This is a genomic window from Aeromonas sp. R2-1 (genome assembly GCF_040908425.1).
Taxonomy (GTDB): Bacteria; Pseudomonadota; Gammaproteobacteria; order Enterobacterales; family Aeromonadaceae; genus Aeromonas; species Aeromonas caviae.
In genome coordinates this window covers 56,135-97,385 of sequence record NZ_JBFODR010000029.1, presented here as the reverse complement: position 1 = coordinate 97,385, position 41,251 = coordinate 56,135, and the positions used below count along the sequence as shown (strand labels likewise).

The 41,251-nt window shown below is 60.4% G+C and carries 54 protein-coding genes (1 of these 54 only partly in view); 13 read left to right on the top strand and 41 right to left on the bottom strand.

The window, feature by feature from the left end:
* Positions 1 to 330: 330 nt before the first annotated feature.
* From rplQ to rpsJ, 28 genes are all read right to left on the bottom strand, one after another.
* Complete coding sequence (gene rplQ / locus AB5Y80_RS10175) at positions 331 to 714, bottom strand: 50S ribosomal protein L17 (protein ID WP_005307999.1); 384 nt, start codon at positions 712 to 714, stop codon at positions 331 to 333.
* A gap of 43 nt (positions 715 to 757) precedes the next feature.
* On the bottom strand, positions 758 to 1,747 hold the full coding sequence (rpoA, locus tag AB5Y80_RS10170; RefSeq protein ID WP_005307997.1) for a DNA-directed RNA polymerase subunit alpha: 990 nt from the start codon (positions 1,745 to 1,747) through the stop codon (positions 758 to 760).
* Positions 1,748 to 1,772: 25 nt separating this feature from the next.
* Positions 1,773 to 2,393, bottom strand: coding sequence for a 30S ribosomal protein S4 (gene rpsD / locus AB5Y80_RS10165; RefSeq protein WP_010672568.1), 621 nt, complete (start codon positions 2,391 to 2,393; stop codon positions 1,773 to 1,775).
* 39 nt (positions 2,394 to 2,432) lie between these two features.
* Entirely contained in the window at positions 2,433 to 2,822 is a 390-nt protein-coding gene (rpsK, locus tag AB5Y80_RS10160) for a 30S ribosomal protein S11 (RefSeq protein ID WP_005319702.1), read from the bottom strand.
* A gap of 14 nt (positions 2,823 to 2,836) precedes the next feature.
* Positions 2,837 to 3,193: a 30S ribosomal protein S13 gene (gene rpsM / locus AB5Y80_RS10155; protein ID WP_005307991.1), complete on the bottom strand. Its 357-nt coding sequence runs from the start codon at positions 3,191 to 3,193 to the stop codon at positions 2,837 to 2,839.
* Positions 3,194 to 3,332: 139 nt separating this feature from the next.
* On the bottom strand, positions 3,333 to 3,446 hold the full coding sequence (gene rpmJ, locus AB5Y80_RS10150; protein ID WP_005319705.1) for a 50S ribosomal protein L36: 114 nt from the start codon (positions 3,444 to 3,446) through the stop codon (positions 3,333 to 3,335).
* 27 nt (positions 3,447 to 3,473) lie between these two features.
* The gene (gene secY / locus AB5Y80_RS10145) at positions 3,474 to 4,802 is read right to left on the bottom strand and encodes a preprotein translocase subunit SecY (RefSeq protein WP_010672567.1); all 1,329 of its coding nucleotides are present in this window, start codon (positions 4,800 to 4,802) and stop codon (positions 3,474 to 3,476) included.
* A gap of 8 nt (positions 4,803 to 4,810) precedes the next feature.
* On the bottom strand, positions 4,811 to 5,248 hold the full coding sequence (gene rplO / locus AB5Y80_RS10140) for a 50S ribosomal protein L15 (protein WP_005307987.1): 438 nt from the start codon (positions 5,246 to 5,248) through the stop codon (positions 4,811 to 4,813).
* 2 nt (positions 5,249 to 5,250) lie between these two features.
* Complete coding sequence (gene rpmD, locus AB5Y80_RS10135) at positions 5,251 to 5,430, bottom strand: 50S ribosomal protein L30 (RefSeq protein WP_005307985.1); 180 nt, start codon at positions 5,428 to 5,430, stop codon at positions 5,251 to 5,253.
* Between the two features lie 6 nt (positions 5,431 to 5,436).
* Positions 5,437 to 5,937 carry a 30S ribosomal protein S5 gene (gene rpsE, locus AB5Y80_RS10130; protein WP_005340605.1) on the bottom strand — a complete coding sequence of 167 codons (501 nt, stop codon included), beginning with the start codon at positions 5,935 to 5,937 and terminating at the stop codon, positions 5,437 to 5,439.
* Positions 5,938 to 5,951: 14 nt separating this feature from the next.
* Complete coding sequence (rplR, locus tag AB5Y80_RS10125) at positions 5,952 to 6,305, bottom strand: 50S ribosomal protein L18 (RefSeq protein WP_010672566.1); 354 nt, start codon at positions 6,303 to 6,305, stop codon at positions 5,952 to 5,954.
* 9 nt (positions 6,306 to 6,314) lie between these two features.
* A complete protein-coding gene (gene rplF, locus AB5Y80_RS10120) occupies positions 6,315 to 6,848 on the bottom strand; it encodes a 50S ribosomal protein L6 (RefSeq protein WP_010672565.1) in 534 nt (177 codons plus the stop codon).
* Between the two features lie 13 nt (positions 6,849 to 6,861).
* Positions 6,862 to 7,254 (bottom strand): 30S ribosomal protein S8, encoded by a 393-nt coding sequence (gene rpsH / locus AB5Y80_RS10115; RefSeq protein WP_010672564.1) that lies wholly within the window; start codon positions 7,252 to 7,254, stop codon positions 6,862 to 6,864.
* Between the two features lie 19 nt (positions 7,255 to 7,273).
* Positions 7,274 to 7,579 carry a 30S ribosomal protein S14 gene (gene rpsN, locus AB5Y80_RS10110; RefSeq protein ID WP_005331161.1) on the bottom strand — a complete coding sequence of 102 codons (306 nt, stop codon included), beginning with the start codon at positions 7,577 to 7,579 and terminating at the stop codon, positions 7,274 to 7,276.
* Positions 7,580 to 7,589: 10 nt separating this feature from the next.
* A complete protein-coding gene (gene rplE, locus AB5Y80_RS10105) occupies positions 7,590 to 8,129 on the bottom strand; it encodes a 50S ribosomal protein L5 (protein WP_005331162.1) in 540 nt (179 codons plus the stop codon).
* Positions 8,130 to 8,142: 13 nt separating this feature from the next.
* Positions 8,143 to 8,460, bottom strand: a complete 318-nt coding sequence (gene rplX, locus AB5Y80_RS10100) for a 50S ribosomal protein L24 (protein WP_005307977.1) — start codon at positions 8,458 to 8,460, stop codon at positions 8,143 to 8,145.
* Between the two features lie 11 nt (positions 8,461 to 8,471).
* Positions 8,472 to 8,840, bottom strand: a complete 369-nt coding sequence (rplN, locus tag AB5Y80_RS10095) for a 50S ribosomal protein L14 (RefSeq protein ID WP_005307975.1) — start codon at positions 8,838 to 8,840, stop codon at positions 8,472 to 8,474.
* Positions 8,841 to 8,988: 148 nt separating this feature from the next.
* Positions 8,989 to 9,237, bottom strand: coding sequence for a 30S ribosomal protein S17 (gene rpsQ, locus AB5Y80_RS10090; protein ID WP_005307966.1), 249 nt, complete (start codon positions 9,235 to 9,237; stop codon positions 8,989 to 8,991).
* A complete protein-coding gene (rpmC, locus tag AB5Y80_RS10085; protein ID WP_005307965.1) occupies positions 9,237 to 9,428 on the bottom strand; it encodes a 50S ribosomal protein L29 in 192 nt (63 codons plus the stop codon). Before rpmC ends, rpsQ begins: the two co-directional genes overlap by 1 nt.
* Positions 9,428 to 9,841: a 50S ribosomal protein L16 gene (gene rplP, locus AB5Y80_RS10080; RefSeq protein ID WP_010672562.1), complete on the bottom strand. Its 414-nt coding sequence runs from the start codon at positions 9,839 to 9,841 to the stop codon at positions 9,428 to 9,430. Before rplP ends, rpmC begins: the two co-directional genes overlap by 1 nt.
* A 13-nt stretch (positions 9,842 to 9,854) precedes the next feature.
* On the bottom strand, positions 9,855 to 10,568 hold the full coding sequence (rpsC, locus tag AB5Y80_RS10075) for a 30S ribosomal protein S3 (RefSeq protein ID WP_005331168.1): 714 nt from the start codon (positions 10,566 to 10,568) through the stop codon (positions 9,855 to 9,857).
* Between the two features lie 3 nt (positions 10,569 to 10,571).
* Positions 10,572 to 10,916: a 50S ribosomal protein L22 gene (rplV, locus tag AB5Y80_RS10070; protein WP_010672561.1), complete on the bottom strand. Its 345-nt coding sequence runs from the start codon at positions 10,914 to 10,916 to the stop codon at positions 10,572 to 10,574.
* Between the two features lie 10 nt (positions 10,917 to 10,926).
* Positions 10,927 to 11,205 carry a 30S ribosomal protein S19 gene (gene rpsS, locus AB5Y80_RS10065; protein WP_005307960.1) on the bottom strand — a complete coding sequence of 93 codons (279 nt, stop codon included), beginning with the start codon at positions 11,203 to 11,205 and terminating at the stop codon, positions 10,927 to 10,929.
* A 22-nt stretch (positions 11,206 to 11,227) separates the two neighbouring features.
* A complete protein-coding gene (rplB, locus tag AB5Y80_RS10060; RefSeq protein ID WP_010672560.1) occupies positions 11,228 to 12,049 on the bottom strand; it encodes a 50S ribosomal protein L2 in 822 nt (273 codons plus the stop codon).
* 15 nt (positions 12,050 to 12,064) lie between these two features.
* A complete protein-coding gene (rplW, locus tag AB5Y80_RS10055) occupies positions 12,065 to 12,364 on the bottom strand; it encodes a 50S ribosomal protein L23 (protein WP_342690021.1) in 300 nt (99 codons plus the stop codon).
* On the bottom strand, positions 12,364 to 12,969 hold the full coding sequence (gene rplD, locus AB5Y80_RS10050) for a 50S ribosomal protein L4 (RefSeq protein WP_005340616.1): 606 nt from the start codon (positions 12,967 to 12,969) through the stop codon (positions 12,364 to 12,366). The genes rplW and rplD overlap by 1 nt, the downstream gene beginning before the upstream one ends.
* 17 nt (positions 12,970 to 12,986) lie before the next feature.
* Positions 12,987 to 13,619, bottom strand: coding sequence for a 50S ribosomal protein L3 (gene rplC / locus AB5Y80_RS10045; protein ID WP_010672559.1), 633 nt, complete (start codon positions 13,617 to 13,619; stop codon positions 12,987 to 12,989).
* A 22-nt stretch (positions 13,620 to 13,641) separates the two neighbouring features.
* Positions 13,642 to 13,953, bottom strand: a complete 312-nt coding sequence (rpsJ, locus tag AB5Y80_RS10040; RefSeq protein WP_005307944.1) for a 30S ribosomal protein S10 — start codon at positions 13,951 to 13,953, stop codon at positions 13,642 to 13,644.
* Between the two features lie 354 nt (positions 13,954 to 14,307).
* On the opposite strand from rpsJ, the gene AB5Y80_RS10035 reads away from it, so the two are divergent.
* Positions 14,308 to 15,222 carry a DMT family transporter gene (locus AB5Y80_RS10035; RefSeq protein WP_041214072.1) on the top strand — a complete coding sequence of 305 codons (915 nt, stop codon included), beginning with the start codon at positions 14,308 to 14,310 and terminating at the stop codon, positions 15,220 to 15,222.
* 35 nt (positions 15,223 to 15,257) lie between these two features.
* Here the strand turns inward: AB5Y80_RS10035 and envZ are convergent, their stop codons facing one another.
* The gene (envZ, locus tag AB5Y80_RS10030) at positions 15,258 to 16,568 is read right to left on the bottom strand and encodes a two-component system sensor histidine kinase EnvZ (RefSeq protein ID WP_368172876.1); all 1,311 of its coding nucleotides are present in this window, start codon (positions 16,566 to 16,568) and stop codon (positions 15,258 to 15,260) included.
* A complete protein-coding gene (gene ompR / locus AB5Y80_RS10025) occupies positions 16,565 to 17,284 on the bottom strand; it encodes a two-component system response regulator OmpR (RefSeq protein ID WP_010672556.1) in 720 nt (239 codons plus the stop codon). The genes envZ and ompR overlap by 4 nt, the downstream gene beginning before the upstream one ends.
* Positions 17,285 to 17,485: 201 nt before the next feature.
* Here ompR and greB point away from each other — a divergent pair, with 201 nt between their 5' ends.
* On the top strand, positions 17,486 to 17,959 hold the full coding sequence (greB, locus tag AB5Y80_RS10020) for a transcription elongation factor GreB (protein ID WP_039039492.1): 474 nt from the start codon (positions 17,486 to 17,488) through the stop codon (positions 17,957 to 17,959).
* A gap of 267 nt (positions 17,960 to 18,226) precedes the next feature.
* Positions 18,227 to 20,533 carry a Tex family protein gene (locus AB5Y80_RS10015; RefSeq protein WP_319909005.1) on the top strand — a complete coding sequence of 769 codons (2,307 nt, stop codon included), beginning with the start codon at positions 18,227 to 18,229 and terminating at the stop codon, positions 20,531 to 20,533.
* Positions 20,534 to 20,591: 58 nt separating this feature from the next.
* On the opposite strand, the gene AB5Y80_RS10010 is transcribed toward AB5Y80_RS10015, so the two are convergent.
* The 3 genes from AB5Y80_RS10010 to bioH all read right to left on the bottom strand — a co-directional run bounded on the left by AB5Y80_RS10010 (position 20,592) and on the right by bioH (position 22,425).
* Positions 20,592 to 21,353, bottom strand: coding sequence for a putative metalloprotease CJM1_0395 family protein (locus AB5Y80_RS10010; RefSeq protein WP_043153510.1), 762 nt, complete (start codon positions 21,351 to 21,353; stop codon positions 20,592 to 20,594).
* A 1-nt stretch (position 21,354) separates the two neighbouring features.
* Positions 21,355 to 21,588 carry a hypothetical protein gene (locus AB5Y80_RS10005; protein ID WP_010672552.1) on the bottom strand — a complete coding sequence of 78 codons (234 nt, stop codon included), beginning with the start codon at positions 21,586 to 21,588 and terminating at the stop codon, positions 21,355 to 21,357.
* A gap of 72 nt (positions 21,589 to 21,660) precedes the next feature.
* Positions 21,661 to 22,425: a pimeloyl-ACP methyl ester esterase BioH gene (gene bioH, locus AB5Y80_RS10000; protein WP_368172875.1), complete on the bottom strand. Its 765-nt coding sequence runs from the start codon at positions 22,423 to 22,425 to the stop codon at positions 21,661 to 21,663.
* A 38-nt stretch (positions 22,426 to 22,463) separates the two neighbouring features.
* Here bioH and AB5Y80_RS09995 point away from each other — a divergent pair, with 38 nt between their 5' ends.
* A complete protein-coding gene (locus AB5Y80_RS09995; RefSeq protein WP_368172874.1) occupies positions 22,464 to 23,192 on the top strand; it encodes a ComF family protein in 729 nt (242 codons plus the stop codon).
* Positions 23,193 to 23,340: 148 nt separating this feature from the next.
* On the top strand, positions 23,341 to 23,919 hold the full coding sequence (gene nfuA, locus AB5Y80_RS09990) for a Fe-S biogenesis protein NfuA (RefSeq protein ID WP_010672549.1): 579 nt from the start codon (positions 23,341 to 23,343) through the stop codon (positions 23,917 to 23,919).
* 72 nt (positions 23,920 to 23,991) lie between these two features.
* Here nfuA and gpsA read toward each other — a convergent pair whose 3' ends face one another.
* Genes gpsA through AB5Y80_RS09975 form a run of 3 tightly spaced genes read right to left on the bottom strand, consistent with a single transcriptional unit; the run spans position 23,992 to position 25,948 of the window.
* On the bottom strand, positions 23,992 to 24,996 hold the full coding sequence (gene gpsA, locus AB5Y80_RS09985) for an NAD(P)H-dependent glycerol-3-phosphate dehydrogenase (protein ID WP_010672548.1): 1,005 nt from the start codon (positions 24,994 to 24,996) through the stop codon (positions 23,992 to 23,994).
* 2 nt (positions 24,997 to 24,998) lie between these two features.
* A complete protein-coding gene (gene secB, locus AB5Y80_RS09980) occupies positions 24,999 to 25,469 on the bottom strand; it encodes a protein-export chaperone SecB (RefSeq protein WP_010672547.1) in 471 nt (156 codons plus the stop codon).
* 47 nt (positions 25,470 to 25,516) lie between these two features.
* Entirely contained in the window at positions 25,517 to 25,948 is a 432-nt protein-coding gene (locus AB5Y80_RS09975) for a rhodanese-like domain-containing protein (protein ID WP_010672546.1), read from the bottom strand.
* A gap of 348 nt (positions 25,949 to 26,296) precedes the next feature.
* On the opposite strand from AB5Y80_RS09975, the gene gpmM reads away from it, so the two are divergent.
* Positions 26,297 to 27,826: a 2,3-bisphosphoglycerate-independent phosphoglycerate mutase gene (gene gpmM / locus AB5Y80_RS09970; RefSeq protein ID WP_052816405.1), complete on the top strand. Its 1,530-nt coding sequence runs from the start codon at positions 26,297 to 26,299 to the stop codon at positions 27,824 to 27,826.
* A gap of 9 nt (positions 27,827 to 27,835) precedes the next feature.
* Positions 27,836 to 29,239, top strand: coding sequence for a peptidoglycan DD-metalloendopeptidase family protein (locus AB5Y80_RS09965; RefSeq protein ID WP_368172873.1), 1,404 nt, complete (start codon positions 27,836 to 27,838; stop codon positions 29,237 to 29,239).
* 206 nt (positions 29,240 to 29,445) lie between these two features.
* Here AB5Y80_RS09965 and AB5Y80_RS09960 read toward each other — a convergent pair whose 3' ends face one another.
* Complete coding sequence (locus AB5Y80_RS09960; RefSeq protein WP_368172879.1) at positions 29,446 to 30,096, bottom strand: Qnr family pentapeptide repeat protein; 651 nt, start codon at positions 30,094 to 30,096, stop codon at positions 29,446 to 29,448.
* 88 nt (positions 30,097 to 30,184) lie between these two features.
* On the opposite strand from AB5Y80_RS09960, the gene AB5Y80_RS09955 reads away from it, so the two are divergent.
* Together AB5Y80_RS09955 and AB5Y80_RS09950 are read left to right on the top strand one after the other, a co-directional pair.
* Positions 30,185 to 31,192 carry a substrate-binding domain-containing protein gene (locus AB5Y80_RS09955; protein ID WP_045522401.1) on the top strand — a complete coding sequence of 336 codons (1,008 nt, stop codon included), beginning with the start codon at positions 30,185 to 30,187 and terminating at the stop codon, positions 31,190 to 31,192.
* A gap of 110 nt (positions 31,193 to 31,302) precedes the next feature.
* Positions 31,303 to 31,692 carry a nuclear transport factor 2 family protein gene (locus AB5Y80_RS09950; protein WP_368172872.1) on the top strand — a complete coding sequence of 130 codons (390 nt, stop codon included), beginning with the start codon at positions 31,303 to 31,305 and terminating at the stop codon, positions 31,690 to 31,692.
* 55 nt (positions 31,693 to 31,747) lie between these two features.
* Here AB5Y80_RS09950 and AB5Y80_RS09945 read toward each other — a convergent pair whose 3' ends face one another.
* From AB5Y80_RS09945 to AB5Y80_RS09930, 4 genes are all read right to left on the bottom strand, one after another.
* Positions 31,748 to 32,440 carry a helix-turn-helix domain-containing protein gene (locus AB5Y80_RS09945; protein ID WP_368172871.1) on the bottom strand — a complete coding sequence of 231 codons (693 nt, stop codon included), beginning with the start codon at positions 32,438 to 32,440 and terminating at the stop codon, positions 31,748 to 31,750.
* Between the two features lie 138 nt (positions 32,441 to 32,578).
* Positions 32,579 to 33,220 (bottom strand): bifunctional 4-hydroxy-2-oxoglutarate aldolase/2-dehydro-3-deoxy-phosphogluconate aldolase, encoded by a 642-nt coding sequence (locus tag AB5Y80_RS09940; RefSeq protein ID WP_039039502.1) that lies wholly within the window; start codon positions 33,218 to 33,220, stop codon positions 32,579 to 32,581.
* 9 nt (positions 33,221 to 33,229) lie between these two features.
* Positions 33,230 to 35,026: a phosphogluconate dehydratase gene (gene edd / locus AB5Y80_RS09935; RefSeq protein ID WP_039039503.1), complete on the bottom strand. Its 1,797-nt coding sequence runs from the start codon at positions 35,024 to 35,026 to the stop codon at positions 33,230 to 33,232.
* Positions 35,027 to 35,086: 60 nt separating this feature from the next.
* Positions 35,087 to 35,596 (bottom strand): gluconokinase, encoded by a 510-nt coding sequence (locus AB5Y80_RS09930; protein WP_368172870.1) that lies wholly within the window; start codon positions 35,594 to 35,596, stop codon positions 35,087 to 35,089.
* Between the two features lie 165 nt (positions 35,597 to 35,761).
* On the opposite strand from AB5Y80_RS09930, the gene AB5Y80_RS09925 reads away from it, so the two are divergent.
* From AB5Y80_RS09925 to AB5Y80_RS09910, 4 genes are all read left to right on the top strand, one after another.
* The gene (locus AB5Y80_RS09925; RefSeq protein ID WP_223918078.1) at positions 35,762 to 37,123 is read left to right on the top strand and encodes a GntP family permease; all 1,362 of its coding nucleotides are present in this window, start codon (positions 35,762 to 35,764) and stop codon (positions 37,121 to 37,123) included.
* Positions 37,124 to 37,275: 152 nt separating this feature from the next.
* Complete coding sequence (pssA, locus tag AB5Y80_RS09920; protein WP_041212167.1) at positions 37,276 to 38,625, top strand: CDP-diacylglycerol--serine O-phosphatidyltransferase; 1,350 nt, start codon at positions 37,276 to 37,278, stop codon at positions 38,623 to 38,625.
* 176 nt (positions 38,626 to 38,801) lie between these two features.
* The gene (recG, locus tag AB5Y80_RS09915) at positions 38,802 to 40,871 is read left to right on the top strand and encodes an ATP-dependent DNA helicase RecG (RefSeq protein ID WP_048209245.1); all 2,070 of its coding nucleotides are present in this window, start codon (positions 38,802 to 38,804) and stop codon (positions 40,869 to 40,871) included.
* A gap of 254 nt (positions 40,872 to 41,125) precedes the next feature.
* Positions 41,126 to 41,251: the 5' end (the start) of an AsmA-like C-terminal region-containing protein gene (locus AB5Y80_RS09910; RefSeq protein ID WP_368172869.1), read on the top strand. It continues 1,935 nt past the right edge of the window; only the first 126 of its 2,061 coding nucleotides appear in the window; it begins with the start codon at positions 41,126 to 41,128; its stop codon lies beyond the right edge, outside the window.

Sequence of the window (41,251 nt, the reverse complement as noted above, 5' to 3'; positions counted from 1 at the left end):
TAACACGGTAGGGGTACCGTTTTGTTATCCGGTTTGAAGCCGTATGACCACTCCCTTTTGTGGGCAACTGTCAGGTGAATACCATCTCCATACAGGCAGTAGAGGCAGTAGAGGCAGTAGAGGCAGTAGAGGCAGTAGAGGCAGTAGAGGCAGTAGAGGCAGTAGAGGCAGTAGAGGCAGTAGAGGCAGTAGAGGCAGTAGAGGCAGTAGAGGCAGTAGAGGCAGTAGAGGCAGTAGAGGCAGTAGAGGCAGTAGAGGCAGTAGAGGCAGTAGAGGCAGTATCAAAATCCACTAAAAGAAAAGCCGGGACAAGCCCGGCTTTTTCTTTTATCACTCAGCAGCTGCTTCAGCAGCGGCCGGGCGGTCTACCAGCTCAATGTAAGCCATAGGAGCGTTGTCGCCAGCGCGGAAACCGCATTTCAGAATGCGAGTATAACCGCCGGCGCGCTCCAGGTAGCGCGGGCCCAGTTCATTGAACAGCTTAGCCACGATCGCGTTATCGCGAGTACGGGCAAATGCCAGGCGACGATTAGCAACGCTATCAGTCTTGGCAAGGGTGATCAGCGGTTCAACTACACGACGCAGCTCTTTTGCCTTAGGCAGAGTCGTCTTGATGATCTCATGACGAACCAGGGAGCTGGCCATGTTGCGGAACATAGCCTGACGATGGCTGCTGTTCCGGTTCAGTTGACGACCACTCAAACGATGGCGCATGACCTTATCCTTCTAACTAAATCTGTGAAACCCGTAATCTGGATTACTCGTCAGCGATGCTGGCGGGCGGCCAGTTCTCAAGGCGCATGCCAAGAGACAGACCACGGGAGGCCAACACGTCCTTGATCTCAGTCAGGGACTTCTTACCGAGGTTAGGAGTCTTAAGCAACTCAACTTCGGTACGCTGTACCAGATCACCAATATAGTGGATAGCTTCTGCCTTCAGACAGTTCGCTGAACGAACTGTCAGCTCCAAATCATCGACAGGACGCAGCAGAATCGGATCAAACTCGGGTTTCTCTTCTTTCTTCTCGGGCACGCTGACATCGCGCAGATCCACGAAGGCTTCCAGTTGCTCTGCCAGAATAGTGGCGGAACGACGGATGGCTTCTTCCGGATCCAGAGTACCATTGGTCTCCATGTCGATAACAAGCTTGTCCAAGTCGGTGCGCTGTTCCACACGTGCCGCCTCGACATTGTAGGCGATGCGAACGATGGGGCTGAACGCGGAGTCCAGCAGCAGGCGACCGATGGGACGCTCTTCATCATCGTTGTGAACACGAGCAGAAGCAGGCACATAACCACGACCGCGCTGAACTTTCAGGCGCATGCTGATCTCAGCATTTGCACCAGTCAGGTGGCAGATTACGTGCTCCGGGTTTACGATCTCGACTTCATCACCGTGAGTGATATCACCAGCGGTAACGGGGCCTGTTCCAGACTTGGTCAGGGACAGAGTTACCTCGTCCTTGCCTTCCAGCTTCACAGCGATACCTTTCAGGTTGAGCAGGATTTCAAGAATGTCTTCCTGTACACCTTCTTTGCTGCTGTACTCGTGCAGTACTCCGTCGATCTCGACTTCAGTAACCGCACAACCGGGCATAGATGACAGCAAAATACGACGCAGGGCATTGCCCAGCGTGTGGCCAAAGCCACGCTCAAGCGGCTCGAGAGTCACTTTCGCGTGAGTCGGGCTAACTTGCTCGATGTCAACTAGCCGCGGTTTAAGAAAATCTGTTACAGAACCCAGCATTGTGTCCTCTCTTTAGAAGCTAGCTTTACTTGGAGTAAAGCTCGACGATCAGCTGTTCGTTAATGTCGGCAGACAGGTCGGAACGCTCCGGCAGGCGCTTGAAGGCACCTTCCATCTTAGCAGCGTCAACCTCTACCCAAGTCGGCTTCTCGCGCTGACCAGCAACTTCCAGGGAAGCTTTGATACGCGCTTGCTTCTTAGCCTTCTCGCGAACGCAGATCACGTCCTCAGGGGATACCTGGAAAGAAGGAACATTCACAACGCGGCCGTTTACCATGATGGCTTTGTGGCTCACCAGCTGACGAGATTCAGCACGAGTGGCGCCGAAGCCCATGCGGTAGACGACGTTGTCCAGACGACCTTCCAGCAGCTGCAACAGGTTTTCACCGGTGTTACCCTTTTGACGGGCAGCGTCGCGGTAGTAGTTGCGGAACTGTTTTTCCAATACGCCGTAGATACGACGTACTTTTTGTTTCTCGCGCAGTTGCACACCGTAGTCGGACAGACGCGCTTTACGCGCACCGTGTTGACCAGGAACGGTGTCAATCTTGCACTTAGAATCAATCGCACGAACACCAGACTTCAGGAAGAGGTCGGTGCCCTCACGACGGCTAAGCTTAAGCTTAGGACCGATATATCTTGCCATCTTCTTTCTCCAACAATCCTAGACCAAGTAGCTACAGCGTTACACGCGGCGCTTCTTGGGAGGACGACAACCGTTGTGCGGGATCGGAGTCACATCAGTAATGTTAGTGATGCGGAAACCAGCCGCGTTCAGAGCGCGGATGGAAGACTCACGACCGGGACCCGGACCTTTGACCATGACTTCCAGGTTCTTCACGCCGTATTCTTTGGCGATCTCACCAGCACGCTCAGCAGCTACCTGGGCAGCAAACGGAGTGGACTTACGGGAACCACGGAAACCGGAACCACCAGAGGTAGCCCAAGACAGAGCATTGCCCTGACGGTCAGTAATGGTCACGATTGTGTTGTTGAAAGATGCATGAACGTGCGCAATACCGTCGCTCACTTGCTTTTTAACGCGCTTGCGAGCACGAGTCGGAGTTTTAGCCATTTTCTACCTTCCCGTTACTTCTTGATAGCCTTGCGCGGACCCTTACGGGTACGAGCGTTGGTCTTGGTACGTTGACCACGAACAGGCAGGCTACGACGGTGACGCAAACCACGGTAGCAACCCAGATCCATCAATCGCTTGATGTTCATGGAAATCTGACGACGCAGGTCACCTTCGACGGTGAATTTACCTACTTGTTCACGCAGACTCTCGATCTGAGCTTCGTCCAGGTCTTTAATTTTCACATTCTCAGCGATACCGGCTGCGGCACAGATGGCCTTGGAGCGGGTACGACCGACGCCATAAATAGCAGTCAACGCAATGACTGCATGTTTATGGTCAGGAATGTTAATGCCAGCGATACGGGCCACTATTCACTCCTACATATAGTAGATAACGACCACCACAAAGCCCGTGAGCGGATACGTGGCGGTCAACCAATACACAACAAAAGTTGGCTGGCTATATTAGCCAGCACAACTATTTGTTGCAAGTACTAACCGTAAAAAATTAGCCTTGGCGCTGTTTATGCTTTGGCTCGCTGCAAATCACACGCACCACACCGTGACGCTTGATGATTTTGCAGTTACGGCAGATTGCCTTAACGGAAGCACGAACTTTCATTGCTTAACTCCGTAACTACGCCGACCTTTAGCGGCCGTAGCCCTTCAGGTTGGCCTTCCTCAGGACGTCGCCATATTGATGAGACATCATATGGGTCTGAACCTGAGCCATGAAGTCCATGATAACTACCACGATAATCAGCAGCGAGGTGCCACCGAAGTAGAACTGTACGTTCCAGGCAGTCATCAGGAACTGGGGTACCAGACAGATAAAGGTAATATAGAGCGCACCTGCCAATGTCAGGCGAGTCATAACCTTATCGATGTAACGTGCTGTCTGCTCGCCCGGGCGGATCCCCGGGATAAAGGCTCCACTCTTCTTCAGGTTATCTGCTGTCTCGCGGGGGTTGAACACCAGCGCGGTATAGAAGAAGCAGAAGAAGATAATGGCTGCTGCATAGAGCATCTCGTACAAGGGCTGACCCGGCTGCAGGACCATAGAGACCTGTTGCAGAATGTCAGCGATCTTGCCCTCGCCCTGACCAAACCAGGAGGTAATGGTACCCGGGAAGAGGATGATGCTGGATGCGAAAATCGCAGGAATCACACCGGCCATATTCACTTTCAACGGCAGGTGTGTGCTTTGCGCAGCGAATACCTGGCGGCCTTGTTGACGCTTGGCATAGTTAACGACGATACGACGCTGACCACGCTCCACGAACACCACAAAGTAAGTCACAGCGAAAACAATCAAGCCCAGCAACAACAACAGCAGGATGTGCAATTCCCCTTGACGTGCCTGTTCGGCCGTAGCGCCAATGGCATGAGGCAGACCGGCGACGATACCTGTGAAGATAATCAACGAGATACCATTACCAATCCCACGCTCGGTAATCTGTTCACCCAACCACATCAAGAACATGGTACCGGTGACCAGACTCACAACGGCTGTGAAATAGAAGCCCAAACCCGGATGAGTCACGAGTCCTTGCATCATATTCGGCAGACCGGTTGCAATACCAATGGCCTGGAACGTTCCCAAAACCAGCGTGCCCCAACGGGTATATTGGCTAATCTTGCGACGGCCGGATTCACCTTCTTTCTTGAGTTCAGCAAGAGCAGGGTGAACCACAGTCAGCAACTGGATAATGATCGACGCCGAAATGTACGGCATGATCCCCAGTGCAAGAATAGAAGCACGCGAGAGTGCACCACCACTGAACATGTTGAACATCTCAATGATGGTGCCCTTCTGTTGTTGGAACAACTCGGCCAGTACGGCGGCGTCAATACCAGGGATCGGCACATAAGAGCCTGCACGGAACACGATAATTGCCCCGAGAACGAAGAGCAGACGGCTCTTCAGTTCGCTCAGACCACCTTGTGCTTTAACATCCAATCCTGGTTTCTTAGCCATTGTACTGATTATTCCTCGATTTTACCGCCAGCGGCCTCGATGGCTGCACGTGCACCTTTGGTGACGGACAGACCACGAACGGTCACAGCACGGTCAATGTTGCCAGACAGAACAACTTTAGCGAACACGATGTTTTTGGTAATAACACCGGCTTGCTTCAGAGTGCTCACGTCGACCACATCACCTTCTACCAGGGCGATTTCGTTCAGGCGCACTTCGGCAGAAACCAAAGATTTGCGAGAGAAGAAACCGAACTTCGGCAGACGGATTTTCAAAGGCATCTGGCCGCCTTCGAAACCGTTGCGGACCTTGCCGCCACCGGAACGAGAGGTTTGACCTTTAACACCACGACCACCGGTCTTGCCCAGACCAGAACCGATACCACGGCCCGGACGGTGCTTGACGCGCTTGGAGCCAGCGGCCGGAGACAGAGTATTCAGACGCATGCTTAGCCCTCCACCTTAACCATGTAATAAACCTGGTTGATCATGCCGCGTACGCAGGGAGTATCTTCCAGCTCAACGGTGTGACCAATGCGACGCAGACCCAGACCACGCAGAGTCGCCTTGTGCTTTGGCAGACGGCCGATAGAGCTGCGAGTTTGAGTTACTTTTACAGTGTTAGCCATGTCGCATTACCCCAGAATTTCTTCAACGCGCAGACCACGCTTGGCCGCGATCTGTTCCGGTGATTGACCGTGAACCAGAGCGTCGACAGTTGCGCGAACAACGTTGATTGGGTTGGTGGAACCGTAGGTCTTGGCCAGCACGTTGTGGATACCAGCAACTTCCAGTACGGCACGCATGGCGCCGCCTGCAATGATACCAGTACCTTGGGAGGCCGGCTTCATGAACACGGTGGAACCAGAGTGAACGCCACGCACCGGGTGGTGCAGGGTGCCGTTGTTCAGCTCAACCTTGTTCAGGTTACGCTTAGCCTGTTCCATCGCCTTTTGAATGGCGGCCGGAACTTCACGGGCCTTACCGTAACCGTAACCTACACGGCCGTTACCATCACCCACCACGGTCAACGCGGTGAAGGACATGATACGACCACCTTTAACAGTTTTCGAAACACGGTTTACTGCAATGAGCTTTTCTTGCAGTTCGCCGGCTTGAGATTCGACTTTAGCCATCTTCGACTCCTAGCTTAGAACTGAAGACCAGCGTCACGAGCAGCGGCAGCCAGAGCGGCTACACGACCGTGATACTTGAAACCGGAACGATCGAAAGATACGTTCTGAACGCCTTTGGCAATAGCACGCTCAGCGATAGCCTTACCTACAGCGGTAGCAGCATCTGCGTTACCGGTGTATTTCAGAGCTTCACTGATGGCTTTCTCTACTGTGGAAGCAGAGGCCAGAACTTCGGAACCGTTGGCTGCAATAACCTGCGCATAGATATGACGCGGGGTACGGTGAACAACCAGACGGGTAGCTCCCAGTTCCTGCATCTTTTTCCGAGCACGAGTAGCACGACGGAGACGAGCTGCTTTCTTGTCCATAGTGTTACCTTACTTCTTCTTAGCTTCTTTAGTACGCACTTGCTCGTTGGCATAGCGTACACCCTTGCCCTTGTAGGGCTCCGGAGCGCGGTAAGCACGGATATCGGCTGCGACTTGGCCAACCAGCTGCTTGTCCACACCACGCAGAACGATCTCGGTGGCGGACGGACATTCAGCGGTGACACCAGCCGGCAGCGCATGCTCTACCGGGTGAGAGAAGCCCAGTGCCAGCGCAACAGCATTGCCCTTGATGGAGGCTTTGTAACCTACACCAACCAGCTGCAGCTTGCGCTCGAAGCCTTGGGTAACACCGACTACCATGTTGTTGACCAATGCACGGGCAGTACCGGCCTGAGCGTCAGCACCAGCGATGCCATCGCGCGGGGCGAACTTCAGTACATTGTCTTCTTTGGTCACTTCTACACCGGCGTGGATGGAACGAACCAGGGAACCCTTGCCACCTTTGATGGACAGTTCTTGGCCGTTCAGAGTCACCTCTACGCCAGCAGGAATAGTGACGGGTGCCTTAGCAACGCGAGACATTTCCGACCTCCTATTAAGCGACGTAGCAGATGATCTCACCACCCATGCTTGCCTTGCGGGCAGCACGGTCGGTCATCACACCTTTAGACGTGGACACGATAGCAACACCGAGACCGCCCATGACTTTCGGCAGATCAGTAGTGCGCTTGTAAATACGCAGGCCGGGACGGCTCACGCGTTGGATCAGTTCTACAACCGGCTTGCCCTGGAAATACTTCAGTTCGATTTCCAGTTCCGGTTTCACGTCACCAGCTACGTTGTAGCCAGCGATGTAACCTTCTTCTTTCAGCACTTTGGCGATAGCCACTTTCAGCTTGGAAGAAGGCATGGAAACCGCAACTTTGCTCGCCGCCTGACCGTTACGGATGCGGGTCAGCATATCCGCGATCGGATCTTGCATGCTCATAGTCTAACTCCCGAGATTCTTACCAAGAGGCCTTTTTGAGGCCCGGAATTTCGCCCTTCATGGCATGCTCACGCACCTTGATGCGAGAGAGGCCAAACTTCCGCAGGAAACCGTGCGGACGACCAGTGATGTTGCAACGGTTACGCTGGCGGGACGGACTGGAATCACGGGGCAGCTGTTGCAGTTGCAAGACAGCATCCCAACGCGCTTCTTCAGAAGCGTTCATATCAACGATGATAGCTTTCAGCTCGGTACGCTTGGTCGCGAACTTGGCTGCCAGCTTCGCACGCTTTGCTTCACGTGCTTTCATGGATGTTTTAGCCATAACCCTAACCTTACTTGCGGAATGGGAAGTTAAAGGCAGCCAGCAGAGCACGGCCTTCTTCGTCGGTATTCGCGGAAGTGGTGATGGTGATATCCAGACCACGGACGCGATCGACCTTGTCATAGTCGATTTCCGGGAAGATGATTTGCTCACGCACGCCCATGGAGTAGTTACCACGGCCATCGAACGCCTTGGCGTTCAGACCACGGAAGTCACGGATACGCGGTACGGAGATGCAAATCAGCCGTTCCAGGAACTCCCACATACGCTCGCCACGCAGGGTTACTTTACAACCTATCGGGTAGCCTTCACGAATCTTGAAGCCCGCAACAGATTTGCGTGCTTTGGTGATCAGCGGCTTCTGACCGGAAATGGCAGCCATATCGGCAGCAGCATTTTCCAGCAACTTCTTGTCAGAGATCGCTTCACCAACACCCATGTTCAGGGTGATTTTCTCGATCCGAGGGACTTGCATGATAGTCTTGTAACCGAACTGCTTGGACAGTTCATTTACTACATCGGATTTGTAGTAATCATGCAGTTTCGCCATCGTTAAACTCCAATTACTTCACAAGTTCGCCGGTGGATTTGAAGAAACGGACTTTCTTGCCGTCTTCAATCCGGAAACCAACGCGGTCAGCCTTGCCAGTGGCAGAGTTGAACAGCGCGACGTTAGATACATCGATGGGGGCTTCTTTGGTGACGATGCCGCCAGCCTGACCCAGTGCGGGTACCGGCTTTTGGTGTTTCTTCACCTGGTTGATGCCTTCCACGATTACCTTACCTTTTGCAATCAGGACTTGAGTGACTTTGCCACGCTTGCCCTTGTCTTTGCCGGTAAGAACAATTACTTCGTCTTCGCGACGGATTTTAGCTGCCATCGTTCGACTCCTTACAGTACTTCGGGTGCCAGGGACACAATCTTCATGAACTTCTCGTTACGGAGTTCACGGGTCACCGGGCCAAAAATACGAGTACCGATTGGCTGTTGGTTGTTGTTAAGCAACACAGCCGCATTGTTGTCGAAACGGATGACAGAGCCGTCCGGACGACGAACGCCTTTACGGGTGCGTACGACCACCGCGTTATACACATCACCTTTCTTCACTTTACCGCGAGGAATGGCTTCCTTGATGGAAACCTTGATGATGTCGCCGATGCCGGCATAACGGCGGTGCGAACCACCCAGAACCTTAATACACATTACACTGCGAGCGCCGGAGTTGTCGGCAACACCCAGCATACTTTGCATCTGGATCATCTTAGTGCTCCGCTTTGTTTACTTCTTATCCCTGATGGGATCTGGCTGCCTTCAAAAGGCGCGAAACTATAACACAGCTATTTTTGAAAAGGTAGCCTAAAAAACAAACGGCCCCGATGGGGGGCCGTTTGGGCTAAAAAGTACCGAATTAGGCCTTTTCTACGACAGCAACCAGGGTCCAGGACTTGGTCTTGGACAGCGGGCGGCACTCGCGGATTTCCACGAGATCGCCAGCCTTGCACTCGTTGTTCTCGTCATGCACGTGCAGCTTGGTAGTGCGCTTGATGATCTTACCGTAGATCGGGTGCTTTACCTTGCGCTCGATAGCGACGGTGATGGACTTGTCCATCTTGTCGCTAATTACACGACCTTGCAGAGTACGGATCTTGTCAGTCATTACGCACCTGCCTTCTCAGTCAGTACAGTCTTGATACGTGCGACGTCACGACGCACTTGTTTCAGAGTGTGAGTCTGAGCCAGCTGGCCGGTGGAAGCTTGCATGCGCATGTTGAATTGCTCACGCAGCAGACCCAGCAGCTCCTGGTTCAGTTCTTCGACGCTCTTTTGACGCAGATCTTGGGCTTTCATCACATCACCGTCTTAATTACGAAAGTGGTCTGAACAGACAGCTTAGCTGCGGCCAGGGCAAACGCTTCACGCGCCAGAGCCTCAGGTACACCATCCATCTCGTACAGAACCTTGCCAGGCTGGATCGGGCAAACCCAGTATTCCACGTTACCCTTACCTTTACCCATACGAACTTCGAGGGGCTTTTCGGTGATGGGCTTGTCCGGGAACACACGGATCCAGATCTTGCCTTGACGCTTAACGTGACGGGTCATGGCACGACGGGCTGCTTCGATTTGACGAGCAGTCAGTTGACCACGAGATGTCGCCTTCAGGCCAAAGGTACCGAAGGATACTTCGTTACCGGCATTGGCCAGACCGCGGTTACGACCCTTGTGGGTCTTGCGGAATTTAGTACGCTTAGGTTGCAACATTTACCGAATCTCCTTACTTGGCAGCGCGGCGCTTGTTGTCACGCTTGGGCTTCGCAGGAGCTTGCTCTTGAGCAGCGGCAGCATTGACTGCAGCCAGACCGCCCAGAACTTCGCCCTTGAAGATCCAAACTTTAACGCCGATCACACCGTAAGTGGTGTGGGCTTCAGAAGTTGCGTAGTCGATGTCGGCGCGCAGGGTGTGCAGGGGCACACGACCTTCACGGTACCATTCGGTACGCGCGATTTCAGCACCGCCCAGACGACCGGAAACTTCCACTTTGATGCCCTTGGCACCCAGGCGCATGGCGTTCTGTACGGCGCGCTTCATAGCACGACGGAACATTACGCGACGCTCCAGCTGGGAAGTGATGCTGTCGGCAACCAGTTTGCCATCCAGCTCCGGCTTGCGGACTTCGGAAATGTTGATCTGAGCAGGCACGCCAGCGATTGCGGCTACAGCTTTGCGCAGTTTTTCAACGTCTTCGCCTTTCTTGCCGATCACGACACCCGGACGAGCGGTGTGAATGGTCACACGGATGCTCTTGGCCGGACGCTCGATGGTGATCTTGGACAAGGAAGCGTTTTTCAGCTCCTTGGTCAGGAACTGGCGTACTTGGAAATCGCTGTACAGGTTGTCAGCGAAGTCTTTGGTGTTCGCGAACCAGGTAGAATTCCAAGGCTTGGTAATACCCAGGCGAATGCCATTAGGATGTACTTTCTGACCCATTGCTTATCTCCCAGCCTTAGCGTCGGATACCACTACAGTGATGTGAGCGGTACGCTTGAGGATACGATCCGCGCGACCTTTGGCACGCGGGCGGATGCGCTTCATGGAGGGACCTTCGTCTACCATGATGGTGGCAACACGCAGGGTGTCGATATCGGCACCTTCGTTGTGCTCAGCGTTGGCAATGGCAGATTCCAGCACTTTCTTCACCAGAACAGCAGCCTTTTTCGGGCTGAAGGTCAGGATGTTCAGAGCCTTGTCTACGGACAGACCACGTACTTGATCGGCTACCAGACGAGCTTTCTGGGCAGAAGTACGGGCATAACGGTGTTTAGCGATAGCTTCCATCATTTATCCCTTAGCGCTTCTTAGCCTTCTTATCAGCAGCATGGCCGCGATAAGTACGAGTCGGTGCGAATTCACCCAGTTTGTGACCGATCATTTCTTCGGTAACGAAAACCGGAACGTGCTGACGACCATTATGGACAGCGATGGTCAAACCGATCATGTTCGGGATGATCATTGAACGACGGGACCAGGTCTTAACCGGCTTTTTATCCCCGCTTTCCACCGCTTTCTCTACCTTCTTCAGCAAGTGCAGGTCGATAAATGGACCCTTCTTGAGAGAACGTGGCATGGTGATTCCTCTATGTTAACAATTACTTGTTACGACGACGTACGATGTACTTGTCGGTACGCTTGTTCTTACGGGTCTTGAAGCCCTTAGCCTTCTGGCCCCATGGGGACACAGGCTGCATGCCCTTGTTACGACCCTCACCACCACCGTGCGGGTGATCAACCGGGTTCATCGCCATACCGCGAACGGTCGGACGAATACCACGCCAGCGGTTAGCACCGGCTTTACCCAGTTGACGCAGCATGTGCTCGGAGTTACCCACTTCACCGATGGTAGCGCGGCACTCGGCCAGAACTTTACGTACTTCGCCGGAACGCAGACGCAGAGTTACATAGTTACCTTCACGAGCCAGGATCTGGATGAAAGTACCAGCGGAACGAGCCAGCTGGGCACCTTTACCAGGCTTCATCTCAACGGCGTGAACGGTAGAACCGACCGGGATGTTGCGCATCGGCAGGGTGTTACCTACCTTGATGGCAGCATCAGCACCAGAGGCGATTGCATCACCAGCTTTCAGGCCTTTCGGGGCCAAGATGTAACGACGCTCACCGTCTGCATACAGCACCAGGGCGATGTTTGCGGTACGGTTAGGATCGTATTCCAGACGCTCAACTTTGGCCGGAATGCCGTCTTTGTCGCGCTTGAAGTCGATCAGACGGTAGTGTTGCTTGTGACCACCACCGATATGACGAGTGGTGATACGACCGTTGTTGTTACGGCCACCGGACTTGCTTTTGCTGTCCAGCAGAGCGGCGAAGGGCTTGCCCTTGTACAGCTCTTGGTTGACGATCTTGACGACGTGGCGGCGGCCCGGAGAAGTAGGCTTGCACTTAACGATTGCCATTTTTCAGAACTCCTCTTACTCGGCTGCGCCCATGAAGTCGATGTCCTGACCAGCTTTCAGGGTCACATAAGCCTTTTTCCAATCGGAACGACGGCCTACGCGTGCACCTGCGCGCTTGGTCTTACCCTTCATGTTCAGGGTACGGACGGTCTCAACTTCGACCTCGAACAGTTTCGCAACTGCAGCTTTGACTTCCGCCTTGGTGGCATCAACAGCAACTTTGAACACGATAGTGTTCTGCTTTTCTGCGACCATGGTGCTCTTTTCAGAGATGTGCGGAGCCTTCAGAACTTTCAGCAGACGCTCTTCACGGATCATGCCAGCATCTCCTCGATTTGCTTAACTGCGTCAGCAGTCATCAGAACCTTGTCGAAAGCGATCAGGCTGACCGGGTCGATACCGGCAACGTCACGCACGTCAACTTTGTACAGGTTACGAGCAGCCAGGAACAGGTTCTCATCGACTTCAGCAGTCACGATCAGAACGTCAGTCAGTTCCATTTCTTTCAGCTTGGCGATCAGTTCTTTGGTCTTCGGCGCTTCGATGCCGAACTTCTCAACAACGATCAGGCGCTCTTGACGTACCAGCTCGGACAGGATGCTACGGATAGCGCCGCGGTACATCTTCTTGTTTACTTTCTGGCTGTGATCTTGCGGCTTAGCAGCAAAGGTCACACCACCGGAACGCCAGATGGGCGAACGGATGGAGCCAGCACGGGCACGACCAGTACCCTTCTGACGCCACGGCTTTTTGCCGCCACCAGACACTTCAGAGCGAGTCAGCTGCGCACGAGTACCCTGACGGGCACCAGCGGCATATGCAACGACAACCTGGTGAACCAGAGCTTCGTTGAATTCGCGCCCGAAGGTAGTCTCGGAAACTTCAAGAGCGCTCTTGGCGTCTTTCATTACCAATTCCATTACTATCTCCTCAGACGTTACGCTTTGACGGCAGGTTTAACGATCACGTTGCCGTTGGTTGCACCCGGTACTGCGCCTTTGATGAGCAGCAGGTTGCGTTCAGCGTCAACACGAACCAGTTCCAGGTTCTGAGTCGTTACACGCTCAGCACCCATGTGACCAGCCATCTTCTTGCCCTTGAATACACGGCCCGGGGTCTGGTTTTGACCGATGGAGCCAGGTACACGGTGGGACAGGGAGTTACCGTGGGTCATATCCTGGGTACGGAAGTTCCAGCGCTTAACAGTACCGGCAAAACCTTTACCCTTGGATGTGCCGGTAACGTCTACCAGCTTAACGTCAGCGAGAAGATCTACTTTCAGCTCGCTACCAACAGTGAAAGTTTCACCGTTGTTCAGGCGGAATTCCCACAGACCGCGACCGGCTTCTACACCAGCTTTGGCGAAGTGGCCAGCTTCCGGCTTGGTTACGCGGCTGGCTTTCTTGGCGCCAGTGGTAACCTGAATAGCGTTGTAGCCGTCGGTTTCTACAGATTTGACCTGAGTTACACGGTTAGCTTCAACTTCGATAACAGTCACCGGGATAGAAACGCCATCTTCAGTGAAGATGCGAGTCATACCCACTTTGCGACCTACAAGACCGATTGTCATTGTTATCAACCTCTTTCCGTAATTAACCCAGGCTGATCTGGACGTCTACACCAGCTGCCAGATCCAGACGCATCAGAGCGTCAACGGTCTTGTCAGTCGGCTCAACGATGTCTACCAGACGCTTGTGAGTGCGGATCTCGTACTGATCACGCGCGTCTTTGTTGACGTGCGGGGAGATCAGAACGGTGAAACGCTCTTTGCGAGTCGGCAGCGGGATAGGACCGCGAACCTGCGCGCCAGTGCGCTTAGCAGTTTCAACGATTTCCGCAGTGGATTGATCGATCAGGCGATGATCAAAAGCCTTCAGGCGGATACGGATTCTTTGGTTCTGCATTGACAGAGCTCCAATAGATAAAAGAACATAAATCAACACCGCCCGACCGGGATTACTCCCGCCAGAGGTGTGATTTTTCACGTTTCCTCCCATATCGGGAGGACTGTATGGCTGGCAACTCGTAAACGGGAAGCTCAGCAAACAGACATATCGTCTGGCTGCCTCATGGGCAAGCGGAGAGGATTATACGGATTTTTTCCACTCACGCAAGTGAAGGCGGACAGATTGTGCGCAATTTTATGTGACAGATGGATCTCGCCAACGGCTGGGCAAGCCCTTGCCTGGCAGGGTAACGACAATGTAGCAAACAGGCTGATAGACTGCGCGCTCGCCCCTGTCTGCGGAACCCATCCCATGCTCAAGAATCAGAAGAAAGCCTACCAGTACGGGCTCTGTGCCGTCGCCCTCTGGTCCACGGTGGCCAGCGCCTTCAAGATCTCCCTCGCCTACTTTGAACCGGTACAGCTGCTGCTGGTCGCGGCCTGCACCTCGACCCTGACGCTGGGGTGCATCGTGGCCTGTCAGGGCAAACTGCCGCTACTGCTCGACTACATCAAGAGTCGCCCCCTCTACTACCTCGCTCTCGGGGTCCTGAACCCCTTCCTCTATTACCTGCTGCTGTTCAAGGCATATGATCTGCTGCCCGCCCAGCAGGCGCAGACTCTCAACTACACCTGGGCCATCACCCTCAGCCTGCTGGCCGTTCCCTTCCTCGGTCAAAAGCTGCGCCGCCGCGATGGCGTCGCCATCGTGCTCGGCTATTTCGGCGCCCTGGTGATCGCCACCAGGGGGGACGTGTTCGGTCTGCAGTTCGACAGTCCGCTCGGCGTCACGCTGGCGCTGGTGTCGACCCTGATCTGGGCCGGTTACTGGATCCTCAACACCCGCAATCAGGGGGATCCCGTCGTCAGCCTGCTGCTCGGCTTCCTCATCAGCCTGCCCTTCATCATCGTGGCGACCTGGTTGCTCTCGGACTTTGCCATGACCGCCTGGCAGGGATGGGCCGGCGCCATCTATGTGGGGCTGTTCGAGATGGGTTTCGGTTTCGTGCTCTGGCTGATGGCCCTGCGCCACGCCACCAACACGGCCCCCATCAGCAACCTCATCTTCATCTCGCCGTTTGCCTCTTTGGTGCTGCTCAACCTGTTGATCGGCGAAACCATTCACCCGGCAACCCCCATCGGGCTGGTTCTCATCGTCGCCGCCCTGCTTATCCAGCAACTCAAATATGGCAAGCGCTACCGCAAGGTGAGCGACCCCCACCCCTGACAGACAAAGGGCGTATCCCTCGATACGCCCTGCTTTCAATCCATCCACTCCAGAGGCTGGTTCTTGGGTAGCCGGATCTCCACCTGCAAGCCCCCCAGTTCGGAGCGCCCCAACCTGATGGTGCCGTGATGCTGGGAGACTATCTTGGCAACGATGGCCAGCCCCAGCCCACTCCCGCCACCGGTGCGCGCCACATTGCCCTGGGTGAAGGGCTTGAGCACCCGGGAGTAGTCCTCTTCTGCGATCCCCGGGCCATTGTCGGAGAGTCGCAGCCGCACCCAGTGGCCATCATCCCTGAGCTCGGCCTGCAACCGGGTCGCGCCATAGCGCAGGGAGTTGCCCGACAGATTGTTGAGGATACGGCGAATACTGATGGGATGGCAGGCCACACGCACCGCCTCCTCCGGCAGGAGCAGCTCCACTTCCAGTCCCTGATCGGTCTGCATCAGCAACGCATCGTGAATGAGCTGGGTCAGGTCGACGGGCCGGGCATCGAGCCCCTCGTTCGGGCGAATGTAGTCGATGAACTGATCGATGATGCCGTTCGACTCATCGATGTCCGCATTGATGCTCTCCTTGAGGTACTCATCCCCGGAGGACATCATCTCGGTCGCGAGACGAATACGGGTAAGAGGGGTGCGCAAATCGTGGGATACCCCGGCCATCATCAGGTTGCGCTCCTCGATCAGCCCCTTGATGGAGCTCGACATGTGGTTGAAGGTGCGGGTCAGGCGGCGCACCTCCCGCGAGCCCTGCTCCCCCAGGGCATCGGGAAAGTTGCCGCGCGCTACCGCCACCGCCCCCGCTTCCAGATCCTCCAGCGGCCGCACCAGCTGACGGGCAAAACGCCAGGCTGCAAACAGGGTCACCACCAGCAAGACGCTCATATAGAGGATGAGCGGTTCGATGTCGTCATCTTCAATTTCCGTCAGGGGAATGCGCACCCACATCTGGCTGGCCTGGGGAGGCTGGATCCAGATGATGTAGTGATCCTGGATTTCAACCCTGACCCTGGTATCCCCTTTCAATTCGCGGCTGATGCTCTGCTCCAGATAGGGGTAGGGCTTGGAATCATTCAGCCCGTGCTGCTCCGCCTCGCTCTGGGTATAGATGTCGCTGCCAGTGGTCACATAGACCAGCGCCTCGGCATCTTCACTGAGCGCCAGCTGGTTTTTGTCCACCGGGAAGATGAGTTTGACCTGGTTTGCCAGCAGGTGGCTGATCTGCTTGACGGTCGGCGCCAGCAGGTAGTTGTAGAAGGTAACGTAGGAGACGACTTGATAGACCACCAGCACGGCAGCCAGAAACCAGAGCATGCGGGAGAACATGCTGCCCACTTTCTTCATGCGTTCTCACCGTCCGGTACGAACACATACCCCAGACCCCAGACGGTCTGCAGATAGCGGGGCTGGGCCGGGTCCTGTTCCAGCAGGCGGCGCAGGCGGGAGACCTGCACATCGATGCTGCGCTCGGTGGCCGTGTACTCGCGACCACGGGCCAGGTTCATCAGCTTGTCACGGGAGAGCGGTTCGCGAGGATGACTCACCAGCACCTTGAGCACGGCGAACTCCCCGCTGGTCAGGGCAACCGGTTCGCCATCACGACTCAGTTCACGGGTCGCCAGATTGAGCTGGTAGGCCCCGAAACTCACCATCTTCTCCGCCGCGGAAGGGGCGCCGGGCAGCTCCACGGTATGGCGGCGCAGCACGGCGCGGATCCGGGCCAGCAGCTCACGGGGGTTGAACGGCTTGGGCAGATAATCGTCGGCCCCCATCTCCAGACCGACGATGCGATCCACCTCGTCTCCCTTGGCGGTGAGCATCAAGACGGGGATCTGGTTGCCGGCCTCGCGCAGGCGGCGGCAGATGGAGAGGCCGTCTTCCCCCGGCAGCATCAGATCAAGCACCATCAGGCTGAAGTTTTCACGCGTCAGCAGGCGATCGGCCTGCTCCCCGTTGGCGACACCCCGCACTACAAACCCCTGCTCGGTGAGGTAGCGCTCCAGCAAGGAACGCAGTTTCAGATCGTCGTCCACCACCAGGACCTTGTATTGCTGACTCATTGCCACCTCTCTTTTCTGTCTCCCCTCATACTAGAGCCGCCCCCTGCAACCACAAAGCATAAATATGTTACCGGTTATTGCCCTCATTCGGCCCCGGAGCCGGGAAGGATGGATGGCCAGCTCTGCTTTTGCTCGACAGGGCGGCGACAATGACTAAGATCCCGGGCAACCGGATGCAATTGGCGAGGGAGTGATAACCCCATGAAAACCAAACTCATTACCCGTGAAGGCTACACCAGGCTCCGGCAGGAGCACGACATGCTCTGGCGGGAGGAGAGGCCCGATGTCACCAAAAAAGTAGCTTGGGCGGCGAGCCTGGGTGATCGCAGCGAGAATGCCGATTACCAGTACAACAAGAAACGCCTGCGGGAGATCGACCGCCGGGTTCGCTACCTGCGCAAGTGCCTGGAAGAGCTGACCATAGTCGACTACTCCCCCTCCCAGGAGGGCAAGGTCTTCTTCGGCGCCTGGGTCGAGGTGGAAAACGACGAGGGTGAGACCAAGCGCTTTCGCATCGTCGGCTATGACGAGATCTTCGGCCGCAAGGATTACATCTCCATCGACTCCCCCATGGCCCGTGCCCTGCTCAAGAAAGAGGTGGGCGATGAAGCCATGGTTCAAACGCCAGTGGGTGACGCCTGCTGGTACATCAATGAGATCAGCTATCCCAAATAAGCCAGGCCGAGCCTCACTGCCAAATCGGCTGACAAGGCCAGGAGAGACCGAGCATGTCCGCCCACCGGGTATGAGAAACGTCATTTCTGCCGGGGTGGCATCCCGCTGCCCGACCCCATATAGTGCTCACACCCGGCGCCTTGCGGCGCCAACCGGCCCGCGCGGCAGTGGTCCGGCTGGTACCTTGAGTACCGCCAGGACAGACCCCTGCCCGGCGACATCGCCTCGCGCCTGCCCGTTGACCAGGACCCGACCAAGAGACCCTCCATGCAAAGCCACGTAATAGAACATCAGATTGCCGGTGAGCTGAATGCCCGCCCGGAGCAGGTGCAGGCCGCCGTTCGCCTGCTGGACGAAGGTGCCACCGTCCCCTTCATCGCCCGTTATCGCAAAGAGGTGACCGGCGGTCTGGACGACAGCCAGCTGCGTACCCTGGAGAGTCGCCTCGGCTACCTGCGTGAACTGGCGGATCGCCGCCAGGTGATCCTGCGCTCCATCGAAGAGCAGGGCAAACTGACCCCCGAGCTGGCCCGCGAGCTGAACGACGCCGACAGCAAGACCCGGCTGGAAGACCTCTACCTCCCCTACAAGCCCAAGCGCCGCACCAAGGGGCAGATGGCCATCGAAGCGGGGTTGGAGCCACTGGCCGACCTGCTGCTGAGCGACCCGCTGAAAGATCCCGAGCAGGAGGCGGTTCGCTTCCTCAATGCCGAGCAGGGGATCACCGACGGCAAGGCCGCCCTCGACGGTGCCCGCTATATCCTGATGGAGCGCTTCGCCGAGCAGGCCGACCTGCTGGAGAAGCTGCGGGACTACCTGTGGCACAACGCCACCCTGCGCGCTCGCGTGGTGGCCGGCAAGGAGCAGGAAGGGGCCAAGTTCAAGGATTACTTCGAACATGACGAACCTCTGCACAAGGCCCCCTCCCACCGGGTGCTGGCCATGCTGCGCGGTCGCAACGAGGGAGTGCTCAATCTGGCGCTGGTCGCTGGTGACGATGAGGGCGCCAGCCCCTGCGAAGGGATCATTGCCCATCACCTCAGGCTCAACTTGCAACACCGCCCGGCCGACAAGTGGTTGCAAGGGGTGGTGAGCTGGACCTGGAAGATCAAGCTCTCCTTGCAGATGGAGACCGAGCTGATCGGTCGCATCCGCGAATCGGCAGAAGACGAGGCGATCAAGGTATTCGCCATGAACCTCAAGGATCTGCTGATGGCGGCGCCGGCCGGCATGCGTTGCACCATGGGGCTGGATCCCGGCATCCGCACCGGGGTCAAGGTGGCGGTGGTGGATGCCACCGGCAAGCTGGTCGATCACGCGACCATTTATCCGTTCGAACCCAAACGCCAGGTTGACCAGAGTCTCAAGACCCTGAGCGAGCTGTGCCAGAAGCACAAGGTCGAGCTCATCAGCATCGGCAACGGCACCGCATCCCGGGAAACCGACCGCCTGGTGAGCGATCTGTTCGAGCGCTACCCGGCCGCCAAGGCACAGAAGATAGTAGTGAGTGAAGCGGGGGCATCGGTCTACTCCGCCTCCGAGCTCGCCTCCCAGGAATTCCCGGATCTCGACGTCTCCATTCGCGGCGCTGTCTCCATCGCCCGCCGGCTGCAGGATCCCCTGGCCGAGCTGGTCAAAATCGATCCCAAGAGCATAGGTGTGGGCCAGTACCAGCACGACGTCGGCCAGAGCCAGCTGGCCCGCCGCCTCGACGCGGTGGTCGAGGATTGCGTGAACGCGGTGGGGGTGGATGTGAATACCGCCTCGGTCGCCCTGCTCAACCGGGTTTCCGGCCTCTCCCAGACCCTGGCCCAGAACATCGTCGCCTACCGCGACGAGAACGGCGCCTTCAAGAGTCGTCAGCAGTTGCTGAAAGTAAGCCGGCTCGGGCCCAAGGCATTCGAGCAGTGCGCCGGCTTCCTGCGCATTCGGGGCGGCAGCAATCCGCTGGACGGCTCGGCGGTGCACCCGGAATCCTACCCGGTGGTGGAGCGGATCCTCGCCAAGCTGGAGCAGACCGTGGACAGCCTGCTCGGCAACAGCAGCCTGCTGCGCACCCTCAAGCCCACCGACTACACCGACGAGCAGTTCGGGGTGCCTACAGTCACGGACATCATCGGCGAGCTGGACAAGCCCGGCCGCGACCCGCGTCCCGAGTTCAAGACCGCCACCTTCAAGGAAGGGGTGGAGAAAATCAGCGATCTGGTGCCCGAGATGGTGCTGGAGGGTGTGGTCACCAACGTCACCAACTTCGGCGCCTTCGTCGACATCGGTGTCCATCAGGACGGGCTGGTGCACATTTCTTCCCTCACCGATCGCTTCGTCAAGGATCCCCGCGAGGTGGTCAAGGCCGGTGACATCGTCCGGGTCAAGGTGCTGGAAGTCGACGTACCGCGCAAACGCATCAGTCTGACCATGCGTCTGGATGAAAAAGCCGGCCAGCCTGCACGCAAACCGGCCGAGCCGCGTCACACCGGCAACGCCCGACCGAAACAGGCGCCCCGTCAGAGCGCTCCGACCGAGGGTGCCATGGGCAACGCCTTCGCGGCTGCCCTGTCGAAACTGAAGAAATAAGTCCCCAGAATGCAAAAAAGCCCCGAAAGGGGCTTTTTCATGCCTGCACGGAGCGGGATCAAACGTCCTGACTCAGGCTATGGGGGGAGGCTGGCCTCACCGCTTGCTGATAGTGCCTGGCAATCACCTGGTTTCGATTGTCCATATAAGCACCGAGCGGGCCTGTGGTTTCCTGCCTGAGAGTCATCAGATCCTTGCGGGCCTGTGCCTCCTTGCCAGAGGCGGCACGGGCCACACTCATGTCTTGTGACGATGGTTCATCGGGAGCCAGTGCAGCGGCACGCACCTGCTGCATCTTGGCGATGGTCGCGGCGGGATCCCCGGGAATGGTCCCCATGTCGATGACCACCTCCCCCCCGGTGGCATAACGCTTGCCATCCGGCCCACGGGAAAACTGGTAGGTAGGGCTCCCCGCATGCTCGCCGCCGGCGGCCTGGTGAGCCTGCTCATGCTTGCGAACTTCGAGATCCCGTTCGACCAGCGCAGCCACCTGACGCTGCTGCTTTTGCTGCTCCTGCTGTTCACCCTCCTGACGTTGTCGACGCTCCCCCTCCTCCCCCGTTGCCTCGACAAAACGGTGCGCCACCATCACGGGGCCGGTCTGGCCGTTCTCTTTCGTGGACGAGGATGGGGCGGCGGGATTGGCCTGGGCGGCCCGGGATCTCTCTTTCTGGGAACCGACGCCGGACTCGGCGTTGGACGCTTCGCTCTGGCGGCTGGGGGGCACCAGTTCGGCGCGGCGGTTGTCAGTCTGTGCCGATTCCGTCTGCGGCTGCAGTTGATTCGGAATGATGGTCGGCAGACTGACGTTGATGTTCATGTCACACCCGGATATCGATCAGGGTGCCCAGCATGTCGCTGGCCGTCTGGATCACCTTGGCGGATGCCCCGGCATGCAGCTCGGCCACCTTGAGATTCACCAGTTCATCCGGCAACTGCACCTGATCACCCGCTGGCGTATTGAGACGGGCGATCTGGCTGGACGCCTGTCCGGCCAACTGCTCGGCCCGTTGGAACCCCTGCACGCCCGCCGTCATGGCTGATTCGATACGCATTGGCACACTCCTTTATAGGGTTGGCTAATTATCCACCAACCTGACGAGTTATTGAAGCCTGCCGCTCAAATCTCAGTCAATGAACCGCCGCAGGAGGGTGATGAACTGCTCTGGATGGGAGATGAAGGGAGCATGGGATGCCTTCTCCAGCACCAGACTGTGGCTGGCAGGGTAGCGCGCATCCAGCAAGGGAATGGCGGCCTTCGGCACCAGGGTATCCAGCCTGCCGTAAAGACGCAGCCAGGGCAGATCCAGGCCGATCAGTTCATCCCGCAGATCGACCTCGGCCAGCAGGCCCAGACCCGCCTCCAGGGCCGCAAGCCGGGGAGCGGGTCGCTCCGCCAGCCAGTGACGCAACTGGCGAATGTCGTTTCTGGCGTGCTCGCTGCCCATGGCCTGGATCGCGAGGAAGCGCTCTATGGTCTGCATGAAGTCGCCGGCCAGCATCTGGTTGAACCCCGCCAGCACCTTGGGGGCAATCCCGGGCCACTCGTCGCGGGCCATGAAGCAGGGAGAGCTGGCTACGGTAATGAGAGAGTGAAGGCGCTCAGGCATGGTCAGCGCCAACTGGCTCGCCACCAGACCACCGAGGGACCAGCCGAGCAGATGGCATTTTTCGGGCAATATGGCCGCCACCTGCTCTGCCAGCCAGGGCAGGGTGTAGTCTGTCCCTGCTTGCAGGGGGCTGTTGCCAAAGCCGGGCAGGTCCACCAGATGCAGCCGATAGTGGGCAGCCAGTTCTTGGGCAATACCGTGCCAGACGGCCCCGTTCATGCCCCAGCCATGCAACAACACCAGGTCCGGGCCCTGGCCAAACCGCTCAACCGATATGCTCATCTAGACTCAAGATCCCTGTTTATCTGCTTGGAGCCTGCATGTTAAAGCGGCTGTTCGCCAAAGCAAGTCCGATCCTTGGCACCCAGTCCGACTGGCTTGGTCTGTGCCTGCTCTGTCGCCAACCCTGTGACGAGACGCCCTTGTTGTGCTCCTGGTGCCGCCACGCCCAGCGCCAGCACGACAGACGATGCCTGATGTGTGCAGCACCGCTGCCGGAGCAACATCGCGAGAGCAAACTGCTGTGCGGACGCTGCCAGCGCAGACCCGCCCCCTGGGAGCGTTTGCAGGTGATCGGCGATTATCAGGCACCTTATCCCCAACTCATCCCCCGGCTGAAGTATTCCGGTCAGATCCTGCTCGCGCCGCTGCTTGCCCGCCTGCTGGCAGACCATCTGGATCTCGCCAACCCGCCGCAGGTCATCATTCCGGTTCCCCTGCACTGGTGGCGCCAGTGGTGGCGCGGCTTCAATCAGGCAGAAGAAATCGGCCATGCCCTGAGCGCACTCACCGGCATTCCTTGCGACACCCGCGTACTGCGCCGGACAAGGTCGACCCCGCAACAGACCCGGCTCAGTGCCGGCCAGCGGCGACGCAATCTGCGTGGCGCCTTCGAAATGGCGCCTCACCACTACCGGCATGTGGCACTGCTTGATGATGTGGTCACCACGGGCGCCACCGCAGGTCAGCTCACCCGGTTGCTTCATGAGCACGGCGTCACCACGGTAGAGGTGTGGGCCATCTGCCGTACCCTCCGACACCTGAAATAACCGGGCAGGGATCCGGCCCGGGAGTCCGCTGGCGGCATGATTCCGATACGCCCGGGCTCACAGGCTCGCCATCGGCACGCTACCCAAGCCCCGCCAAGCGAGTTATCATGAATACCCTAGTCGTACACTCAGGTTTATGAGGATAGTGATGATCAGCATTTCCGACACCGCCCAGGCCCACTTCCGCAAGTTGCTGGAGAAGCAGCCTGATGGCACCAACATCCGGGTGTTTGTGGTCAATCCGGGAACCCAGAATGCCGAGTGCGGCGTATCCTATTGCCCACCCGACGCGGTCGATCCGGAAGATCAGCACCTGCCGTTCAGCGGCTTCGACTGCCTGGTCGATCCCCTGAGCGCCCCCTTCCTGGTGGATGCCACCATCGACTTCGTCACCGATCAGATGGGCTCTCAGCTCACCCTGAAGGCACCCAACGCCAAGATGCGCAAGGTGGCCGACGACGCCCCGCTGATCGACCGTATCGAGTACGTGTTGATGTCCGAGGTGAACCCCATGCTGGCCGGTCACGGCGGCAAGGTCACCCTGGTCGAGCTGACCGACGACAAACTGGCCATCCTGCAGTTTGGCGGCGGTTGCAACGGTTGCTCCATGGTCGACTACACCCTGAAAGAGGGGATCGAGAAGCAGCTGCTGGAGAAATTCCCGGGCGAGCTCAACGGCGTCAAGGATGCCACCGAGCACCAGCGCGGCGACCACTCCTACTACTGATTTGCCCCCTTGCGGCAAAGAAAAGGCCCCGCCAGCTGGCGGGGCCTTTTGCATGCTGCGGCTGGCAGAAGATCACTCGTCCTTCTTGTCTCGCGACAGCAAGGCGATGGCTGCCTCTTTCGGATTCTTGCCCTCGTAGAGCACCTTGAAGATCTGTTCGCAGATGGGCATCTCGACGCCACAGCGGGCCGCCAGCAGATGCACTTCCTTGGTGTTGCGATAGCCTTCCACCACCTGGCCTATCTCGGCCATGGCGGTGTCAACCGACTTGCCCGCTCCCAGCGCCAGACCGAAACGGCGGTTGCGTGACTGGTTGTCGGTACAGGTCAGCACCAGATCCCCGAGCCCCGCCATCCCCATAAAGGTCTTGGCGTCGGCCCCGAGGGCGGCGCCCAGACGCTGCATCTCCACCAGACCCCGAGTGATGAGCGCGGTTCTGGCGTTGGCGCCAAAGCCGAGTCCGTCAGAGAGACCGGCACCGATGGCGATGACGTTCTTGACCGCCCCGCCCAGCTGCAGACCGATGAAGTCCGGATTGGTATAGACCCGGAACGAGCGGCCGCAGTGCAGCAGGTGGGAGAGATCGTCGGCAAAGTCGTCGTGGGTCGAGGCCACCGAGATGGCGGTCGGCAGACCGGCGGCCAGCTCGCGGGCGAAGGTCGGGCCCGAGATGACCGCCAGTGGAATGGCATCCCCCAGCACCTCCCGCGCCACCTCTTGCAGCAGACGGCCGCTGTCCGGCTCCAGCCCCTTGGTCGCCCAGGCGATCCGGGTATCCGGGCGCAGGAAGGGTTTGACCCGGGCCAGTACCTGGCCGAACACATGGCTCGGCACCACCAGCAGCAGCACGGGAGCGGCTTGCACCGCCGCCTGCAGATCCGACGTCAGTTGCAGATCGGCCGGGAAGGGGACATCCGGCAAGAATGCCTTGTTGCAGCGATCCTGTTCCAGCTCGGCGACATGGGCAGGGTCGTGACCCCACAGCAGGGTCGGATGACCATTGCGCGCCAGAGAAATGGCAAGGGCGGAGCCATAAGACCCCGCCCCCAGGACCGAGATTGCGATCTGGTCGGCCATTATCAGGCTTCCGCAGTCGCCTGCTGGGCCTGTACCTGCGCCATGTGCTGGGCGAACAGGGCGTCGAAGTTGACCGGTGCCAGGTTCAGCTGCGGGAAGGAACCCTTGCTCACCAGGTTGGACACCGCTTCGCGGGCATACGGGAACAGGATGTTCGGGCAGAAGGCCGCCAGGCAGTGGGCCAGTTGCGGCTCAGGCAGGTTGCCGATGGTGAAGATGCCGGCTTGCTGCACTTCGCACAGGAAGGCGGTCTCGGTTTCCAGCTTGCAGGTGACAGTCAGGGTCAGCACCACTTCATAGACGCTGTCGGCCAGGACATTGGTCTTGGTGTCCATGTCCAGCTTGACGTCCGGCTGCCACTCTTTCTGGAAGATGTGCGGGGTATTCGGGGCTTCGAAGGAGACATCCTTGGTGTAGACACGCTGGATGTGGAATTCCGGTTGCACTTCCTGGTTGTTGATTTCGTCAGCCATTTCGTTTGATTCCTTTTTAAGATAATGAGTGGGCGCAGGCCCTTAAATCAGCGTTTTTTGGTCACCGGCAGATTGTCTGCACGCCATTGGGCCATGCCACCGCTGAGCACATACACCTGCTTGAAACCGGCCTTGCTCAGTTGGCGACCCGCGCCACCAGCGGTCATCCCCGACTCGCACACCACTATGATGGGGGCATCCTTGTGCTTTTCAACCGGACCCAGATTATTCGCCTGGATCTGGGCGAGCGGCAGGTGATGGGCCCCGGCCAGATGGCCCTTGGCAAATTCATCCTGACTGCGAATGTCCACGACGGTGGCATTTTCACGGTTGATAAGCAGGGTAGCGGCGTGGTTGTTGACCGCCTTCACCGGAGAAAAACGAGCACGCACAGTGGTATACACCAGGGTGCCTGCCAGGCCCAACCAGGCTGCGGTCAGCAGCGGATTGCGGGCCGCGAAATCCAAATACTCTTGCATCTTCTACTATCCAGGGACCAAGACAAGGGCCCGAGTATACATGGGGCCCTGCATAAGATCAGCCATCTTGGCGGCAAAGCGAGAGCAAGCTCCCATCAGGGATGGCTGCCGATTCTTCCTCCTCCAACCGGGCCGAACGAGAGGATGCGCCATGCCGAAAAGAGGGGGGAAACAGAGGAAAACCCGCCGCGGCAGACAAGCCGGCAACATGCCTAAAACAGCGGGATAACAGTTAAAAAGCGAGGCTGGAGAGGGACTTGGCTATCAGGTGACTATTTCGGCAGATGTAGTAATATTACGCTAGTTTCACTTCCCGCAATTCATTCCTATCCGAGAGGACATAGCCTTATGTCAACAGCTAAGAAACCGCTGGTTCTGGTCATCATGGACGGTTGGGGCTACAGCACCAAGCAAGAGTACAACGCCGTTGCTGCTGCCAAGACCCCCAATCTGGATCGCCTGGCCCGTGACTACACCAGCACCCTGATCTCCGGCTCCGGCCTGGACGTGGGTCTGCCGGACGGCCAGATGGGCAACTCCGAAGTGGGCCACACCAACATCGGTGCCGGTCGCGTCGTCTATCAGGAGCTGACCCGCATCTCCAAGGACATCCAGGACGGCGACTTCTTCCAGAACGTCGAGCTGGCCAAGGCTGTCGACGCTGCCGTGACCAAGGGCAAGGCCGTGCACATCATGGGTCTGATGTCCCCAGGTGGCGTACACAGCCACGAAGAGCACATCATGGGCATGATCGAGATGGCCGCCAAGCGTGGCGCCGAGCAGATCTACTTCCACGCCTTCCTGGATGGCCGCGACGTCCCGCCGCGCAGTGCCCAGTCCTCCATCGAGCTGTTCGACGCCCTGTTTGCCCGACTGGGCAAGGGTCGTTTCGCCTCCATGATCGGTCGTTACTACGCCATGGACCGCGACAACCGCTGGGATCGCGTGCAGCAGGCCTATGACCTGATGACCCAGGGCAAGGGCGAATTCACCGCCGACAACGCCACCGACGCGCTGGCCGCCGCCTATGCCCGCGACGAGAACGACGAGTTCGTCAAAGCCACCCGCATCGGCGACGCTGTACCGATGATCGACGGCGATGCGCTGATCTTCATGAACTTCCGCGCCGACCGCGCCCGCGAAATCACCCGCGCCTTCGTCGATACCGACTTCACCGGCTTCGCCCGCACCGCCACCCCGGCGCTGCACTTCGTGATGCTGACCGAATACGCGGCCGACATCAAAACCGCCTGTGCCTATCCGCCCACCGCCCTGGTCAATACCCTGGGTGAGTGGCTGGCCAAGCAGGGCAAGACCCAGCTGCGCATCTCCGAAACCGAGAAGTACGCCCACGTCACCTTCTTCTTCAACGGCGGCGAAGAGGCCTGCTTCACTGGCGAAGATCGCGAGATCGTCGCCAGCCCGAAAGTGGCCACCTATGACCTGCAGCCGGAGATGAGCTCCGAAGAGCTGACCGACAAGCTGGTTGCGGCCATCAAGAGCGGCAAGTACGACGTCATCATCTGCAACTACCCGAACGGCGACATGGTCGGCCACACCGGCGTGTTCGATGCGGCCGTCAAAGCCTGTGAAGCGGTCGACCACTGCATCGGTCGCGTCACCGACGCCCTGGCGGAAGTGGGTGGCGAGTGCCTCATCACCGCAGACCATGGCAACGCCGAGAAGATGATGGACGAAGAGACTGGTCAGGCCCACACCGCCCACACCAATCTGCCGGTTCCCCTCATCTACTTCGGTCGTAAAGCCGAGGTCGCCGAAGGTGGCAAACTGTCCGATCTGGCCCCCACCATGCTGACCCTGATGGGTCTGCCGGTGCCGCCGGAAATGACTGGCAAGCCCCTGATGATTCTGAAATAATCCTGCCCCATGCGGGGATGCGAAATTATTTCACAGAAAACCAGTCGCGTCGGCCTGTTGGCCGGCGCGCTGTTTTTTTGCCTGATCGGCGGTACCGGCACAGCCCAGGCTGCGAACCCGCAGCTGGGGGCCATGCAGTCCCAGATCAAGGAACAACAACAGACCCTCAAGCTCAGCAAGCAGGAGCTTGCCAAGCTCAACACCCAGCTCAAGGCTGACGAGCAGGCCATTTCGGCTGCCGCCGCCAAACTCGAGCAGACCAGACAGCAACTCCGGCAGAACCAGCAGAAGCTGGCGTCCCTGCAGCAGGACAAGCTGGCACTGGAGCAGCAAGCCAAACACCAGAAGCAGTTGCTGGCCAAGCAGGCGGAAAGCGCCTTCCAGGCGGGCAACCACGATTACCTCAAACTGCTGCTCAACCAGCAGGATCCGGCCAAACTGAGCCGCGCCCTCGACTATTTCGACTACCTCAACAAGGCCCGTATCGAGGCCATCGAAGCCCTGCGCGCCACCCGTGACAAGCTGGCCAAGAACCAGCAGGCCACCAGGGAGACCGAGAACCGCCTCCAGACCCTGCTCGGCGAGCAGCAGGAGCATCACCAGAGCCTGCTGGCCAGCCAGCAGAGCCGTGCCAAGGTGCGCAACCAGTTGCAGCAATCGGTGCAGGCCGACGAGCAGAAGCTCGACAAGCTGGTCAAGGCGGAGAAGGCGCTCAAGGCGCGGCTGGAAGAGCTGCGTCGTCAGCAGGAAGAAAAGGAACGCCACGAACGGGCCGAGCGGGAGCGCCTCGCCAAGATCAAGGCCGAGCAGGAGCGCCAGCGCCGTCTGGAGGCCCAGCGCCTGGCAGCCGAACAGAAGCGCATCGAGGAGCAGCAGCGGATCGCGGCCCAGCAGCGCCAGGTCGGCGAACAGCAGCGGCTGGCGGCCCAGCAGCAACGCGTCGCCGAACAGCAGGCCAAGGTGGCGCAGCAGCAAGCGGCCGCCCGCAACAGCGCCAAGGCAAGCAGCAACGGCTACGGCGGTCTGAGCACGGGTGGCAACCTGCGCTGGCCGGTGCAGGGCCCCATCCTCATCTCCTACGGCTCGCCGCGTACCGCCGAGCTGAAGTGGAAGGGCACCCTGATCGGCGCCAGCGAAGGGACCCAGGTCAAGGCGGTGGCACCGGGCCAGGTGGTCTACGCCGACTGGCTCGACGGCTTCGGCATGCTGCTGGTCATCGACCACGGCAAGGGCTACATGAGCCTCTACGGCCACAACCAGTCGCTGCTGCGCCAGGTGGGACAAAAGGTGGAGCAGGGTGAGCCCGTGGCCCTGGTCGGCGACAGCGGCGGACAGGAGCGCTCCGGCCTCTACTTCGAGATCCGCTATCAGGGCGAGGCCATCAACCCGACCAAGTGGCTGGCCAGACGCTAAGCCCGCCTTGGCGGTGCCCGAGTGGAGTCCGCTACCTCATCCCCAGCCCTTCTCCCGCGAGGGGGGCAGGGAGCAAAAGACAGCAACACCGCGTCGTTTACCACTTCACCTGACAAAAAGTCTGCATCGCGCAGACTTTTGCTTGCCAGGGGGGGGCACCACACCGCCCGCCCCGATGATGAAAACTTACCTCTTTTCCACCCCGCTCAGGGGAAGACCACCAGCCCGATCTGCTCCAGCAGCCCCTGCTGCTGATCTTCATTGATCTGCACCCCGGCGAGGTTGACCCGGCGCAGATCCAGACCGGGCAGATCGCACTGGCGCAGATCGCAGCCTTGCAGGTTGAAGCTGGTCCAGTCGATTTGCCCGAACTCGGAGCCGCTGAGATCCGAGCCTGCCAGGGAGGCGCCAAGCAGGTTGGCCCCGTGCCAGCGGTTGCCGGCAAGCTCGCACCGCTCCAGCAGACAGCTTTCGAAGTTGGCGTAGCTGAAGTTGTTGCCGGTGAGGTGGGCCTCGCAGAAATAGCTTTTGGCAGTGATCCGGTTGGCGAAGCTGGCATGGGCGAAGTTGATCCCCATGGCCTGGCTGTCGCGCATCTCCAGCCCAAGACACTGGCTGCGGCCGAAGTCCGCCAGGGTGAGATCGCAGCGCAGGAAGCTCGCCTCCCTCAGATCGCAGCCCTGAAACAGGCATCCCAGCTCCCGTTCCCTGTCATAGAAGCTGCAGTCGACGAAGCGGCTCTCCCCGAGATCGAGCCAGGAGAAGTGACAGCCGATGAAGCGGCACCCCTGGAACTGCTCCCCCTCCACCTCCTGCTGCTCGAAGTGGACCCCCTCGAAGCACCTGCCCTTGATCATCCCCTGCCCCCTGTTGATGGCGTCATATGCTGACATTACCGTGCAAAAACGGTAATGTTACGTGTAACATTTTTTGCCGGATCCCCAGATGAACGACACCCGCAAGCGCCGCCCTACCCTGCAGGACATTGCCGACCTGACCGGTGTCACCAAGATGACCGTCAGCCGCTACCTGCGCGACCCGTCCGCCGTGGCCGAAGGGACCCGCGAGCGCATCGCCGCCGCGGTGGAGGAGCTCGGCTACATCCCGAACCGGGCGCCGGACATGCTGTCGAACGCCACCAGCAAGGCGATCGGCATCCTGATCCCCTCCCTCTCCAATCAGGTCTTCTCGGCGGTGATCCACGGCATCGAGGCGGTGACCCGGCCCGCCGGCTACCAGACCCTGCTCGCCCACTACGGCTACAGCCCGGAGCGGGAGGAGGAGCAGATCGCCTCGCTCCTCTCCTACAACGTGGACGGGCTCATCCTCTCGGACACCCAGCACACCGAGCGCACCCGCAAGATGATCGCCACCGCCGGCATCCCGGTGGTGGAGACCATGGATCTGCCCCTCTCCCCCATCGACATGGTGGTGGGCATGGATCACCGGGCCGCCGCCCGGGCCATGGTAACAGAGATGCTGCGCCGGGGACGGCGCAAGGTGATCTACCTCGGCGCCCGGCTCGACGTGCGCACCCAGCTGCGAATGGAAGGCTACTACCAGGCGATGGCCGATTTCGGTCTGACCGGCCAGCACCTGCTGACGGAGCAATCCTCCAGTTTCACCCTGGGGGGAGAGCTGCTGGCCCAGGCCATGGCGCGCTTCCCCGATCTCGACGGCCTGTTCTGCACCAACGACGACCTGGCAGTGGGAGCCCTGCTGCAATGCCAGGCCAGGTGGATCCCGGTACCCCAGCAGGTGGCCATCGCCGGCAGCAACGCCCTCGACATCGGCCACGCCATGACCCCCAAGCTCGCCAGCATCGTCACCCCCCGCGAGACCATAGGTCGCGAAGCCGCCATCATGCTGCTGGCCCGCCTCGGCGGCCAGCCGCTGGCGACCAGGTGCAAGGACATCGGTTTCTCCCTCTATGAGGGGGAAAGCCTCGGCTGATCCCCGGCCATCATGGCGCGTTCGACCGCCATGATGGCGCCTTCCCCCCTCTCCCCTCGCCGTCCCCTGGCCTATGCTGGCTCCTCCATCCCCCCTGTCAGGAGCAGACCATGCACCACACCGAACGATTGAAAGCCTGCCTGCAGCGCGTCATCTGCGATCCCGCCTTCCCCCTGGCGGAGCTCGACGACTGGTTCACCCCCGACTACTGCCAGGAGGTGAACGGCGAGCGGCTCGACTACCCGGCGTTTCACCAGCACATCGCCACACTGCGCCGCCATCTGGCCGGGGCGAGAATCGAGTTTGTCGCCACCCTGGCGCAGGGGGAGCGGGTGCACTCGACCCATGTGGTACGGGCCACCCGCCAGGACGGCGGCACCCTGGTCTGCAAGGTGAGCGGCCTCTTCACCTTTCGCGGCGATCGGATCTGCCACACCGACGAGGTGACCTGTCTGCTGGCAGGCAGCAAGGAGGATGCGGATATCGGCTCGCGGCGCTGACTGCCGGCAACCCGCAGACACCGCCATGGCGGGCAGGAAGGCAGACGACGCGCCCTCAGACCGCCGGTTCGCGCCGGGCGAGGCGCTGGAGGGCGCGGGACAAGGCACCGGGATCCTCGTAGCCGAGCCGATCGGCGATCTGGGCCAGCGTGAGCCCCCGGTGCTGCAACTGGCGCGCCCGTCCCAGCACCACCTGCTCCCGCCACTGGCGAAAGCTGCACCCCAGCTGCTGGAGGAAGAGCCGGTTGAGGGTACGCACCGAGGCGCCGCAATCTGCCGCCAGCGCCGTCAGCGTCAGATGGATGGCGGGCGCCTGGCACACCTTGTCCAGCACCCGCAGCAGGCGCGGGTCCAGCGCCCCGGTGAGGGGAATGCGCGCCGCGAGCGGATCGGCGCGCTCCAGCTCCTGGCCAAGCACCGTCAGATAGGCTCCCTTCACCTCCTCCTCGGCCAACTCGGGCAGGCGGGCGAAGAGGCCCGCCAGCAGCGGGCTGGCCTGCAAGGGGCCGAAGGCGGTGCGGGCTGACGTCGGCACATAGAGGAGGGAGAGCCGGGAGCAGCGCAGCACGCGAAACTCGTGCTCCCACCCCGCCGGAATAAAGCAGATCTGGCCCGCCACCAGCAGTTCTCCCTCCCCTCGCCCCGTGATGATGCCGCCCCCGTCGTGCAGATAGCAGTATTGGGCATGGGGGTGGCAGTGCAGCGCGGTGAAGTGCCCTTGCGGGTAGGATGGATGCAGACAGGACATGAAGGCTCCAGGGGAGAGGGGCAGCCCCCGACCTTAAGCCAGGGCGAGGCCGGAAGCAAACGGCCCACCCCCTCCCGAGGCGGAAAAACAGCAGGCCACCCGGGGGTGGCCTGTTTAATTTTTCTAAACGATATTTGCTTAGCGTTTAACCAATTCAACCGCTTCCCGGGAGAGGCGGGTCACCTCCTCCCAGTTGCCGCTCTTGACGGCGTCAGCCGGCAGCATCCAGGAGCCGCCGACGGTGGCCACACATTTCAGCGCCAGGTAGTCGGCCACGTTTTTCGGGCCGATGCCGCCGGTGGGGCAGAATTTCACCTGGGGCAGGGGCGCCGCGATGGCGGAGAGTGCCTTGGTGCCGCCGTTCGCCTCGGCCGGGAAGAATTTGAGGTGGTCGTAGCCTGCTTCCAGCGCCTGCATCACCTCGGACGGGGTGGCCACCCCCGGGATCAGCGGCGCCGTGCTCTTGGCCGCGTGGGCCAGCAGGGCCGGGGTCATGCCCGGGGAGATGACGAAGCGGGCACCGGCAGCGACGGCGGCATCAAACTGCGCGCAGTTGAGCACGGTACCGGCACCGACCATGGCATCCGGCATCGCCTTGGCGATGAGGGCGATGGCGTCCAGCGCCACCGGGGTGCGCAGGGTGATCTCGAACACCGAGATGCCGCCATCCAGCAGGGCCTTGGCCATGGGCAGGGCCTGCTCCAGGTCGTTGATGACCATCACGGGTACCAGGGGGGAGGCGGCAAACACCTCGGCAGGGGTCACTTTCCAGTTCTGCATAGCTCTTCCTTAGTCAAAGATGGTGGCGCCGCACTCGGCGCTCGATACCGCGCGACGCATCACGCTGAACAGTTCACGGCCCCACCCCTCTTGTTCCAGGGTGAGGTCGATCTCGGCCTGGGTACGGCCACTCAAATCGGTCAGGCAGTCGAGGCGGCCGGACTCGGCATCCACCCGCAGCAGGTCGCCATCGGCGAGCAGGCCGATGGCCCCGCCGTGCAGCGCTTCCGGGGTGACGTGGATGGCGGCCGGGATCTTGCCGGAGGCGCCGGAGAGACGGCCGTCGGTGACCAGGGCCACCTTGTGACCCGCCTTCTGCAGGTTGCCAAGCACCGGCATCAGCTTGTGCAGCTCCGGCATGCCGTTGGCGGCCGGGCCGTTGTGGCGCACCACGATGACGGCGTCCTGGTTCAACTCACCGGCCTTGTAGGCCGCCTCCACCGCATGCTGGGAGGAGAAGACCCGGGCCGGGGCCTCGATGACCCGATACTCGGGCGCCACGGCGGAAACCTTGACCACGGCGCGGCCCAGGTTGCCCGCCAGCAGCTTGGTGCCGCCGGTGGCCTGGAACTCGCTGCCAGAGGGGGAGAGCACGCTCGGATCCGCGCTCTCGCCCACCGGTTGCCACACCAGCTTGCCATCCACCAGTGCCGGACGGCTGAGGTAGTCCTGCATCTCGCCGAAGACCGGGGTGGCATCCATGTGGATCAACCCCTCTTCGGCCAGACGACGCATCAGGCCGGGCACGCCCCCCGCCTGCTCGAAGGCGTTGACGTCCGCCGGGCCGTTCGGGTACATGCGCACCAGGAGCGGCACCACGTCGGAGAGATCGCTCAGGTCGTCCCAGGTCAGCTCCAGCCCGGCGGCACGGGCCAGCGCCACCATGTGGATGCTGTGGTTGGTGCTGCCGCCGGAGGCGAGCAGGGCCACCAGGCCGTTGACCAGGGCGCGCTCGTCGATCACCGCACTCAGGGGGCGATAGGCCGGGGAGCCCGGGATCATGGCGCTGATGCGGCGGGCCGCTTCCTCGGTGAGGGCGTGGCGCAGCTCGCTGTGCGGATGCACGAAGGCGGAACCCGGCAGCATCAGGCCCATGGCTTCGAACACCAGCTGGTTGGTGTTGGCGGTGCCGTAGAAGGTGCAGGTGCCCGCCGCGTGGTAGGCGCCGCACTCCATCTTGAGCAGGGCGTCGCGGCCCACTTCACCGGCAGCGTACTGCTGGCGCACCTTCACCTTCTCGTCGTTGCTGATGCCGCTCGCCATGGGGCCGGCAGGCACGAAGGCGGTGGGCAGGTGGGCGTGGGAAAGCGCCCCCATGATCTGGCCCGGGGCAATCTTGTCGCAGATGCCGAGCAGCAGGGTGGCGTCGAAGGTGTTGTGGGAGAGGGAGACCGCGGTGGCCTGGGCGATGAGGTCCCGGGAGAAGAGGGACATGTCCATCCCCGGCTGGCCCTGGGTCACGCCGTCGCACATGGCGGGTACGCCGCCGGCAACCTGGGCACTGTGGCCGAGCTCGGCCAGGGCGCCCTTGATGATGTCCGGATAGCCCTGATAGGGCTGATGGGCACTCAACATGTCGTTGTAGGCGGTGACGATGGCCACGTTGGCGCGGGTCATGTCGAGGATCCGCCCCTTCTCGTCACAGCTCGAGGCGGCCACGGCGTGGGCCAGGTTGCCGCAGGAGAGGGAGGCGCGGGTCTTGCCCTGATCGGCCTGGCGCTGGATGCGGGCCAGGAAGCGGGCACGGCGGGCGGTGCTGCGCTCGCGGATGCGGTTGGTCACCTGGGTGATCACGGGATGGGTCATAGCTTTCTCTCCAACTCTATATACGGGCGCGGTCGGCTGCAGCCGGGCGCGCGACATGGCTCATTGCGCCTGCGTCAGCACGGTGACGGCACGGTCGACCACCTGTTCGAAGGTCCCGTCGATATCGATGCGAAACACGCCGGGCTCGCCATCCGGTCGCTCCAGGGTATCAAACTGGCTTTGTACCATGGCTTCGCGCATGAAGTGGCCCTGCCGTGCCCGCATCCGTTCGAGAATGAGGGACTGGCTGCCATCCAGAAACAGGAAACTCACCGAGTCGTTGCCCTCGCGGATCTGGTCGCGGTACTGCTTCTTGAGGGCCGAGCAGACGATGACGCCGAGCTCGTTCTTGCGCTCCAGGCTGTAGGCCGCATCGCGGATCCGCTCCAGCCAGGGGGCCCTGTCTTCATCGTTGAGCGGGTTGCCCGCCGCCATCTTCTGGATGTTCGCGCGAGGGTGCAGATCATCGCCGTCGATGAACTTGGCCCCCAGGGCATTGGCCACTTTGAGGCCGATGCTGGACTTGCCGCTGCCACACACACCCATCACGATAATGCACTTGCCCGCCATTATTTGACCTCTCTCTCACTTTTCAAAAAACGTTCGCCTGATGGGTTCTAAGCTACCACGTTACCGGTAACATGTTACCGGTAACGTTTCGCAATGTGAAGTGCAGCACAGAAATGTGCAGAACAACAACTAGAACCATTTGAGGACAATTTTATGGACGGAGCAATGAACACACCCGATGTCGCCTATCTGCTCTCGGTAGCGGGCGGAGCCATTGTCATGTTGCTGGTGCTGATCATGCGATTCAAGGTACATGCCTTCGTGGCATTGACCCTGGTCAGCATGCTGACGGCCCTGGCCACCGGGGTCACCTATGACCAGGTGATCCCCACCATGCTGACCGGTTTCGGCGGCACCCTGGCCTCGGTCGCGCTGCTGGTCGGCCTCGGCGCCATGATAGGCCGGATCCTGGAGATGACGGGGGGCGCCAAGGTACTGGCCGATACCCTGATCAACCGCTTCGGCTCCCACCGCGCCCCCTTCGCGCTGGGTGTGGCCTCCCTGCTGTTCGGCTTCCCGATCTTCTTCGACGCCGGTCTCATCGTCATGCTGCCCATCATCTTCAGCGTGGCGAAGCAGTTCGGCGGCTCCGTCCTCAAGTATGCCCTGCCCTCCGCCGGTGCCTTTGCGGTGATGCACGCCTTCCTGCCGCCCCACCCGGGCCCGGTGGCCGCCAGCGAGCTGCTGGGTGCCAACATCGGTCTGCTCACCATCGTGGGCCTGCTGGTCGCGCTGCCCACCTGGTATCTGGGTGCTTACCTGTTCGGGCTCTGGTCCGGCAAGAAGTTTGAGCTGCCCCTGCCCCCGAGCTTCACTGCCAGTGCCGAGCAGCTCTCCGACAAGGCGCCGAGCTTCGGCCAGGTGATCTCCATCCTGCTGCTGCCGCTGGTGCTCATCTTCATGGATACCGGCCTCAATACCCTGAGCGTCATGGGCGTCATCGACAAGGGTGCGGACTGGGTCAACGTGCTGCGCATGGTCGGCAAGACCCCGGTCGCCCTGCTCATCACCGTGCTGTACGCCCTCTGGATGTTCCGCCAGAGCCAGGGCAAGGTGCAGCTCGAGAAGTTCTGCAACGACGCCCTGGCCCCGGTCTGCGCCGTCATCCTGGTCACCGGTGCCGGCGGCATGTTCGGCGGCGTATTGCGGGCGAGCGGCATCGGCACCGCGCTGGCCGACGTCCTCTCCGATACCGGCATGCCGGTGATCCTCGCAGCCTTCCTAGTGTCCGCCGCGCTGCGGGTCGCCCAGGGTTCCGCCACCGTGGCCCTGACCACTACCGCCGCCCTGATGGCGCCGACCGTGGCCGCCACCACAGGCCTGAGCGAACTGGATCTGACCTTCATCGTCATTGCCATCGCCGGGGGTGCCACCGTGCTCTCCCACTTCAATGACTCCGGCTTCTGGCTGGTCAGCCGCTTCCTCAACATGGACGAGAAGACCACCCTCAAGACCTGGACCGTGATGGAGACCCTGCTCGGTACCATCGCCTTCCTCATCGTGGCCACGGCCAGCGCCATCCTCTGACGGAAACACATCGGGGCCGCATCCGTCGGCCCCGATGTGATATTGCACCGACTTTTTACGGATTCTTGCTTGGGCCCATCGCCACAGATTGCTAGAATTGCCTATTCTTCGCCCCGAGTGGAACGCTTCATCCCGTGATTTCAGGCTTCTCTATGCATTCATCGGCACATTATCGACAGTTGCTGACCCGCTTACCCCAGATCGCGGTCGCCGCGGATCAGTTCCAGATACTCAGCAGCGCCAAAGACTTCAAGAGCCGGATCCTGTCGCTCATCGCCCATGCGACCCAGCGCATCTATCTGATCGCGCTCTATCTGCAGGATGACGAGGCGGGACGGGAGATCCTCTCCGCCCTCTATGCCGCCAAGCAGCGCAATCCCTCTCTCGACATCAAGGTGTTCGTCGACTTCCACCGCGCCCAGCGCGGCCTGATCGGCAAGGGCAAGCAGGGGGGCAACCACCTGATGTACCAGGCCATGGCCGCCAGCCACCAACACCAGATCGAGATCTACGGCGTGCCGGTCAAGGGCCGCGAGCTGCTCGGGGTGCTGCACCTCAAGGGCTTCATCTTCGACGACACCCTGCTTTACTCCGGCGCCAGCCTCAACGACATCTACCTGCACCAGCAGGAGCGCTACCGCTTCGATCGCTATCACCAGATCCACAGCCCGGCACTGACCCGCAGCATGGTCAACTACGTGGATGACGTCTTCCTCGGCAGCGAGGCCGTCCAGCGGCTGGATCGCACCGGCATTCCCGGCGCCAAGCAGCTCAAGGGACCGATCCGCCGCTTCAAGCAGCGCCTGCGCCTCTGCCAGTACCGCTTCGAGAGCATCCAGCCCAACGATCGGGAGATCGCCGTGACCCCCATGGTGGGCCTGGGCAAGCGGGGCAACCAGCTCAACCGGATGATCCGCAACCTGGTGCGGGCCACCGAGCGGGAGATCTTCATCTGCACCCCCTACTTCAACCCCCCCAAGGAGTTGAACAAGGACGTGGAGGCGCTGCTCAAACGCGGCTGCAAGGTGACCATCGTCGTGGGCGACAAGACCGCCAACGACTTCTTCATCCCCCCGGAGGAGAAGTTCTCCACCATCGGCGGTCTGCCCTATCTCTACGAGACCAACCTGCGCAAGTTTGCCGAGCGCAACCAGCACCACATCGACAACGGCCGGCTCAACCTCATGCTCTGGTGCTGCGAGAAGAACTCCTATCACCTCAAGGGGATCTTCGTGGATGAGGAGTGGGCCCTGCTCACCGGCAACAACCTCAATCCCCGAGCCTGGGCGCTGGATCTGGAGAACGGCCTGCTGGTACACGACCAGCACCATCACCTGCGCGAGCAGTTCAGTGCGGAGCGGGAGAACATCCTGGCCCACACCCGCCGCATCAGTCACTTCGACCAGATAGAGCAGATCAAGGATTACCCGGATCAGGTGCGCAAGCTGCTGGCCCGGATCCACAGGGTCAAGGCTCACCTGCTGCTCAAGCGCATCATCTGACCGCCAGGGCGCCCCGTCAGTGAAAAGGCCTGCCGTTTCCGGCAGGCCTTTTTCATGGATGACCCTCACCCCGCTCCCTTGCCCACCAGCCCGGAACGGCACAACGCGGCTTGCATCGAGGCCGCAACAACCCCTATCATCTGGACATATTTACAGTGTTTTCGGGCATCTAATTGATGAAATTGGATAAAATCTCCCTCGACAGCCTCAAGGGTGTCGGCAGCAAGATGCTGGAGAAACTCGAGCGGCTGGGGCTGGCCACGGTGCAGGATCTGCTGTTCCACCTCCCCCTGCGCTACGAGGACCGCACCCAGGTGTGGCCCATCGGCGATCTGCCGCCCGGCCTGCACGGTGCCGTCGAGGGCGAGATCCAGGACACCCAGCTGGTGATGGGGCGCCGCCGCATGCTGGTGTGCCGTATCAGCGACGGCACCGGCAGCCTGACCCTGCGCTTCTTCAATTTCACCGCTGCCCAGAAAAACAGCCTGGCCCAGGGCCGCCTTATCCGCTGCTTCGGCGAGACCCGTCCCGGCAAGTACGGCCTGGAGATGGCCCACCCCGAGTACAAGCTGCTCGGCGAGGAGCAGGCCGGCCAGACCGAAGAGGCCCTCACCCCCGTCTACCCCACCACAGAGGGGCTGCGCCAGCTCACCCTGCGCAGCCTCACGGATCAGGCCCTGGCCCAGCTCGACCTCTACGGGGTCGAGGAGCTGCTGCCTGCCGGCCTCTATCCCCAGCAGATCGATCTTGCCGCGGCCCTGAAGCTGCTGCACCGCCCGCCTCCCTCGGTGGCGCTGGCCCTGCTCGAGAGCGGCCAGCACCCGGCACAGCAGCGGCTGGTACTGGAAGAGCTGCTGGCCCACAACCTCTCGGTCTTGAAGGTGCGCGCCCAGGCACAGACCCAGCTGGCCCGTGCCCTCAAACCCGCTCCCGAGCTGGTCCGGCAGCTGCTCGGCGCCCTGCCGTTCACCCCCACCGGCGCCCAGAGCCGGGTGGTGGCGGAGATCGGCCGGGATCTGCAGCAGAGCCACCCCATGATGCGGCTGGTGCAGGGGGACGTGGGCTCAGGTAAAACGCTGGTCGCGGCGCTGGCCGCCCTGCAGGCCATCGGCAACGGCTGCCAGGTGGGGCTGATGGCCCCGACCGAGCTGCTGGCGGAACAGCACGCCATCAACTTCGCCAGGTGGCTGGAGCCGCTCGGCATCAAGGTGGGCTGGCTGGCGGGCAAGCAGAAGGGCAAGGCGCGGGAAGAGGCGCTGGCCGCCATCGCGGACGGCAGCGTCAAGATGGTGGTGGGCACCCACGCCATCTTCCAGGAGCAGGTGGTATTCCAGCGCCTCGCCCTGGTCATCATCGATGAACAGCACCGGTTCGGCGTGCATCAGCGCCTCGCCCTGCGAGAAAAAGGAGAGCGGGAAGGGGTACATCCCCATCAGCTCATCATGACCGCCACCCCCATCCCCCGCACCCTGGCGATGACCGCCTATGCAGACCTCGACACCTCCATCATCGACGAGCTGCCGCCAGGGCGTACCCCCATTACCACGGTCGCCCTGCCGGACAGTCGCCGCCAAGATGTGATCGAGCGGGTGAGGCTCGCCTGCGAGGAGGGCAAGCAGGCCTACTGGGTCTGCACCCTGATCGAGGAGTCGGAGGTGCTGGAGTGCCAGGCCGCCGAAGACACTGCCGCCGAGCTGCAAACCCTGCTGCCCGGCCTGCACATCGGGCTGGTGCACGGCCGGATGCGCCCCGTCGAGAAACAGCGGGTGATGGAGGAGTTCAAGGCGGGCATACTGCAACTACTGGTCGCCACCACCGTCATCGAGGTGGGGGTGGATGTGCCCAATGCCAGCCTGATGATCATCGAAAACCCGGAGCGACTGGGGCTGGCCCAGTTGCATCAGCTGCGCGGCCGGGTCGGGCGGGGGTCGGTGGCCTCTCACTGCGTGCTGCTCTATCATGCCCCCTTGTCCAAGACCGCCCAGAGCCGCCTCGGGGTACTGCGGGAGACCAATGACGGCTTTCTCATCGCCCAGCGGGATCTGGAACTGCGCGGCCCAGGCGAGCTGCTCGGTACCCGCCAGACCGGCCTGGCCGATCTCAAGATCGCCGATCTGGTGCGCGACCAGCCGCTCATCCCTCAGGTGCAGAAGATGGCGCGCTTCCTGATGGACAAACACCCGGCGCATGTCGAGCCCCTGATCCGCCGCTGGCTGGGCCTGCGAGACCACTACTCCAATGCTTGACCAAGGCAGATGCAGAAGAGGGTCACCTTGCCTGATGGACAAACACCCGGCTCATGTCGAGCCCCTGATCCGCCGCTGGCTGGGCCTGCGGGACCACTACTCCAATGCTTGACCAAGGCAGATGCAGAAGAGGGTCACCTTGCCTGATGAATAAACACCCGAGCCATGTCGAACCCTTGATACGATGCTGGCTCGGTCCACGGGATCACTACTCGAATGCCTGACCAAGCAACAGAAACAGGAGGAAAGCACTGATGAATTCCTGGCTGCGCGGCCTGCTCTACACCTTTGCCTTCCTGCTGCTCTTTGTCTGGGTCGGTCTCGGCCTGTTCGATGCCGAGCGCGCCAAAGGCCCCATCGCCAACTGGCTCAGCCAGCAG

Excerpts from the sequence above, each read along its gene's own strand:
- AB5Y80_RS10035 (WP_041214072.1), top strand. The coding sequence starts at position 14,308 with ATGCTCAAGAATCAGAAGAAAGCCTACCAGTACGGGCTCTGTGCCGTC.
- AB5Y80_RS09975 (WP_010672546.1), bottom strand. The coding sequence starts at position 25,948 with ATGCAAGAGTATTTGGATTTCGCGGCCCGCAATCCGCTGCTGACCGCA.
- AB5Y80_RS10005 (WP_010672552.1), bottom strand. The coding sequence starts at position 21,588 with ATGCGTATCGAATCAGCCATGACGGCGGGCGTGCAGGGGTTCCAACGG.
- AB5Y80_RS09995 (WP_368172874.1), top strand. The coding sequence starts at position 22,464 with ATGTTAAAGCGGCTGTTCGCCAAAGCAAGTCCGATCCTTGGCACCCAG.
- rplV (WP_010672561.1), bottom strand. The coding sequence starts at position 10,916 with ATGGAAGCTATCGCTAAACACCGTTATGCCCGTACTTCTGCCCAGAAA.
- rpsK (WP_005319702.1), bottom strand. The coding sequence starts at position 2,822 with ATGGCTAAAACTCCGACTCGTGCTCGCAAGCGCGTTAAAAAGCAAGTG.
- rplD (WP_005340616.1), bottom strand. The coding sequence starts at position 12,969 with ATGGAATTGGTAATGAAAGACGCCAAGAGCGCTCTTGAAGTTTCCGAG.
- rpsD (WP_010672568.1), bottom strand. The coding sequence starts at position 2,393 with ATGGCAAGATATATCGGTCCTAAGCTTAAGCTTAGCCGTCGTGAGGGC.
- secY (WP_010672567.1), bottom strand. The coding sequence starts at position 4,802 with ATGGCTAAGAAACCAGGATTGGATGTTAAAGCACAAGGTGGTCTGAGC.
- AB5Y80_RS09950 (WP_368172872.1), top strand. The coding sequence starts at position 31,303 with ATGCACCACACCGAACGATTGAAAGCCTGCCTGCAGCGCGTCATCTGC.
- rplC (WP_010672559.1), bottom strand. The coding sequence starts at position 13,619 with ATGACAATCGGTCTTGTAGGTCGCAAAGTGGGTATGACTCGCATCTTC.
- rplF (WP_010672565.1), bottom strand. The coding sequence starts at position 6,848 with ATGTCTCGCGTTGCTAAGGCACCCGTCACTATTCCTGCTGGCGTAGAG.
- rplR (WP_010672566.1), bottom strand. The coding sequence starts at position 6,305 with ATGGACAAGAAAGCAGCTCGTCTCCGTCGTGCTACTCGTGCTCGGAAA.
- envZ (WP_368172876.1), bottom strand. The coding sequence starts at position 16,568 with ATGAAGAAAGTGGGCAGCATGTTCTCCCGCATGCTCTGGTTTCTGGCT.
- rpoA (WP_005307997.1), bottom strand. The coding sequence starts at position 1,747 with ATGCTGGGTTCTGTAACAGATTTTCTTAAACCGCGGCTAGTTGACATC.
- recG (WP_048209245.1), top strand. The coding sequence starts at position 38,802 with ATGAAATTGGATAAAATCTCCCTCGACAGCCTCAAGGGTGTCGGCAGC.
- gpsA (WP_010672548.1), bottom strand. The coding sequence starts at position 24,996 with ATGGCCGACCAGATCGCAATCTCGGTCCTGGGGGCGGGGTCTTATGGC.
- nfuA (WP_010672549.1), top strand. The coding sequence starts at position 23,341 with ATGATCAGCATTTCCGACACCGCCCAGGCCCACTTCCGCAAGTTGCTG.
- AB5Y80_RS09945 (WP_368172871.1), bottom strand. The coding sequence starts at position 32,440 with ATGTCCTGTCTGCATCCATCCTACCCGCAAGGGCACTTCACCGCGCTG.
- rpsC (WP_005331168.1), bottom strand. The coding sequence starts at position 10,568 with ATGGGTCAGAAAGTACATCCTAATGGCATTCGCCTGGGTATTACCAAG.
- rplN (WP_005307975.1), bottom strand. The coding sequence starts at position 8,840 with ATGATCCAGATGCAAAGTATGCTGGGTGTTGCCGACAACTCCGGCGCT.
- pssA (WP_041212167.1), top strand. The coding sequence starts at position 37,276 with ATGCATTCATCGGCACATTATCGACAGTTGCTGACCCGCTTACCCCAG.
- rpsQ (WP_005307966.1), bottom strand. The coding sequence starts at position 9,237 with ATGACTGACAAGATCCGTACTCTGCAAGGTCGTGTAATTAGCGACAAG.
- rpsE (WP_005340605.1), bottom strand. The coding sequence starts at position 5,937 with ATGGCTAAAGTCGAATCTCAAGCCGGCGAACTGCAAGAAAAGCTCATT.
- bioH (WP_368172875.1), bottom strand. The coding sequence starts at position 22,425 with ATGAGCATATCGGTTGAGCGGTTTGGCCAGGGCCCGGACCTGGTGTTG.
- rpsS (WP_005307960.1), bottom strand. The coding sequence starts at position 11,205 with ATGCCACGTTCTCTCAAGAAGGGTCCATTTATCGACCTGCACTTGCTG.
- rpsN (WP_005331161.1), bottom strand. The coding sequence starts at position 7,579 with ATGGCTAAAACATCCATGAAAGCACGTGAAGCAAAGCGTGCGAAGCTG.
- AB5Y80_RS10010 (WP_043153510.1), bottom strand. The coding sequence starts at position 21,353 with ATGAACATCAACGTCAGTCTGCCGACCATCATTCCGAATCAACTGCAG.
- greB (WP_039039492.1), top strand. The coding sequence starts at position 17,486 with ATGAAAACCAAACTCATTACCCGTGAAGGCTACACCAGGCTCCGGCAG.
- rpmJ (WP_005319705.1), bottom strand. The coding sequence starts at position 3,446 with ATGAAAGTTCGTGCTTCCGTTAAGGCAATCTGCCGTAACTGCAAAATC.
- AB5Y80_RS09960 (WP_368172879.1), bottom strand. The coding sequence starts at position 30,096 with ATGATCAAGGGCAGGTGCTTCGAGGGGGTCCACTTCGAGCAGCAGGAG.
- AB5Y80_RS09925 (WP_223918078.1), top strand. The coding sequence starts at position 35,762 with ATGAACACACCCGATGTCGCCTATCTGCTCTCGGTAGCGGGCGGAGCC.
- rplX (WP_005307977.1), bottom strand. The coding sequence starts at position 8,460 with ATGGCAGCTAAAATCCGTCGCGAAGACGAAGTAATTGTTCTTACCGGC.
- rplB (WP_010672560.1), bottom strand. The coding sequence starts at position 12,049 with ATGGCAATCGTTAAGTGCAAGCCTACTTCTCCGGGCCGCCGCCACGTC.
- gpmM (WP_052816405.1), top strand. The coding sequence starts at position 26,297 with ATGTCAACAGCTAAGAAACCGCTGGTTCTGGTCATCATGGACGGTTGG.
- rplO (WP_005307987.1), bottom strand. The coding sequence starts at position 5,248 with ATGCGTCTGAATACTCTGTCTCCGGCCGCTGGCTCCAAGCGCGTCAAG.
- rpmD (WP_005307985.1), bottom strand. The coding sequence starts at position 5,430 with ATGGCTAACACTGTAAAAGTAACTCAAACTCGCAGCTCTATCGGCCGT.
- edd (WP_039039503.1), bottom strand. The coding sequence starts at position 35,026 with ATGACCCATCCCGTGATCACCCAGGTGACCAACCGCATCCGCGAGCGC.
- rplQ (WP_005307999.1), bottom strand. The coding sequence starts at position 714 with ATGCGCCATCGTTTGAGTGGTCGTCAACTGAACCGGAACAGCAGCCAT.
- AB5Y80_RS09930 (WP_368172870.1), bottom strand. The coding sequence starts at position 35,596 with ATGGCGGGCAAGTGCATTATCGTGATGGGTGTGTGTGGCAGCGGCAAG.
- rpsH (WP_010672564.1), bottom strand. The coding sequence starts at position 7,254 with ATGAGCATGCAAGATCCGATCGCGGATATGCTGACCCGCATCCGTAAC.
- rplP (WP_010672562.1), bottom strand. The coding sequence starts at position 9,841 with ATGTTGCAACCTAAGCGTACTAAATTCCGCAAGACCCACAAGGGTCGT.
- AB5Y80_RS09955 (WP_045522401.1), top strand. The coding sequence starts at position 30,185 with ATGAACGACACCCGCAAGCGCCGCCCTACCCTGCAGGACATTGCCGAC.
- secB (WP_010672547.1), bottom strand. The coding sequence starts at position 25,469 with ATGGCTGACGAAATCAACAACCAGGAAGTGCAACCGGAATTCCACATC.
- AB5Y80_RS10015 (WP_319909005.1), top strand. The coding sequence starts at position 18,227 with ATGCAAAGCCACGTAATAGAACATCAGATTGCCGGTGAGCTGAATGCC.
- rpsJ (WP_005307944.1), bottom strand. The coding sequence starts at position 13,953 with ATGCAGAACCAAAGAATCCGTATCCGCCTGAAGGCTTTTGATCATCGC.
- rpmC (WP_005307965.1), bottom strand. The coding sequence starts at position 9,428 with ATGAAAGCCCAAGATCTGCGTCAAAAGAGCGTCGAAGAACTGAACCAG.
- ompR (WP_010672556.1), bottom strand. The coding sequence starts at position 17,284 with ATGAGTCAGCAATACAAGGTCCTGGTGGTGGACGACGATCTGAAACTG.
- rplE (WP_005331162.1), bottom strand. The coding sequence starts at position 8,129 with ATGGCGAAACTGCATGATTACTACAAATCCGATGTAGTAAATGAACTG.
- AB5Y80_RS09965 (WP_368172873.1), top strand. The coding sequence starts at position 27,836 with ATGCGGGGATGCGAAATTATTTCACAGAAAACCAGTCGCGTCGGCCTG.
- AB5Y80_RS09940 (WP_039039502.1), bottom strand. The coding sequence starts at position 33,220 with ATGCAGAACTGGAAAGTGACCCCTGCCGAGGTGTTTGCCGCCTCCCCC.